Origin of the sequence: Dyadobacter psychrophilus (genome assembly GCF_900167945.1) — a bacterium.
Lineage (GTDB): Bacteria > Bacteroidota > Bacteroidia > Cytophagales > Spirosomataceae > Dyadobacter > Dyadobacter psychrophilus.
In genome coordinates, this window is record NZ_FUZA01000008.1 from 115,344 (window position 1) to 173,014 (window position 57,671).

Below are 57,671 nucleotides of genomic sequence, written 5' to 3' on the forward strand. Positions count from 1 at the left end.
CCCGATAACAAAGAAGTTCCCGTGTTGGTTTTTGGTAACCATAACATGAAAAATATCAGCGGTGCTTATGCCGTTTGTGAGCGCCTGGGTATTACGGATGATCAGTTTTATGAAGCCATCCAAAGCTTTAAAGGCGCATCCAAGCGTTTGGAATTGTTGGGCAAAAATGAAACGGTAAACATTTATCGTGATTTCGCACACGCTCCTTCAAAAGTGGAAGCCACAACTGCTGCATTAAAGGAACAATATCCCGACCGTACATTGGTTGCGTGTGCCGAGCTTCATACATTCAGCAGCCTTAACAAGTCGTTTTTAAGCCAATATCGGAGAAAATTGAAGGCCGCGGACATTGCGGTGGTTTATTATAATCCGCAAACGGTTGAACACAAGCGTCTCGAACCGATTTCGGAAGAAGACATCCGCACCGCTTTCAAGCGCGACGATCTTAAAGTTTTCACCGATTCCTCCGAAATGGTTGCCTTTTTGAAATCTTTACCTTGGGAAAACGCCAATTTGCTTCTTATGAGCTCAGGCACTTTTGGCGATCTTGACTTGAAAACTTTGGCAACAGAATTGCTTGATTAATAGAACAAAATACATTAACACTATACTTTTCAGTTGAATTTTATGCAATCGATTGTCGTATACTGCGGTTCTAACCCCGGCAAAAAAACAATTTATGCTGAAACGGCCTACGCATTGGGGTCGGAATTGGCGAAAAGAAACATCAGGCTTATTTATGGCGGCGGGAACATGGGCTTAATGGGCCGGGTTGCGGATGGGGCCATGGAAAATAACGGATCAGTGACAGGGATCATCCCCAATTTTCTCGCCAAGCTGGAAGTTGCGCATAAGACGTTGACTGAGATTCATTTCACGGAAACCATGCACGAGCGCAAGGCCAAAATGGTTTCCCTTACCGATGGCGTTATTGCGCTTCCGGGTGGCTACGGCACTTTCGATGAGTTATTTGAAATACTAACCTGGTCGCAGCTGAAAATTTTTAGAGGACCGGTTGGCTTGCTGAATGTCAACGGATTTTACGATCTGCTCCTTTTGCAACTTGATAAAATGGTGGAGGAGGGATTTTTACATCCTGATAATCAAAAACTTTTGGTGGTGGCTGACAATGTAGTAGGCCTTTTGGAAAAAATGGAAGCATTTCGTGTCGAAAACATAGAAAATAAGCCATTGGATAAGTCGTTATATGTAGACAATAACTAATTACCCTTCCAAAAAAAGATGCGCATTTCATTACTGGCCATGCTGTTTTGTTCCATTTCCTTCTGCGCCAATGCGCAGCTGGAAAATCTTGGAAAAACAGTAAACACTGAATACAATGAAATTAACCCGATTATCGCGCCCGACGGCAAAACCATTTACTTCTCTCGGGTTAGCCATCCGCAGAATACGCACGGGACCAAAGGCAGTCAGGATATCTGGTTTTCGGAATTGAAAAACGAGAAGTGGTCGCAGGCGCGGCGGCTTCCCGCACCATTGAATAAAGAAGATTATAACAGCCTTTACAGCATCACGCCCGATGGTAACACATTGCTGATCAAGGGATCCTACAAAAACGGTGTATACGAAACGCGGGGATTTTCTACAAGCAAAAAAACAGCGCGCGGTTGGGCTGCACCCAACAAGATCGACATTCCCGGCTATTCTAAAATAAGCAAAGGGCAATTCGACTGCGGTTATCTTTCCACGGACGGCAAGACATTGGTCATGTCATTCAGTGAGAAAAAGAATAGTAAGGTTGACGATATTTATGTGAGTTTCAAAGCGAAAGACGGCTCCTGGTCCAAACCTTTGAACCTCGGAAACGAGATCAATTCAGAAGAATTTACCGAAACAACACCATTCCTGGCTCCTGACGGGGTGACATTGTATTTTTCCAGCGACCGAAAAGGCGGACAGGGCAGCAATGATATTTATTACAGCAAGCGCATTGACAAAAGCTGGAAACGGTGGAGCCGCCCTGTGAATCTTGGTCCGGCCATCAATACGGATGGTTATGACGCCTATTACACCATTTCAGCATTGGGCGATTATTCCTATATGGTTTCGTTCAAAGGCACGGAAGGCAAGGGCGACGTGGTGCGTTATAACCTGAAACCGAAGGAAGTTCCGGGCGATACAACCGAAGCACCGATCGCCAATGTGCCCGTTTCTGATCCCGTGGTGATGATTAGCGGCAAGGTTATTGATTCAAAAACCGGCAAACCTGTTGAAGCTACGATCATTTATGAAAACCTGGCGGACGGAGAAGAGGTAGGAACAGCCACAACAAATCCAACTACGGGAGAATACAAGATCATCCTTCCTTACGGACAAAAATACAGCATGCGGGCCGTTGCACCTGATTTTATAGCCGAAGGCGAGAACATTGACCTGAGTGATTCGACTGCAACCAAAGGTTTCAAAGAAATTACCAACAAATCTTTAAAGCTGATCCCAATAGAAGAAGGGCAGATCGTAAGGCTTAATAACATTTTCTTTGCGACAGGAAAATCAACATTAAGCCCGGAATCATTTCCGGAACTGAACAGGATCGCGATTTCCATGACTGAAAACAAGACGCTGACCATTGAACTAGGTGGGCATACAGACAACACCGGTAGCGCCGAATTCAACATTAAGCTGTCACAGGACCGGGCCGATTCCGTCCGGGAATATCTGATCGGAAAGGGAATCGAGCCGGATCGCGTGGGCAGCAAAGGTTATGGCGAAACTGTTCCGGTCGCTAAAAATGACACGCCCGACGGCCAGCAACAAAACCGTCGTGTCGAATTCAAGATCTTAAAGAAATAACAGCTTCTTCCGGCCTGTCAACGAGCTTCTTTCTCTTGCTTTTCAGTCCAAAAACAATGCGGAGCACATTGAATTGCTTGATCAAGAAATGATACAATACCAGGCATATCAGGAACGTGGCAACCGAGATATAAACAAACTTTACAATCCAGGGTAATGTGTTGTTTATCAACGGATAAGCCAGACAAATGATGACCGTTTGGTGTAAAATATAAAATGGATATACTGCTTCATTGGCATATTTCAAAAAACGGTTTGAGAATTGCAGATAGACGTATCCATAGCCAAAAATAGAAAGCAGGATGCACCATGCATTGAATGTTTTTAATGTATTATAAAACATGATTTCGCCGCCTTCAATCTCCGCTCTGGGAATCCAGTAAAATGCATAGAGCGCGGTGGTCAACACCAGCCAGATTACCAGATTAACCTTCCTGTACTTTTTAAGCGTCTCCCAAAATCCGGTTTGTGTACACAAGACAAAACCCGTTACAAAAAGTGTAAAATCGTGAAAATGCTCATTCCAATCCCTGAGGAGGTTATGTGTCGTTGGATATTGCCCCAGTAATGCTGTTCCCACCACGTGCCAGATCACAGGAATAAGTATCAATGTGAACGGATTACTGAAAAAACGTGCCCAGCTTGCCGTCAACCCACTATTGCGGCGGATGAATAGTAACAGTGGGAGACCAATGAGCGAATAAAAAAAGATGTAAACAAGATACCAAAGGTGGTGCCAGCTGAAACTTCCCTCGGGATAAGGCGTGAATTCAAAAACGGTTTTGTAAAACTCGGCGTAGGAATAGGTTTCTCCCTGAGTGAGGCGCTCGAAAAAGATCTGCGGCGGAACGATCACAAACATGCCGAAAACCAGCGGAATAAATATCCGGACAAACCTTTCGCCCAAAAATGCTTTCGGTCCCCGGTTACCCAACGCAAAGTACATTCCAGCGCCCGAGATCATAAATAACAGCGACATCCGCCACTGGCTGGTAAACCGCATCGGCAGTTCAATGGCATGCGTAATGACATCATTCTTAATGTGCCACTCCCAAAAATTGAAGAACATGCCTACGTGGAAGAAGATCAGGATCGCGAATGCGATGACCCGAAGCCAGTCCAGATCGTAGCGGCGGGCTGTTAATGAAGCTGAATGTAAGTTGTCTTGATTTTTCATGGTCGGATTGTTTTGTTACCTGGACAAAAGTATCCGGACCGGTAGGCAAAAAACGACCGTGATTATCAGTTAGAAGTTCTTCCCGATAAACCAGAACATGCAAAAAGCTATTTTACAGCATTCTTTTTGAACTCGGAAGGTGTATAACCCGTGATTTTCCGAAATGATGTATTGAACGCAGATTTGGAATTGTAACCCACCATTTGCGCGATTTCCTCAATTTTTATAAAATTACTCCCTTCATCCCGGAGCAGTTTTTGAGCCTCATTAATCCTGTAATTGGCAACAAAATCAAAAAAGCTCTGACCCAATTCTTCATTCAATATTTGGGATAAATGATGCGGCGAAATGCCTATCCGCTTTGCCAGAATAGGCATTGAAAACCCAGGATCTAGAAAAGCCTTTTCACCGGCCATCACTTCCTCCAATTTTTTCAAAGTCGTGGACTGAATTTCCTGCGTTAAGGAAGATTTTTCATATTTTTTGGCAGCGCGCACATTGTTATCCTGGAAGAAAAGTGATCTGCGCAGCACCGTAAAACTGGTTGCATAAATAATGAAGGCGATAAACGCAGCGATAATGTGATCGCCGAGATCATGCGGGAACGAAAGCCGAACGGCCAGAAAAATGACTACCAGCACCGTCAATTGGAGATAAATGTTCCGGTACCAGGATAATGGACTCTTGTCTCTGGTAAAAATGGAGAGGTTTTCTTTTTTGAACGCATTACTCAGGAAATACAGCCCCGCCAGATTGTATATCACCATGCTAAAAGCAGTGAAATCGGTAATGTGGTTTTTGGGAAAAAACATCCAGTCGCTGCCATAACGGCTGGAAACTATCATTTCCATTTCAGGATGAAAGGCCGAAATGTTGCAATTGTATTTATAGGCGTTGCCCTGTGGATAAATGAGGACACACATGTATAAAAAATAGATTATCGCAGGCAGTAAATGAACCCAGTAACCCCTTTCAGATCTTTGGCTGATGCCTGTTTTAATATATAAATAGGCCAAGGGCGCTAAAACGAGATTGATCGGTTCTGAAAAATCTACAAGCCACAGGACCTGGAACATATAATTTGTGTAACCCAGCCAAACATCCCCCAGTAGAATGGCCATTCCCAGAATGAGCCCTCCCAAAAATAAGTTGGGCTGCTTATCGCCTTTGGCGTGTGAAAGAAAAAAATAGGCGAGTATAAGCCCCTGAACAAACCCCAGCAGAATGAAAATAGAAAACAGGTCGGTCCGGATGGGCAGCGTTGCGGGAGTCATAAAAATATATCTGTATTCAAATATACAAAATCAAAAATGTATGTTTGTGCTTATCCCGGCACCAAAATTTAAAGCGTACTTTTGAATTTCATCGCCACTTTCTCATGAATGCCAAACGTTCTCCTGCACTTGGTTTTATTTTTGTCACTTTACTTATTGATGTAATCGGGCTCGGCATTATCATTCCTGTGATGCCCAAACTGATCAGCGAACTCACCGGCGACAGCATCAGCGACGCATCGCGCGACGGCGGCTGGCTTTTGTTTGCCTATGCGTCGATGCAGTTTCTTTGTGCACCCATCATTGGCGGGATCAGTGACCGGTTTGGCCGTCGACCTGTGCTGCTGGCTTCATTATTTGGCTTTGGTGTTGATTACATTTTCCTCGCATTTGCGCCTACGCTTGCCTGGCTTTACGTAGGGCGGATCATTGCAGGGATTTTGGGTGCAAGCTTCACAACAGGTGCTGCCTACATTGCCGACATCAGCACGCCCGAGAAACGGGCGCAGAACTTCGGACTACTTGGAGCTGCTTTTGGGCTAGGATTTATCATTGGCCCAGTCGTTGGCGGCTTACTGGGCCAATATGGAACGCGCGTCCCTTTCCTCGCTGCCGCAGCATTCTCTTTGCTTAATTGCTTATACGGCTATTTCATCTTACCCGAGTCCCTCTCTCAGGAGCATCGGAGAAAATTTGAATGGTCGCGTGCAAACCCAATCGGATCACTGCAAAACCTGAAACGCTACCCGGTCATTTATGGTTTGATTTTCTCCTTAGGACTGTTATATGTGGCGTTACATGCCGTGCAGAGCAACTGGTCATTTTATGTGATCGAAAAATTCAACTGGGACGAAGCTCATATCGGTTATTCCCTGGGTGCAGTAGGCGTTTTGAGTGCATTTGTCCAGGGTTATCTGATCAGGCTTATTTTACCAAAACTGGGTCAGAAACGAGGTGTTTACACCGGCCTGCTACTCTATGCAGTCGGATTTATGTTGTATGCGTTTGCTACCCAGGGTTGGATGATGTACGCATTTATGATTCCTTACATCATGGGAAGCATTGCGGGACCCGCCTTACAAGGGATTATTTCCACTCAAGTTCAACCGAATGAGCAAGGCGAAATTCAGGGCGCTTTAACAAGCTTGCAAAGTCTGACTTCCATCATTGGCCCGCCATTAATGACCAATTTGTTTTCCTTTTTCACGCAACCTTCTGCACCTATCTATTTGCCGGGAGCGCCCATGATCATGGCTGCTGTGCTTACATTACTTAGCACTTTTCTGGCCAGGAGAAGCCTCAAACGTAATTTTTAGACGGAAATTAGTTACTAGTAAAGTACGATCAGGAAAAGAAACACAACCAGCCAGAGCGCGCCGGTAAAATGCCAGTATCGGGTTAATAACTTAATCCGCAACCGGTTGGGAGGATTTACGCTGTAAACAAAAGAGTCTATGTAAGTCCTGTTCTTGACAGCTTTTTGGAAAAGCATGCTCAGATAAATAACTCCGGCAATAATATGCACCAAATGCAGTCCGGTTAGAAGATAGACCAACCCGCTGGAAGTAGTGATGCCGTTAAATATGCCGGCATTGAGCATTTCGGCCCAGCCACCTGCTTGTAACAAGACAAAAGCAATTCCTAATAAAAGTGTAGTACCCAAAAATACGCGATAATGCAAAAAACGCTCACTGGCAAAAGCCAGGTTTGCCTCATGCAGCGTGATGCTGCTAAACAAAATTACCAGTGTACTCAGCCAGAACATATCGGGAAGGACAATCATATGCCCAGTCTCCTTATGCATTTGAACCAAAAAAATGACGAAAATAGAAGTAAATAGCAACGAGCTTCCGATTACACCAAGCCAAAGCATAAAACCCAGGGGTTCTCGCCGCTTGGTAAAAGGGTTTTCCTTTAATTTGGTGGTTGGTTTGGAGCTCATTAAACCTCTTTTCTCTAATGCTTTATAAAGCGGGGAGGTGAATATAGTTACTATTTCCCTCGTTTTGTAACCTGATAATAATTTTTAATCCAGTAATCCTTGCCAAACAGTAAAATCGGCAAAATGCTTCGTTAAATCCTTTTCCACATCAAATATTCCAAACAAGGTCGAGCCTGAACCGCTCATTGCAGCATAAAGTGCCCCCTGATTATATAACGCCTTCTTGATCTCTTCCAAAAGAGGATATTTTGGGAAAAGCGTTGCTTCAAAGTCATTTTTAACTTTATATTTCCAATTCTCAATCGGCTCTTTTAACACAGTACGCAAATCATCCACACTACGTTTCGGTACAATGCCCGAATAAGCTTCTACGGTTGAAATGTGCAATCCCGGATTAATCAAAACGATCCACTTCCCCTTCAAATTCAGATCAATATCTTCAAAGACATCCCCTTTTTGAAAACAATAGGCTGGCTTGTTCGGAATAAAAAAAGCGCAGTCACTGCCTAATCTACGTGCGTAATCGAGCTGTTTTTTAAAAGATATTTCAAGATTAAAGTGCTGGTTCAAAGCCTTAATGGCAAATGCAGCGTCCGCAGACCCTCCTCCCAGCCCGGCGCCTATGGGTATGCTTTTCAGCAGATGGATCTTTACCGGCGGCAATGGATAGTCCGCCGCAATCATTTGGTATGCTTTTGTGCAAAGGTTATCAGAAGCGTTCCCGGGAATTGCTATGCCGTCCGATTGGAAAGAAAACTTCTCATCCAAGGTGATTTCGAGTGCGTCGGACCAGCCCACGGGATAAAAACAGGACTCTATGTTATGATATCCGTCAGCCCGTTTCTCAACGATATTAAGGCCGATATTGATTTTTGCGTTTGGAAATACAAGCATTACTTCATGTTATTGTTCCCATCGCCATTCCTGCCCGATCACCAATTCTTCCTTTAAACCCTGCGAAATCAGATAATCGCGGGTTTTGGTATCAGAAAGCTTGGAAACAGCAATGGTTTCGGCGTTTGCCAGCGCATATAAATACATGGATGCAATGCGCACGGTATTCTCAAATTGACCTTTATTCACCAGACTAAAATCATCACAATCAGCATGATAACATTGCAAAACATTGGGATCCAGGTGACCCGACAAGCCGGCAATGGGGACTCCTTCGAGCATAAACGGCTGGTGATCGCTATGTAATCCGGCCCGGTTTGACGATTCATTTTTGAAGGATTGGTCTACACGCTGAATGGCGCTGCCCACCCCGGCAAAGAATTCATTCATTTCATCCCTCCCAAAAGCATTAACGCCTCTCGGATCGTTCGTCATATCCAGGTTCATCATATAACTTACCTTGTTGATTTCACCTGATTTCTTCAATTCGCTCACAAAATGCTTAGAGCCCAATAAACCTTGTTCCTCACCCATAAATAAAACAAATTGGATCGTGCGCTCAGGTTTCACCTTCAATGCTTTGAATGTTCTTGCAATGTCCATCACTGCAAAAGAACCAATGCCATTGTCAATCGCCCCGGTTGCCAGATCCCAGGAATCCAGGTGGCCGCCAATGATCACTTTTTCGTCTGACTTACCTTTGAGCGTTGCAATTACATTCCTTGCTTTAATGGGCTTGGAAATGTTGTGCATATCAATGTGCGCTTCCAAGGGCCCCTCTTCTTTTAACCATTTACGAAGCTCTCCCCCACTGTCATTTGAAATACAAACAGCCGGAATAGATATTATTGCACCTGTGACAGAAGCCGTTCCCGTAAGCAATATCTTGCCAGGAGCGCCATTTACCATAATCACACCACGCGCACCATATTTAATTGCCAGCGCCGTTTTTTCAGAACGGTGCAGGTTTTTCTTGCCCTGAGCTCCTACCAGATTAATATTTGCCAGTGCAACTTTTCCCTTAACCCGTTCCTTAATGGCCTCAAAATCTTCTTCCAAACCATTGCCTACATCCACAATTTCACCTTGAAGGTTCGACTCAACCGGGGAATGTGCCAGTGAAACAACCGGAACTTCTCTGAAATTATCACTGCTGCTCGGCGCAATGGACAATGTGACCGTGTCCCGCATCCAGGCTTCAACTTCGAAAGGCTGGAATGAAACATCTGCAAATCCGTAACTTTTCAGGAGCTGAAATGCATATTCTTCGGCTTTTTCACCATTGACGCTACCGGTTAACCTGTGTCCGATCGTCTTTGTTGCCTCACCAAGCGTCTGATACGCTTTGCTGTTTTTTCTTACCTCATTATCAAGCCGGGAGAAGGGTTTTTCCCATTTTTTTTCAACAGGACTAAATCCGGCGAACAATACAATTAAGCCACCAATCAAAACCACTTGTACAATTTTTTTCATAATACCCATTGAAGGATGGTCCGTTTTCTTAAAATTACACCTTGAAATTAATAATCAGCTATTTGGTGTTCCGCATCGTTAACACAAATAAGACTACAAATAGATTCAAATTGTTTCAATATCTTCATTAAAATAGTGAATTTTTCCCGGACTGGATATCTTTTTCAATTTTCGTGGTAAAAGAGGTTTGGCGGTAAGAAATCATATAAGTGTAATATTTACACTTAATATCTTGTTTTTCCCAAACCGAGGGAACATTTTTGTATTTTGTTCGGCTTATATTTAAATATTACAGCAATTTTTAATCAAAACAGAAACAATGTATTTCCTGGGATTCGATTTAGGCAGTTCGTCTGTAAAAGCATGTTTGATCCACGCAGATTCGGGTGCCGTTGCCGCCGCTGCGTTTTATCCTGAACGGGAAATGACGATCGCCGCCCCCAAGCCTGGCTTCGCGGAACAGCAACCTGAAATGTGGTGGCAAAATGCTTGCCTCGCTTCAAAAGCAGTAATCCAAAAGGCTGGCATTTCGCCTGAGGAAGTGGGTGCGATTGGAATATCATATCAAATGCATGGGTTAGTGGTTGTTGATAAAGATATGAATGTGCTTCGCCCGTCCATTATCTGGTGCGACAGCCGCGCCGTGGAGGTTGGAAACAAAGCGATGGAAGCATTGGGGGAGGAATATGTGCTGCCCCACCTGCTCAATTCTCCTGGTAATTTCACTGCGTCCAAATTAGGTTGGGTTAAAGAAAACGAGCCTGATGTTTATGCAAAGGTTTATAAATTCATGCTTCCAGGTGATTACCTGGCTGCACGGATGACCGGCGACATTGTTACCACACCATCGGGCTTGTCCGAAGGCATTTTTTGGGACTTTGTCAACGACCGTCCAGCTGATTTCCTTTTCGATTATTTTGGTTTCAACCAGGAGATCATGCCTGAGGTGCTGCCCACATTCTCAGAGCAAGGAAAAGTAACAGCATCCGCCGCCGAAGCATTGGGATTACGAGCTGGCATTCCTGTCACTTACCGTGCGGGAGACCAGCCCAACAATGCATTCTCGTTGAATGTCCTTGAACCGGGTGAAGTGGCAGCAACAGCTGGCACGTCTGGCGTTGTTTATGGCGTAAGCGATCAGGTGAAATTTGACCCTAAATCGCGTGTAAACACTTTCCTTCATGTAAACCCAATATCGAAAGCGTCCCGTTACGGCGTTTTGCTTTGCGTAAATGGAACAGGCAGCCTGAACGGCTGGCTGCGCAATTCCTTATTCCAGGGCAATGTTTCGTATCCCGAAATGAATGCATTGGCTTCGCAAGCTCCTGTCGGTGCCGACGGATTATTTTGTCTTCCTTTCGGTAACGGTGCAGAACGGATGCTTGAAAACCAGGATCCGGGCAGCACATTCAAAGGTTTACAATTCAGCCGTCACGGGCTTAACCATTACACACGCGCTGCGCAGGAAGGCATCGTTTTCGCTTTATACTACGGCATGGAAATCATGGAAACCGTTGGCGTTTCCCTGAAAAATATCCGTGCAGGTGAGGCAAATATGTTCCTGAGCCCGGTGTTCCGGGAAACATTTGCAAACGTATCCGGTGCAACAGTCGAACTTTACAATACAGACGGCGCACAAGGCGCTGCGCGTGCCGCAGGGTTTGGCCTCGGTTACTACAAAAACCGCTCTGAGGCTTTTGTGGGCCTTTCTGCATTAAGCACAATCGAACCTGATAATGCATTAACAGAAGCCACCAGGGAAGCCTACGGCAACTGGAAAGCAGCTTTGGAAAGCAGTCTTTAACAATCTGCTTTAATAATTCTGACAAAATCCTGGTCTTAATAACGCATCACAATGTTACTAAGACCAGGCATTTTGCCAAACGTTATGCATTAGCTTCCTGCGTCCTGGTGATCTCCTCGATCTTGAAAGCCACAATTTCCACCGTTCGGACAGTCTGGTTCTCCTTATTCAAATACTGACGATAGCTTAGCTTGCCTTCAACGGAAACCATCTTTCCCTTTTCAAGCATTGTTTCGCAACGTTGCGCCAGCGGTCCCCAGGCGATGATCGAGTGCCACGATGTTGACTTGACTTCCTCTTTGCTTTTGTTAATATAGTTTTCATCTGTGGCTAGTGAAAACGTTACTGCCCTGCCGCCATCAAATTCCTTTACATTGATTTCACGGCCTACATTTCCGATAAGTTTTACTGAATTCATGTTTTCTGACTTGGTTTAATAATGAATGTTCAATTTGTTGAGACGACTCTCCCAAATCGACTTTACAAATGTGCAGCATCGATCGGATGCGATTCGGTTATTAACTACTTACAGTCAGATACAAGCATTTGCAGCCGTTTGCAAACGGAAAAACCTGTTTCTTGGGCGCTGCAAAAGTTATTTTACTATATTGCGAAGCGAGATTATATATGCACACTTACGAATCCCGTAAACCGGATTCGATTAAACATTGAAAAAATGAAGAATTGCCTGGAATGCGGGAAACCACTGATGGGAAGAGTAGACAAGAAATTCTGCTCGGATATGTGCCGGAACAGCTACAATAACCGGTTAAATTCAGATTCTTATAATATAGTCAGGAACATGAACAACCAGCTTCGGAAAAATCGCCGGATCCTGGAAGAATTGTGCCCGGACGACAAATCCAAGACCACAAAAAGCCAGCTTATCGGGAAAGGATTTGACTTTAATCTCATCACAAGCGTCCGACCGACGTTGAAAGGCAATATTTACCACTTCGTGTATGATTATGGCTATCTGGAATTGGAAAATGATATTTATCTGATCGTAAAGGATAAACGTTTGGATAAATAGATATTTTTGCACGAGCATTCAAATAACCACCCAATGAAAAAAGTTAGTTTAAGCGACTCTGGCCCAAAAGTATCCGAAGCAATTTATGGTTTCTGGAGATGGACAGATGAAGGTGCCCAAACCACGTCTCAAATTGAGAAAACTGTTAATCTTTGTCTGGAACTGGGCATCAACACTTTTGATCATGCAGATGTTTACGGCGATACGGCCATAGAAGAACATTTTGGGAAAGTGGTTCAGAACAAGTCTTTTAAAAGGGAAGATATCGTCTTGTTCAGCAAATGCGGGATCAGAACATCGAGCAATAAATACCTGACTTATTACGATACATCGCGTGACCACATTGTAAATAGCATTAACGGCTCTTTAAAACGGCTGAAAACGGATTATCTGGATATTTTCCTTTTGCACCAAAGCGATTTCTTGTCTGATCCCGAAGAAACCGCGACAGCGCTTGCAGAAATTGTAAAATCAGGAAAAACAAAACATATTGGTGTGGCCAATTTTACGGTTTTTCAACACCAATTGCTGGCTTCTTACCTGCGAATCCCGATCGTTACCAATCATATTGAGTTGAATTTGATGAATACAACCGCGATCGAGGATGGTCGAATTGATTTCATTAAGCAGAGTTTCAGCAAGCCGCTTGCTTGGGCGCCGCTGGCTGGTGGTAAAATTTTGAATGGAACGGAAGAGAAAGCGGTCCGTTTAAGAGCTAAGCTGGAAGAAGTCGGTAAAAAATACGATGCAAATATTGAGCAAACTGCGGTTGCGTGGCTTATGAAATTGGGCACTTTGCCAATCATAGGCTCACTTTCTGAAACAAGGATCAGGAATGGCGCAAGCGCTTCGGATATCAAATTAAGCCACGAAGACTGGTACGAAATCTATCAGGTTGTAGGCAAATAACCATTAAAAGCGGGTTGTTTTATTTAGTTAGAACAATCCGCCATTCTCCTCCGCTCAGCACTTTATATTTCTCAGAAAAACTTCCCATATTAATGCCCAGGGAGAAATTAAGCAGACTGTTGAAATAACCAACGTCAGCCCCCTCCTTCACCTCCCCGAACGTATTCACATAGCGGACTTTCCCTTCGTAAATTTTCGAATCCTGGTTAAAAACCTGCACTTGGATGTCCTCGCCTATCTTAATGTTGAGTTTATTAAAAACTTCTTTATTAATGTTAGTCCAGACATTCCCATACTGAATGTCTAGAATCGGGATCGCTCCTGTTACATGACCATTTTCAAAAACAGCCTTTTGGTAAGGAATAGACACAACTTTGTTTTCGAGCTTTCTTCCAACTTGTTCAAACGAAATCACGTTTGCGGCCAGACGTGCCGCGGTAAATGCGTATACATCCCTCCCGTGGAATGTGTATGATTCGTTTGAATCCTTCCGCCGGTTAACAGCCTCATCTATTTCTCTCAATTCCTGAATGCCCAGCTGTTCCGCAACCAATGTTAATGTGCCATTGTCAGGCGTCACAAAATAATGTCCGGACTTGGATTTCATAACGACGGATTTACGTTCAGTGCCCACACCAGGATCCACTACTGAAACAAAAACAGTCCCAATTGGCCAATAGGGAGCCGTTTGCACCAATCTGTATGCGCCTTCCCAGATGTTATAAGCAGGAATTTCATGGGTGAGATCATACATTCTTAAATCAGGCGATACACCGGAAGCAACACCTTTCATTGCCGAGACTGCCCCATCTTTTAGCCCAAAATCAGATTGAAAAACCAGGATATTATTCTGCGCATAGGCGGTCAACTGCATTCCCAATACCAGGATCAGCAACATTCCAATCTGCGCAAAAAATAAGTAACGTGATGTTTTAAGCTGGCTCAATGCTTTCATGGACATACAGATATGGTGTGAAAGGACAAATTTATCAAGTGGCATGGGTTTTTAAAACCTGATTTTATTAATGTGATTTTTTCAAGTAAACCAAGAGACGAATGGCGGTAATCGGAGAACTTATTAAGAAGGCTATTGATTTCACGGGAATGATCATAAGCGATCCCGATCCCGTTGAAGCACAGGAAAAAGTTTTACGAAACCTGCTTGAAACCGCCAGGCTGACCGCGTTTGGCAAAGCTTACAATTTTACAGAGCTGTTACAAAGCGACGATATCATTACCGCATTTCAGCAAAAAGTGCCGGCGCATGATTATGACAAAATGTACGAAGAATGGTGGCACTACCTACTCGAAGGTCATCAAAATGTGACCTGGCCTGGCGGACAGCAGTATTTTGCACTCAGTAGCGGAACTACAAGCGCCAGCAAATACATTCCGGTAACCGACGATATGCTCAACGCAATCAGAAAGGCTGGCATTTCGGAAATTACCAATATCAATGCATTTAATTTACCAGGTGATTTTTTTACAAAACAAATCCTGATGCTGGGAAGCAGCACTTCTCTGATTCAAAAGGACGATCATCAGGAAGGTGAAATCAGTGGGATCAGTGCCAGTAACCTGCCAACCTGGTTTGGCGGATTTTATAAACCCGGAAGAGAAATTGCGGACATTGCTGATTGGGACGAGCGTGTTAAAAAAATCGCCGAGGAAGCCCCAAACTGGGATATTGGATGCATTTCGGGGATTCCGGCCTGGGTGGAATTAATGCTTAAAGAGATCATAAGTCATAACAAGCTCAATAACATTCATGAAATTTGGCCAAATCTGATGGTTTATACAACAGGCGGCGTCGCATTTGAGCCTTACCGGAAAAGTCTTGAACAATTATTTGCTCGTCCGTTGATCTACATTGACACTTATCTGGCCTCCGAAGGTTTTATAGCCATTCAAAAACGCCCCGATACAAGTTCTATGGCCCTGTTTCCGGACAATGGAATTTTTTACGAGTTTGTGCCATTTGATGGTGATCATGTAGACGAAAATGGTTTGGTAAAACCCGGAGCAAACGTTTTATCGCTTGCTGATGCCGAGGAAAATGTTGAATACGTGCTCCTGATATCAACTGTTTCTGGCGCATGGCGCTATATGATAGGAGATACGGTGCAAATAACAGACAAGTCCAAAGCCGAGATCAAGATTACGGGCCGCACAAAGCATTTCCTGAATGTTGTTGGCTCGCAACTTTCAGTAAACCAAATGAATGATGCATTGCGGGTTATCGAACAGGAATATGATGTTGTGATCAAAGAATTCATCGTTGCGGCCGTTCACCGGGGTGAAGATTACATTCATAAATGGTTTCTGAGTTGTGACAAATTTCCTGATAATGAAAAGGTTGCTGAATCGCTGGATAAAACACTTCGGGAAAATAATAAAAACTATAACGTGGCCAGAGGTCGCGCTTTAAAGGGAATTGAAACAGAATTAATCCCCGAAGAAATGTTTTACAAGTGGAGCGAAGACACCAAAAAACTAGGTGGACAGGTTAAAATTCCGAGAGTAATGAAAGAGGAAGAATTTCTCGAGTTCGAAGCTTTTGTCAGAAACAACTCATGATTTCAACTTGGCAGCTTCCTGGCGTGCAGCGTTCTGCCGGGCAGCATCTTGCTGTGCTGCTTCCAGCTTTTGAACCTGTTCCATGATCTCGTCCGGCGAAAGATAAAGCCGGGCTATTTTATTTTTATACTTTTCGGATAAACTGGCGTGATTCAGGATAAAGTGCTTTGTTTTAACAATATAACTTCCTAATCCATGGTTTACCGCATAAGTGTCCGCTACGCGCTCGGCTTGTTTTATGTATTTTGAAGAAAACAAGTAGCCAATGCCAAACCGCATCATGCTCACAACATTCCTGTTTTCATAATCCATAACGTGCCCCAACTCGTGCCCTATCCAGCCTACCATAATGTCAGGCGGGATCTGATGAATAGGAATGGCAGAGGTTGTTAGCCTGAATAATGCACTAATGTTGATATTATAGCCCCGTTTTGCCCCAAACATGGTTCCAATCTTCGGCTGGGCCTGCATGACAGAACGCTTAATGTTCCGTTTAAACACAAAATCAATAGGCGTTTCCTGCAACTCGGGGTAAAAAGACAAAGCCTTTAAAACCTCATTTTCAATAATTTTCGGGATGGTCTTGTTAACAGGAGCTTGCATGCGGAGTGATTAAAATGGGTGATGCTGTACGCCTATTTTGTAAAAAACCGTTCCTATCCGTTTTAAATCAATCCTTCAACTGCTTCGCGTCTAACTTTCTGATGATGTCTTTTTTGTTGAAAAGCAGACGCCATACGGCAAAAGGTGTTTCGTCTTCGGGAAGACATGATTTACAGATTAAACTTTCGGCTGGAATAGGTGCATTGTAGACCAGCGATGTGTCGCTCAATTGCTGGAGATTGTCGCTCGCAACCGACTTGCTTTTGGCGCTGTAAAGATATGCATCCAGCAATTCACGCTCTTTTGGTGCCAGTTCCGGGTTTTTCAGATCAGTCAGGTCCAGCAACTCCACTTTTACACCATATTCCTTTTCCAATGCGCCTATAACCGGAATTCCTGCCAGATTTTGGCATAGTTCTCCCGCTTTCTCAGGATGTTTTTCCAATTCATTACTCAGTGCCTTTTCGGCTATTTTGGCAATTTTCTTGCCCCAGGCGTCTGCTGAATAAATGAGTTGTGTGTTGGTAACCCGCTTTATTTTGGAAGCGTTAATTTCGTTAGAAAGCGCTTTGGTATTTTCAACCCGGTTTCCCGTATCGCAACCTGCCATAACTACTATCAGCGCTGCAAAAGCCAGTATTTTTTTCATTATCAATGCACATTATAATTTGCTAACAGTATTCCAAAGTATCTAATTCACATAAGACCTGCTATCTGTCGAAAACTTCATTTATCTAAAATGCGTATCTTTGTGCCCCAAATGCGTGGTGCCAAAGATATTCAATAAAGATGATCGATAAATTAGAAGCCATAAAAGAACGTTTCGAAGAAGTTTCGCAACAAATCATACAACCGGAAATCGTTTCCGACTCAGCCCGTTATTCCAAGATAAGCAAAGAATATAAGGATCTGGGAAGAATCGTGGAGCAATATGCCCTTTATCTGAAACTTCAAAAAGACATTGCAGGCACCAAAGAACTTATTGCAACAGAAAAGGACGAGGAGCTTCGCGAGATGGCAAAAGAAGAGCTGGACGATCTAAGTCCGAAACTTGAACAGCTCGAACAGGTTATTAAAGAGCTGCTTATTCCAAAAGATCCGAATGACAGCCGCAACATTATCCTTGAAATCAGGGGCGGGACCGGCGGTGATGAAGCTGCGATTTTTGCTGGTGATCTGTTCAGAATGTATCAGCGTTTCTTTGAGAAAATGGGCTGGCGTTCTTCAATTATGGATTTTACCGAGGGCACCAACGGTGGTTATAAAGAGATTATCTGCAAAGTTGAAGGCGAGGATGTTTACGGTAAAATGAAATTTGAATCCGGTGTGCACCGTGTTCAACGCGTTCCGCAAACGGAATCTCAGGGTCGCATTCACACATCGGCCGCCTCGGTAGCCGTATTGCCCGAGGCTGAGGAAGTGGACGTTCAGATCAATATGAATGATGTCCGCGTGGATACTTTTCAATCCTCAGGCGCTGGTGGACAGTCGGTTAACACAACTTACTCCGCGGTTCGCTTGACACACATTCCCTCCGGACTGGTTGTTAGTTGCCAGGATGAGCGTTCACAGCTGAAAAATAAGGACCGTGCATTGAGCGTTTTGCGTTCCAGACTTTATGAGATCAAACTGAAAGAGCACAATGATGCCATCAGCTCGCAGCGGAAATCCATGGTAGGAAGCGGCGACCGCTCCGATAAAATCCGCACTTACAACTACCCACAAAGCCGCATTACCGATCACCGCATTGGTTACACAGTTTATAACCTTCCTGCAGTAATGGAAGGTGACATTGCAGAATTCATCGAAAGACTACGCATCGCAGAAAATGCCGAGCGTATGCAGGAGGGTGAAACGGTTTAGAAATTGATCGAAAATTCTTACTTAGCCGCAAAAAGTGATTTGTAAGTCTTTGATTTGTAATCTTCAAAGGCTTCTTTTTTGTGGTAATCCTCACCGATGAAGGTAATAACCTGGTGAAACTCTTTGGCCTTCATATAGCCGGGCAAAGGTTGGATCATGTTGAATTTGTCGTCCAGGAAAACTGTGGTTGGATAACTGGGCTGATTGTTCGTCAGGGCCAATGCCAGCTGATGCACACCACGACCACCTTCTGAAAGGAATTCAAATTTTTTGTCGCCCAATGTGATCGCCTTTTTCTGCTCTGCATCGAGCTTTACTGCGTAATATTTGCGGTTGACGTATTCGACTACGGCTTTATTTTTAAATGTTTCGCGGTCCATCACTTTACACCAGCCGCACCAATCCGTATAAACATCGATCAGCACTTTGCGCGGTTCCTGCTGAATTTTAGCGTAAGCTTCTTCAATTGTTAACCAATGAATGCCTTCTGCTGGCCGTTTTCCATCAGATTTGAAGCCTGTTGCCACAGTCAGCATAACCAAAAACAGAAAAAGAGATGTAGCTGATCTTTTCATAACTTCATTTAATTTCAATTGATAAACAAATTTCAATGTGAAATAATTGTCCTGAAAGCTCCACTTTATTCCAGATCACTGGAAATCGCAGGCTTTCTTTTTGCCAAGGATACCATAATCCCTCCCGCCACAATCAGCAACATGCCCGTGAGCATCGAGACTGATGGAATGGCTTCTCCCATCAGAAAACCAATTAAAACCGAGAACAAGATATTGGAGTAACCAATGGCGGCAACACGCCCGGCTTTTTCAAAAGTGAATGATTGTGTCAACATTCTCTGGCCCATTAATGCGGTCAGCCCCAACGCCAGGAACCCTAGCCATTGCGAAATGTTAGTGGGCCAGGTGAATGTTCCAATCAGGAAATCCAGATGTTCCATCGGATAATAAGTCCCTACCAACATAGAAATAATAGGCATAACAATGCCGCTCAGCATAAAGGAAAGAATGATCGCCCGTGTGTCATAAACAACTCCTAACTGCCTGATTGATAAATAAGAAATAGCAGTTAATAAAGCATTTCCCAGTCCCAAAGCATTATCCCTCAGCGAGATGGAAAGATCTGGCCGGAAAACAAACATAATCCCCGTAAAGCCAACAAAAATTGCCGCCCATTCACGCGGATTCAGCGTTTCGCCGATTAACAGCCAGGATAGCAATGCCAGGAAAATAGGGTAAGTGTATTGATAAGTGGAAGCGCGCCCCAATCCCAATGTTTGAATGGCGTAAAAAAGCATGTAAAGCGATAATGTGCCTACAACACCACGAAAAATAAGCAGTCCGAGCTTGCCTCCTTCCTGCCGGATCGGTCGGCGCCAAATGCTCGTAATCACAAATACAACGCCCACAATGTTTCTGAAAAAGACAAGCTGCACGATATGAAAATCACGGCCCAGCCACTTGGAAATTGCCGACGTAAGCGAAAAGAAAAATGCCGCACCAAGCATAAGATAAATGCCTTTTTGCGAAGAAGTTACAGTCAGATTTTGAGCAGGAGCAGCCAACAATGATAAAGATTTTGACCAAAGATAAAGCATATCGCACAGAGTTGGAAGTCCCGCCAATTTCCTAACTTTGCACCTTTGGCGCCATAAGCTGCTTCAATGCGGCGATAAGGCTTAATAGGGAATTCCGTTGATCCGGAAGCTGTCCCCGCAACTGTGAGTCTGTTTATAATGATCCAATCCCAATGCCACTGTTCTGCGAACGGGAAGGCCATGGATCAAGAGACGAGCCAGGAGACCTGCCAAAAGTTGATCCATCAAAATTTGTTTTCGGAGGAAAAGCAATGCTGATAATGCTTCATATTTGACACCAGGTGATTATTGACCGGAAGTTTTTCATGGCTTTGACCATTGCCACATGGCTATTGTGTCCGGAAATGCTAATGGCACAGCGCGATAGCGTCCGTCTCGAACCTGTTTTGATAAAAGGCTTTGTTCCGGAAAGATTCATGAGCGGGCTCAAAATTCAAAAGGTCGATTCGACAACATTAAATCTTTTTCGCTTCCAAAATATCAGCGATGTGCTTTCGCTTTACACACCCATCGCATTCAAAAATTACGGGCCCGGGCAATTAAATACTGCGTCGTTTCGTGGGACGTCCGCTAATCATACGGCTGTGCTGTGGAACGGACTAAACATTAATTCGCCTATTCTGGGCCAAACCGATTTTTCTACCATTCCTGTTGCCGGTTTTGACCAGCTTTCTGTGCAATATGGTTCTGCGGCGAGCATTGTCGGAACTGATGCCGTTGGTGGAAGCATTTTATTGGGAAGTGCGCCTTCAAGCCAGCCTTTGCAATTTTCCATCGGTCGGCAGCAGGAAAGTTTTAATAACCATCAGACGCAGCTTACAGCCCGTTACGCATCGGCGATTAATGATCAGTGGAGCTTCTCAGGAAAGACAAATGTATACGATGGTCGTATGAACAACGATTTTCCTTACGCGGAGAGAAATCAATATACAGTTTTACCATCAACTTCTTTTCAGCGTGGTTTGGTGCAGGATCTATTTTTCAATTCAAAAAATGATCACCAAATCTCTGCGCATGTGTGGCTAACCCGCAACAGGCTCACATTAACGCCCGAAGACAAAGCAGGTCGCGAGCTGACATCGACAGAGGCTTACCGCACCATGCTGCGCTATAATTTTAAGGATTTTACATTCCGGACTTCGTGGGTGAGAGACATCATTGACTATGCAAAAGGCGATTATAGTCAACTGGATCACGCTGTAACTGACAAGTTTTCGAACCGCATTGAACGCGATTTTCAATTTAATGCATTCCAAATCAAAGCGGGAGGCGAGTGGGCGCATTACCGGGCCCAGGTGGCTGGTTATGATGAAGCATCGGTTACAGAAAATAGAGGCGACTTATTCTTGCTCACTCGATGGCAAGCGACGAATCGCACGATTGTCTCCGTCAATTTGAGGCAGGCATTTGTAACGAAATTCGATCCGCCATTCACGCCGTCATTGGGTGCAGAATATTTTTTGGCTCAAAAAGAACGATACAGTTTGAAACTCAGAGGCTCAATCGGGCGAAGTTACCGCGTGCCCACATTGAATGAGCGCTTTTGGAAAGAAATGGGAAATCCGGAAATCAGGCCGGAAACAGGTTGGAATAAGGAAATTGGTCTTGAACAAAACATTGTATCCAATTTGAACCATACTTTTTCTGCTTCTGTAACCGCATATCACAATCGGATTAAGGACTGGACTTACTGGAATCCGGGAAAAAGCTATCACGTAGAAAATTTACAGCAAGTGCTGGCCCGCGGCATTGAAGTGCAAACTGGCTGGTATCACAATGTAAATCACTGGAAATCAGGATCTAACATTGGATATACATTCAATAAAAGCTCGCAGGAAAAAGCTTATGACGCCTATTCTTCTGACATTATAGGCAAACAACTTGTGTTTGTGCCTGTTCATTCCGGAAATTTGAATGCATTTATCCAATACAAAACCACGCGACTTACCGGCCAGGCGCAGGCGATAAGCAAGCGGTTCAGCACTTTTGACAACTCTCAGTTTTTAGAAGGATATATGCTCACAAATTTGTTGGCGGAACATACATTTGCCTGGGACAAAATAAAAATGCGTTTGCAGGGACAGATCAATAACCTTGCAAACACGTTCTATTTAAATGTGAGGAACAATGCGATGCCCGGAAGGAGCTTCGCGTTGAGTTTAATTTTAATTTATGATTCGCCGCAAACCGTTAAATGATCATTTGCAGTCGGTTGGTGGCAAAATGTTTACAACTAATAAAACAAAAAATGAAAAAACAGTTATTCAGATTAGCAGCATTTACTTCTCTATCCCTTTTTGCATGGTCGTGTAACCAAAGCGATCCGGCTCCAAAGGGCGATTACGTGCAGGGTGTATTTGTTGTTAATGAAGGTAATTTCTCTCAAAACAACGGAGCGATCTCGTTCTTTACCAGAGAACAAACCACCGCGCAGGTGGATATTTTTTCGGCGGCGAACGGCACCGCACTGAAAGGCGGAGCACAGGGTTATGCAGCTTCTGGTGAAACCGGGATTATTCTTGTAGATAATATGTCTGCCGGACAGGATAAAGTTGAGATTGTCAACAGCAATACATTTAAAACCATTGCCAGCATCGGTGCGCCAGACATTGAGAATCCAAGAGAAGTGGTTTTCGGCATTAATAACAAAGCCTATGTTTCTTGCTGGGGATCGAATGCAGATCAAAAATTCACAACTGGATACGTGGCTGTCATTGATTTGACTACCAATAAAATAACCAAGCGTGTTGACATTGCCTCGGGCGGCCCTGAAAACCTGGTTTATAACAATGGCAAGTTGTTTGTAGGAACCGTTTCTTATGGCGGAGGCAAAACACTTAGTATCATAAATACAAGCACGAATGCGATTGACAAGACGCTTTTATTTGAAAACGCGCCCAATCCGATCGGCATTGACGCTGACGAAAAGCTTTGGGTTAATGACGGAATTAAGGTCGTAAAAATCAATCCTGATTCTTATAATGCGGAGGCTACATTGTCTATCGGCAGCGATGCAACTAAAATGGCAGATAAATTCACATTCAGCTCGGATCGCAGAACAGTTTTCTTTGTCCTGACCTATTTCGATGCCGCTGGCGAGCACGGTGCAACTTACAAATTCGGCGTCAGCGACGCGCAGGTCAATGTTACCACGCCATTAATCAAAAGAGTTTTCACAGGGTTGGCGGTGGACCCAACGCAGGGACTTCTTTACGCAGGTGTGACGCCTTCATACGCGCAGGCAGGTTACGCAGTGCGTTACCGCGCCGACGGGTCGGTTGTAGATTCAATCAAAGTGAATGTTGCACCAACGGGCTTCTTTTTTAAGTAAAATGAATTGCCAGTAAACGAAAAAAGTCTCCTTCGCGGGAGACTTTTTTTATGTATATCAAAATCAAATTCTACTTGAAGAAACCCTGCGGATCCGGCTTTTTAGCTTTCAAAAGCTCAACGAAATCCAGGTTCATTTGATTAAAATCGAGTGCCCTTCCTTTATGCAAATGCTCCCATGACTTATCGAGATCATTGAGATTATAATGTAACAATGCCAGGTTATATTGGCCTAATGCGTAACTCGAATCAATTGCTGTGGCTCTGTTAAGCAATGCAGCTGCCTCGTCCAGCTCCTCTTTCCGGCTGGTTATTGCATATAATTTCAAATCCACTGTTGACAAGTCCACGAGCAACGGCACATTTTCGCCTTGTAAACCAATTCCGCGGCTCAGCATCCTTTTTGCGTCGACCCAGTTCTCGCGCTGATAGGAAATTACCCCAAGCCCCCAATAGGTTTCAACATTCTTATCATTCAATAAATGTGCGAGATTGAAGCGGTAGCAGGCTGTATCCAATGACCCTTCCTGCAAATACTCCCAGGCACGTGCCGTAAAAAAGCTGCTTGCCTCTGCACGACTTGTAAATGACTTATCGCATTCACTCAAAAAACGGATCTCTTCGTCAATCTGCTCGGAAGTTTTGCTCACTTCTCCAAATAGCGGAAGTACACGTCTTTCTTTTAACTCCAAGGGTTTTTTTTGGGCAAGATTCGTATCTGTGTTTGGCGCTGCGCTCGCAAGATGGGTGTTCTGAGCAAAGCCAAATACTGGAATAAAAATAGCAAGCCAAATAACAACAGACTCTTTCATAAGTAACTTTAATAGAGAAACAGGTTTTCTATTGTCCAAGTTAAACGGATTTATTCGAATTGTATTGCATTATCTCCGTTTACTTCGTCCCGCCGAGCTACGGCGGTTTTGCCCACCTTTTGTCGACGATTTTGAGGATGGGCGATATACTTTTTTCTTTTCGTGGAAGGCCCCCAGAAAAGTGGGATCTTCTTTTCTTTTCTGATTATCGATCTCCCGAAGCATATCCTGCCGTTCCGTAACCGGCGTTGCAGCAATTTCCAGATCCTCAGGTAATTCCTTTCGCGGGATCTCCATGCGGATCATTTTTTCAATTTTCTGAATGTGGTATTCATCAGCCATCGTCATGAAAGTAATGGCTTGCCCGATGCGGTTAGCCCGCCCCGTTCTCCCGATCCGGTGCACGTAATCTTCGTAGATCAGCGGCACATCAAAGTTGATCACGTGGCTTACCTCCGTGATGTCAATGCCCCTCGCTACCACATCCGTCGCCACCATCACCCTAACTGAACCCTCTTTAAATGCCTCCATTGCATTGGTTCTCGTATTTTGACCTTTATTCGCATGTATTACTTTCAATTCATCTTCACGCACCACCCTATCCAGCAGATTTTGATGAACCAATCCCGCAACTTCCCGGCTTCTGGTAAAAACAAGGACGCGGTTGAATGCCTCTCTGTCTTTCAGTAAATGAGTCAAAAGATTAATTTTCGTGCGGAAATTGGGCAATTCATATAATGACTGCGTTACCATTTCTGCCGTTGTGGCTTGCGGTGTTACTTCAATCCGGGTTGGGAATTCCAGAAATTCAAAGGAAAGTCTTTCTACTTTGTCCGAAAATGTAGCCGAGAAAAGCATATTCTGCCGCTTTCTGGGGATGATTTCAAGCAATTTTCGGATCTGCGGCATGAAGCCCATATCCATCATTTTGTCGGCTTCGTCCAGGATCATTACATTCAAATGCTTCACAATAACCTCTTCCTGAAAATAAAGGTCCATGAACCTGCCCGGCGTGGCGACGATAATGTCAACGCCTTTCCGGATCGCCTCGATCTGTGATTTAGATCCAACTCCACCGAAAAGCACAACGGTCCGGATGTCGGTGTATTTGCTCAATTGCGCGATCGCTTCTGCAATTTGCATGGCCAGTTCCCGGGTAGGGGCCATAATTAATGCCCGGGCGTGCTCGCCCTGGGCATATTTGATGCGCATTAGTAAAGGTAATGTATAAGCGGCGGTTTTGCCTGTGCCTGTTTGGGCTATGCCCAGAATGTCCTGTCCGGATAAAGCGAGCGGGATCGCCTGTTCCTGGATAGGAGTTGGCTCGGTATATCCCGCTTCTTCAATGGCATTGAGTAGTTGACGGTTAAGCTTGAATTGCTCAAAATTGTTTTGCGTAGTCTGCATCGCGCAAAGGTACGAAAACTCACACTAACCCAACCTTACAAGCGCTTCTTTCAGGGTTTCGAGCTTGGCTTCGGCATCCGCCTGCTTCTGACGCTCTTTCTCAACAATGTCGCCTTTTGCATTTTGTACAAAGCGTTCATTGGACAATTTTTTGATCACCGAATCCAGAAAGCCTTGCGTGTATTCCAATTCCCTTTGCAGATTTTCACGTTCCGTTTCCACATCCAGCTCATCAGCCAGATTCACAAAAAACTCATCCGATTTCACTCTGAATGCAGTTCCTTCGCCCTCGCCTGTTACATAACCAATGCTTTCAACATTAGCCAATTTCAAAATTAACGGCTCCAACGCTGCATAACGCCCTTGGTTATCCGTGCGGATTGAAAGTGGAAGTGCAATTTTAGGGCTGATATTCTTCGCATTCCTCAAATTCCTGATGGAAGAAATAACTTCAAAAAGGATCTCAAAATCATTCAACAGCGACTGATCAATGTTTGCGGCTTGCGGAAATGGTGCAATGCAGATGGAGTCCTTATCTTTCCTTTCCATAATATTTTGCCAAATTTCTTCTGAAATAAATGGCATAAACGGATGCAAAAGACGCATTAACCGATCAAAGAATTCTAATGTTGCATCGTAAGTCTGCTTGTCGATTGGTTGCTCGAAGCCAGGCTTGATCATTTCCAGATATTGCGCACAGAAATCGTCCCATATCAGTTTGTAAACCGAATTAAGCGCGTCGGAAATGCGGAATTTGGAGAAATGATCTTGCACTTCCAGAATCGTTTGGTTCAGTTTGCTTTCAAACCATTGGATGGCAAGTTGTGAACCTGCGGGGGATTGCAAATCTTCTGAAACCTGGAAACCTTTCACCAATCGGAAAGCATTCCATATTTTATTTCCAAAATTCCTCCCCTGTTCAACCAGCTTGTCATCATAAGGAAGATCATTACCTGCCTGCGAACTGAAAAGCATGCCAGTACGAATGCTATCCGCACCATATTGCTCGATCAGATCAATCGGGTCAGGCGAGTTTCCAAGCGATTTGGACATTTTCCGTCCTTGTTTATCCCGTACAATTCCCGTGAGATATACATTCTTGAAAGGATATTGCCCTTTGTATTCATAACCCGCAATGATCATCCGCGCAACCCAGAAGAAAAGGATCTCCGGTGCCGTAACCAGGTCATTGGTAGGATAATAATAGTTAATGTCCGCATTATCCGGCTCCTTAATCCCATTGAAAACAGTAATAGGCCACAACCAGGCCGAAAACCAGGTGTCCAAAACGTCCGGGTCCTGCTCAATGTCCTCTTCGGTCAATGCAAAAAGCTGGTAATCCATCTGCGCTTTGCGCAAAGCTTCTCTTTTAGATTTGGCAATGATCGTGGTGCCGTCTTTCAAATAATAAGCCGGAATCCGGTGGCCCCACCAAAGCTGGCGGCTAATGTTCCAGTCATGGACATTCTCCATCCAATGCCGATATGTATTTTTAAATTTGGCAGGAATCAGCTGTACCGTATCATTCATCACATTCTCGAATGCAGGTTTGCTGATTTTATCCATTTTCAAAAACCACTGCTCAGAAAGCCTGGGCTCGATCACCGAGTTCGTCCGCTCGGAATGGCCGACGTTGGATTTATATTCCTCTGTTTTAACCAGATTTCCTGATTCTTCCAGCAGCTTAATGATCTTTTTACGTGCGACAAAGCGGTCTTCACCCACCAAAATTTGCGCCTTTTCATTCAATGTGCCGTCTTCATTCAGCAGATCAATGACGGGCAGATCGTGTCTTTTACCCAGCACATAATCGTTCGTATCATGTGCTGGCGTTACTTTCAGACAGCCCGTTCCGAACTCCATTTCCACATATTCGTCCGCAATGATCGGGATCGCGCGGTTGATCAGGGGAATAGAAACTTGCTTGCCGACTAGATGCTTGTAACGCTCGTCATGTGGGTTTACACAGATCGCCACATCGGCCATGATCGTCTCAGGACGCGTGGTAGCAATAATAATCGCTTCATCTGTAAGTGCCTCGCCAATTTCGTCAACCAAAAGATATTTAAGGTAAACCAATTTCTGGTTCACTTCTTTCATGATCACTTCTTCGTCCGAAACCGTTGTTCGCGCCTGCGGGTCCCAGTTTACCATGCGGTGCCCGCGGTAAATGTCCCCTTTATTATACAGGTCAATGAAAACGTCGATCACCGAATCGTACAAATCGGGTTCCATCGTGAAGCGTGTGCGGTCCCAGTCGCAGGAAGCGCCCAATTTGCGTAATTGTTTGAGGATAATGCCGCCGTATTTGTGCGTCCATTCCCAGCAGTATTCGAGAAATTCTTCGCGGGTAAGGTCGCGTTTGCTGATCCCGCGCTCTTTAAGCATGGCAACAACTTTTGCCTCAGTGGCAATGGAAGCATGATCGGTTCCAGGCACCCAGCAAGCTTCCTTGCCTTCCATGCGGGCCTTCCGGATGAGGATATCCTGAATTGTATTATTGAGCATATGCCCCATATGCAGCACGCCCGTGACGTTGGGAGGAGGAATTACAATGGAATAAGGTTCCTTATCGGGATTTGGTTTTGAGCTGAAAAACTTATTGTCAATCCAGTAGGAATACCATTTATCCTCTATTTCCTGGGGGGCATATGTTTTCGAAATCATTGTACAGTCAGAAATTTACCGCAAATCGCGGCTGGTCATCTAAAAAGATGGCAAGTTAGGCGTTGCAGATGAAATTTCTAAACTAATTGTTCCTCTTTGCTAATGGGCAGCCAGACTGTAAATGTACTGCCTTCACCCGGCCTACTTTCCACCTGAACGGTTCCATCATGCGCCTCAACCATCTTTTTAACATAGCTCAATCCCAATCCAAAACCTTTCACGTCATGCACATTGCCCGTTGGAATGCGATAGAAAGTGTCAAAAATGCGGTGTTGCTGCTCGCGGTTCATGCCTATTCCGCTATCAGAAATCGCAATGCTGATACCATTGTTCTCGTTCCAGGTCCTTATTCTAATGTGCAGTTTTTCGGGAGAGTATTTAATTGCGTTGTCAATGAGGTTATTAAGGACATTTGAAATGTGGATTTCATCTCCCGAAACCACTTCATGCGTCGCCTCGAAATCCAGGTCCACATCCCCATCCCGCTGCTCGATCTGAACGCTCTGACCATTCAAAGCCTTGCCGATCAGGTCATGCACATCCGCTTCGCTGATCTTTAATTTCACATGTCCTTTATCCAAAAGCGCCATTTGCAGGACTTTTTCCACATGCGTTCCCAGCCGTTTGTTTTCCTCCCGGATAATCCCAAGATAACGGTCCAGCCTCGAACCATTTCCGGCTTGCGGGATCGCCGCAGAGTTTTCCTGCGCCATTTCCGCTGCTAATGCAATGGTTGAAATCGGCGTTTTGAACTCGTGGGTCATGTTGTTAATAAAATCATTCTTAATGTCCGAGAGTTTTTTCTGACGCAAAATCGTGGTTACTGCCATGTAAAAGCAAGCCATTATCACTACAATCAAAATTCCGGAGCCACCAAACATGACACCCATGTTACTCAAAATGTATTTTTGTTGGTCGGGGAAATATACATATAAAGAATTAGGTGCATTAATGGTCTCGCTGGGGAAAAGCGATGCTTTGTAAGACTTCTCCTCCCACTCCCGTGGCCTCAGGCTCGCCGTAGAAAAGATCAGGCTGTTATCCGACCGGCCTCTTACTGCAAATTCATAAGGAAGCGAAATGCCGCTTTCTACAAACTCTTTTTTCAATAATGTATCCAGTAAAAAACGGTTAACACGTTGTTCAATAGGCCTTTTAGTGTAAATAAAATCCTTCATAACCTCTTTGAGCAATGATGCCCGATCGGGTTCTGCGTCGCTAATGAGCGCTTTACTGTTTTTACCATTTTTCCTGGCCTCCGGGATAGCAACCTGGCGGTTTGCTATTCTCCGCGAAGCTGAATCCGGATGCATTCCACTTCCCGTATGGTATTTACCATCACTTTCCTGCATTCCCCTGAAAGCATTTCCCAGGCGTCTTTCGTCGTCCAATCTTCTGCGCATGAATTCATCAATGCCCGCAGCCCCATATTGCTGTGCCTGAAAAAACTCCTCCATAATTTGCTGCTGATGCTCTACCATCACGCGGAAATTGGGGCTGAGCACGTCAGTAGGAACGGCTTCGGTGATGATCTGATAATGTATTTCCTCGCCATTGGGTCCGATCGCTATTTCCATGCGGGGTTGCGTCCGCTGCGCAAGCTCGCGGGCAGGTTTGCTTTTGGCCACCGGTGTCCTCTTAACCGGCATATTCCGCAGCTGGGTAATTCGGTTGAGCTTGCTTTTCTGCTGTTCAGTTTCAATCCTGCGTTGGAGCAGGTACATCATTTCCTGCTTTTCGAGGCGATGCACAACCTGCTGCACGGATTCCGAAACCTTTTGATTGAATTGCTCATTACGGATTGCAATCGCCTCACGGATCCAATACCACTGAAACCCGATGAGGCCGATAAGCGCAACACACATCAGGCCAACTATTATTTGAATTTTCCTCTTCGTCATAAATTTAAATTCTCCGGTGCAACGCGGCCGCCGGATTCACCGACATTCTTGCTGATAACAAATTTAACGCATACGCCCGGGCCAATCTTGTTTTTAACAAAATTTAACACCGGCTGAAAAAAGGATCTGATATTTTTGTAATCCATTCATATACATAACCTAATCAAGCATATGAGGACTTCTTTTTTAAACAAATTAATGCTGTCATTGTTGCTTACCGGCGCGACGGCAACGCTTGTTCAGGCGCAGAAGGATAAACCGGAAAAACCCGGAAAAGAGGAAAAGGCAACCATTCGCATTAAGGTTACCGAGGAAAAGGATGGCAGAGTTGAGAATAAGGAGCGCAGTTATCGCGTGGGAGCGATGACGGATGACGAGCGTGACAAGTTTGTGGATAAAGTCCTGGACTCATTGGGTGTTGATAAAAAGAAAAACAATCAGCTGGTTTCCGTGACCATTGATGACGGCGATGAAGATATGGTTGCAAAAAAACGACGCAAAATGATCATTGACCACCGCGATGACCGCGAACCGCTTGCTTATCATTGGAAAGGAGATTTTTCTAATGATTTTGAATTCAATACTGAAAATCTTCGCAAGCATATGAAGACTTTCGAAAATGAATGGAGGCCAAAGACGAAAATGCTCATGCGTGACATGGAACATTTTGGCAATGAAATGGGCGAAATATGGAACAAGGAAGTGATGAAACCAGCAAGCGTGCGTTCATTGACGGCTTATACAAATAATCCTGATAATGGTGTCCTTAACCTGAGGTTCGGCGTTCCGCAAAAAGGCGATGTAACTGTGACCGTTACTGATACAAAAGGCAGGGAAGTTGGAAAGAAGGAAATCAAGGGCTTTGAAGGTGAGTTTGTAGGTCAGATTGAATTAAAGAAAAATACGAAAGGAACCGTGTTTGTGAGCGTAGTGCAGAACGAAGACGGAGCTGTAAAAAGGGTCGTGATTCCCTGATTTATACTAAAAAATATTCCATGTCCTCCTGATTTTAAGCCATCAGGAGGATTTTTTATTGTAAAAATACTACTAACTATTAGGCTGGCATTTATTTAGAATTGTAAATTTGCCGAAAAACACCATTCCACCGCGACATCAATTTTTTTTGCAACTATGCTGAATCTTATACTGTTTGGCCCTCCGGGTGCGGGTAAAGGCACTCAAAGTGAAAATATTATTGCTAAATACAAACTGATACACCTTTCGACAGGTGACCTGCTGCGTTCCGAAATTCAGGCAGGATCAGAGTTGGGTCTCAAAGCGAAAACATTGATGGATCAGGGGATTTTGGTTCCCGATGAGGTGGTTATCGGCATGATTGACAATAAGTTGAAAGAGCATCGGAATGCTGCCGGATTTATCTTCGACGGATTCCCGCGTACCGTGAAGCAATCCGAGGCGCTTGACCAGCTTTTGGCCAGCTATAACGAAAGTATTTCCGTAATGATCGCACTGGTTGTAGACGATAATGAGCTGCTTGCTCGTTTGCTTAACCGTGGAAAGACTTCCGGACGTCCGGATGATCAGAATGAAGAGCTGATCAGCAAGCGTATCCAGGAATACAATAGCAAAACCAAACCGGTTGCAGACTATTACCAGGAACAAGGCAAATTTGTTGCTATCGACGGAATTGGTGAGATAGATTTCATTTTTGAAGAGATTAACAAGGCAATTTCCAAGGTTACCGTAAAATAATTTACCCATTCACTATACACATGGCTTCCTCCAACTTTATTGATTACGTCAAAATAAATGTGCGCTCCGGTTCCGGCGGTGCAGGTTCACTGCATTTCAGACGCGAAAAGCACGTTGAAAAAGGCGGACCGGACGGTGGAGATGGCGGACGTGGCGGCCATGTGATATTAAAAGGGAACAGCCAGCTTTGGACATTGCTTCACCTGAAATATACGAAGCACCTCAAAGCGTTTGATGGAAAAGGTGGCGAGGGCGGAAGGCGTTCAGGCTCTATTGGTAAAGACATTATCGTAGAAGTGCCACTTGGGACCATTGCCAAGAACGCAGAAACAGGTGAACAACTTTTCGAAATTACAGAAGACGGCCAGGAGGTAATCCTGCTGAAAGGCGGCCGTGGCGGAATGGGGAATGACCATTTCAAATCCGCAACCAACCAGACTCCGCAACATGCTCAAACGGGCGAAGCTGGCCTGGAAGCCTGGGTAATCCTCGAATTGAAAGTTTTGGCAGACGTTGGGCTTGTTGGTTTTCCTAATGCAGGCAAGTCAACATTACTTTCTGTGGTCTCTGCAGCACGCCCGGAAATTGCTGATTACCCCTTCACAACATTGGTGCCTAACCTGGGCGTGGTTTCTTACAGGGACTACAAATCCTTCGTTATGGCCGACATTCCCGGAATTATTGAGGGCGCATCACAAGGAAAAGGCCTTGGTCTGCGTTTTTTACGTCATATAGAAAGAAATTCTATCTTGCTGTTTATGGTTCCAGCTGACAGTGAAGACATTAATGCAGAATACGAAACATTGCTCCAAGAGCTAAGAATTTATAATCCCTCCCTACTCGATAAGAATCGCATTCTAGCGATCTCAAAGATTGATGTTCTTTCAGAGGAAGAACGCGCCGACCTAATCAAACAGATCCCGGCATCCATACCAAGTATTTTGATTTCTGCAATTACTCAAGAAGGAATTGAACAATTGAAAGATCAGGTATGGAATCTAATTAATTCGCCGTTGTCCGTAAAATAATATTTTCTTGAAACAGGCAACCAATTGATGCAACTTGTGTGTCCAAGGAGTTAATTCTAATGAATTTTAAGTACTCATGAAACACTATCTACCATTCTTTTTCTGGGTAGGATTAAGCTTTCTTTCGTTCTCCTCTTCTGCACAAATCAGTATTGATTTTCCAACCGATCGTGCTGTCTTTCAGCGTGATAAAGGAAATCGCGCTACCATTCACATTTCAGGCACATACACAAAAGTAATTAGCAGAATTGAGGCACGGCTGGACGGGATTAACGGACAGGGAGAACCCGCTGGTGACTGGAAGATTATTGACGGTAATCCTCAGGGCGGATTTTACTCAGGCTCCCTTGACAACGTACGGGGGGGTTGGTATAAGCTCGAAGTACGCGCCTTCAATGGCGACCAGGAAGTCGGTTTTTACCGCGTAGACCATGTAGGCGTAGGCGAAGTGTTCATGATCGCCGGCCAGTCTAATGGAGAAGGCTTCAGTGGTCAGGGCTCACAAGGTGCACAAGACGATCGCGTCAGCAGCATTGATCATTATTATACGGGATCGTCGGTACAGGATCTTCCCCGGAACCCCAGATTTGTTCACCTTGATTCTGAAACGGATATTTCTCCCCGCGGACCTTCTGCGTGGTGCTGGGGAAGGCTTGGAGACCAGCTGGTTAGCCGCCTTGGCGTGCCAGTGCTGTTTTTCAATGTGGCCTGGACGGGATCAGCAGTGAGGGCGTGGAAAGAAAGTATTAATGGCATTGGAAAATCTGTGTATGCCCCGATCAACTTTGAACCGCACGGAATGCCTTATGGCAATATGCGAAATGTTATTCAACGCTATACGCCTATAACCGGATTAAGAGGCATTCTTTGGCTGCAAGGAGAGGCGGACAATTTCAAGGATACGGATACAGACTGGTATTTCAATGATCTTAAAACAGTAATTGAAGCCAGCAGAAATGATGCAGGCCAGGATGTTTCCTGGGTTGTTTCGCTTACTTCATATGACAACCTGCACGGAACAGATTCCCGCGTGACTGACGGTCAGCAACGGGTCATTAACAATGTTTCAAATGTATTCCAGGGACCGAACACGGATTTAATCCAAATCCCGCGTATAGATGCCGAGGGTGTACACTTTAAAGACGATGGATTAAGACAACTGGCCGAGGCCTGGGCACAGCAGCTGAATGACAATTTCTTTTCAAACTCAAATCCATATCAGGGTGTAAGGCCGTTGAAGGTAACTGCATCCTGCGCGGGAAATGGCAACCTCAACCTGACTGCCGACAATGTTGGCTACTCGCAATTCAACTGGAGTAACGGCTCCAACTCCAATACAACGCAAGTTGGAAACGGAACTTATCAAGTGAGCGCCCGTGACGGAAAAGGGCATTATATATTCTCTCCCGATATCAGGATCAACGAGAACATTCAACCCAATAAACCCACCATACAACTGGAAGGAAGCAACCCGGTTTGTCTTGGAAATACAGCAACATTAATTTCCAGCACTTCTGAAAATGTGCGCTGGAGCAATGGCTCAACCAGCGACCGCATAGGCATTACAACAGGTGGTGAATATTCAGTAACCACCAGAAACGTTTACGGATGCGAATCGACGTCGGATAAAATTGCGATGACCGTTTCTACGGCTCCGTTACCGCCGAAACCAAAGATTGCAGCGTCCGGTGTCCTGGAATTTTGTGATGGCGGAGAAGTAAGTCTTACTTCCGACTCTAAATTAAAAAATGCCTGGTCCAACGGTGGCAATACGGCAACAATTGTCGTAAAGTCTTCCGGCGAATATCGGGTTAGAGCATTGGATGACGTGGGCTGCTACTCACCCGATTCTGATCCTGTTAATGTGAAGGTTAATGCATTGCCGCAAAAGCCTGTGGTAGCATTAAGCGGCAACACCACTTTTTGCGAAGGAGAGAGCATTACAATGACCTCTAATTATGACAGCGGAAATATTTGGAGCACCGCTGCCACTACAAAGGCCATCACCATTGCAGCAACTGGAACTTTCTCGCTGAAACAGCGTGATGCAAATGGCTGCGAGTCCACATCTGATGAAATTGCTGTTAAAGTAAATACACTCCCGGCAACGCCAGCCATCACAGCACTTCGTCCGACTACATTTTGTCTTCGTGACTACACAACATTGAGAAGCAGCGAAGCCTTTTCTTACGTGTGGAGTAATGGTGAAACGGGAAGAGAAATAGAAGTCAGGAATTCGGGTGACTTTACAATTGCCGCAAAAGATCAAAACGGTTGCGTTTCGCCGGTTTCGCCGGTTGTGAAAGTCGTGGCCAATGTGCTTCCCGAAACCCCAACGATCCGCGCAAATGGCCCGGTGGTTTTCTGTGCGGACCTGAGCGTTACGCTGCAATCCACACCTGCAACCGGTTTTTTATGGAGCAATGGAGCGTCAACACAATCTTTGAGAGTTACCACACAGGGTACTTTTTCAGTGCAAACGATCAATCAATTCCAATGCTATTCTGATCCCAGCAATCAAATTACTACGCAGACACTTGCCTTACCGCCTTCTCCAACCATTGAAGCACTCGGCGATACTACTTTCTGCGCGGGCGACTTTGTTGTCCTGAAAGCAACTTTGGGTAATACATTCTTTTGGAATACACTGGAAGAAGGTGAAAGCATTCAGGCAGATACGTCTGGCAGTTACGCAGCGCGGGTACGTGATGATCAAGGCTGTTTTTCCCCATTCTCAAGAGCAATAAAGGTCGACGTAAAGCCTACTCCAACCAAACCTACGATCAGGCAAGTGGGCGTATTTACACTATTGGCAGAAAATAATCTGAACGACGGAGATCATGTATGGAAGCTGAATGGGCAGGAACTCACAGAAAATACTGCAACATTGAAAGCGATCCGGTCCGGAAGTTATGTTGTCAACAACACCGTGGTTTACAGCCCGACATTAACCTGTTTCTCCGACTTCTCCGATCCTTACAGTTTTACGGCAGACACCAAGAATCCAGGTTTTGTTACTTATCCAAATCCGGTTGCGGATGGAAAGATCACTGTTGAAACATTGCAAAACCTGAATAATGCGGAAGTTCAGATCATTGACAGCCGCGGGCGCATTCACAGAACATTCCAGGTACAGAAATTTGACAGCCAGCAATTCTTTAATATCCAGGGCCTACCAAGCGGAGTTTACATTGTACGGGTCGTTTCAGTTGCGTTTACTGCATCGCAAAAGCTGATAATCGTTCAGTAAAACGTTGTATCATCTACGTTGTAATCAAAAAAACGGAATAGTGATATTTTAGCAAAAATAATCATTTACATTTGTGACCGTTTTGTGTAGTTCACATGGCCCAAGTCGAAAATCCAACATCTGTCAGATATACAAATTTTTACTCTGTTTAAGAATTCCCAATGCGTCATAGAATTATTTTCCCGGTTGTGGCAAAGGCATTACTGTTGATCAGTCTTATATCCTCAACAGCTTTCTCGCAAATCCGAATTACTTCACCAACCTTTCAGGCTGTATATCAACAAAATATTACGGGACAGAGAGAAATAACCGTTTCAGGAACATTTACTGTTCCTATGGACAAAATTGAAGTCCGCGCCGTGCCTGTTGTCCAGGGTCAGGGCTTTGAAACACCTTGGAAAACTTTACAGGAGGCTCCGAAAGGTGGTGTTTTTAAAGGTGACATCGCATTAATGGGTGGCTGGTATTCTATCGAAGTCCGTGGTCTTTCGGATGGAAAGGTCGTTGGCAGGGACATTTTATCCAGACTGGGCGTAGGTGAGGTCTTTATCATAGCAGGGCAATCTAACGCACAGGGATTAAGAGCATATCCAGGACCTTCGGCACAGGATGACCGTGTGATGTATATTTCCAATTATAACAACGATGACAGGGACTTGCTAACAGATCCTGTTCCGCCGGCATTCAATAAGATTTCACAGGATTTAGGCATTATGTCGCCAAGGGGCCAGTCTGCATGGTGTTGGGGACTTTTGGGCGACATGCTGGTTGCGAAGCTGAACGTTCCTGTCCTTTTCATTAATACCGCCTGGGAAGGAACTTCAATTGAAAACTGGGCGAGCAGCGCCAAAGGAATAAAAACGCAAAATAAATACGGTGGCTTTGTATATCCGCCTCAGATGCCTTACGCGAATTTAAGGATCGCAGCAAGAAATTATGGCAATCAGTATGGTGTAAGGGCCATTTTATGGATGCAGGGAGAAACGGATGCGCTTTATAACACGCCCACCGCATCATACAGGGAAGACCTTCAATTTATCATGAACAGGCTCGGAAGCGAAACAGGAGATAAGCGGATCACATGGGTTATTGCCCGTACTTCCAGGACTTCTGCCGGTTCCAACATTGCGTCCAGTATAAATCCAGCCATCATTGCCGCACAAAATGCAGTTCTCGATACGCAGTTTAATCCAACTTACCCAGGACCTGAAACAGATCCTCTGGTTCCAAACAGAGGAGATGGAACGCACTTTGTAGGCCGGGACCCTGCAAGTACGAGAGAAGCACTTAATATCCTTGCCAATGCCTGGAATGAAAGCCTTAACGCGAATTTCTTTTCAACCGTTACGCCCACCAATCCAGCGCCAATTCCTGCGCTTGAAGCTAGTTGCGTGACGGAAAACAATGCTGTTACGATCACTTTGCCTACGGGTTACTCTTCCTACCTGTGGAATAATGGTGAAACGGGCAATTCTATCACGGTTTCGGATGCCGGAACTTACCGCGCAACGGTGAAGGACAATGCAGGAAATTCTATCCTGACTTCGGTTGTAGTGCTTGATAACAATGCGAAACCGGTGCAGCCAACCATTCAGCAACAGGGAGACCAGCAGGCATGTTTTGACTCTGCATTTCAATTTTCGGTCGCAGAATCAACAGATATTTACAGCTGGTACAAACAAGGATCGAACACGGTGATAGCAACCGGTGCAACTGCACAGATCGCGGAAAGCGGCAATTATTACGTGCAGGGCCGCAACATTTTCGGCTGCGTTTCTGAAAATTCTGCCGTGTCATCGCTGATTGTAAGACCAGAAATTTCAAAACCTGTTATTGAACCCTCAGGACCATTCAGCATTACAGCTACCATTCCTCAGGACCTTGACGCAAAGTTTTTGTGGCGCAGACCCGGAAGTGAGTCGGATACGACGGCTAATTTGATCAAAATCCTGAAAACAGGTGAATACTCGACCCGAGCGCAGGTTGTTTTTCAACTTGGCGATGATTTGCTGACTTGCTATTCCGATACGGCGTCGCGTGAGTTTAAAACCAATGAGCAAAACGAAGTTGTGATTTACCCTAACCCAAGCCAGGGAAACTTTGTTTACATTGAGTCAAGAGATAATATCCGTGAAGCAACTGTAACCATTTTTGACATTTACGGAAGGGTAATCAGGACTACATCACCGCGGTTGCTGGATAGCCGCCTGGAAATAGATGTGCGTTATCTGCCGACAGGAAAATATATCCTTCGTGTAACCGGACAGGGCCAGAGCCTCACCAAGCAGATTGTGATCCGATAAGCTTCAATCATCGTTTTTTTGTCAATAAGCCCCGGCCATCCGGGGCTTATTTAGTATGATACTAATTAGACAAAAGATAAAGTCCAGAATTTGATTGATAAATTTGCAAAGGCTAATTTTGAGAAACCAGAAAGAAAGTAACCGCTGACAACAATTTTCAGGTTGATTTCATAGATTGTAATTGAATAACTGACTCAATGAAAAATTCATATTTCCCTTCTGATTACCTGCCGATTTTGGTTCAATTCATCCTGGCTGCTGCCTTCATTGGTGGCACAATGATTGTAACGCACTTGATTGGCCCAAGCAGGAAAAGCAAGTTAAAAGACGATCCGTTTGAATGTGGTATAGAGTCTGTTGGTGATGCCAGGACGCCTATCTCCGTAAAATATTTTCTTGTTGCCATCCTATTTGTTCTTTTTGACGTTGAGGTGATATTTATGTATCCCTGGGCAGTTAATTTTAAGGGTTTAGGAATGTTTGGGTTTGTAGAAATGTTGTTGTTTATGGCATTGCTGCTTTCCGGGTTTTATTATGTGATCCGCAAAGGGGTCCTGAACTGGGAAGAGTAATTTACAAACTTGACTGACAGAAAAATTATGAAAGAAGTAACGATTGTGGAGGCTCCGCAAGGACATAGCGGATCTGGTTTTTTTGCAACTTCATTTGATGAAGCCATAGGTTTGGCAAGAAGTTATTCTCTCTGGCCACTTCCCTTTGCAACCTCTTGCTGTGGAATTGAATTCATGGCAACCATGGGAGCACATTACGACATATCCCGTTTTGGATCAGAAAGACCTAGTTTTTCTCCCCGTCAGGCTGATTTGCTGATGGTAATGGGAACAATTGCCAAGAAAATGGCTCCTGTTGTAAAGCAGGTTTATTTACAAATGGCTGAACCCCGCTGGGTAATGGCCGTTGGCGCCTGTGCTTCAAGCGGCGGGATCTTCGATACTTACAGCGTTTTGCAGGGAATTGATCGAATTATCCCGGTTGACGTGTATGTACCCGGCTGCCCGCCACGACCGGAACAAATCATTGACGGTCTGATGCACATTCAACATTTGGCACAAAATGAAAAGCTTCGTCGTAGAAATACAGACGAATACCAGGAATTATTAGCATCATATAATATTCAATAATCCCCTATGCTAAGTAACCAGGAGGTAGCCGAAGCGCTTTTGGAAAAATTTGGTGATCAGGTTTTTGACTTTGATGAGCCTTACGGATTGCTGACGCTTTCAACCTCTCGTGAGGAAATTATCCCTCTTTTAGAATTTCTGCGCGACCATAAAACTTACCAGTTTATCTTTTTAACAGACATTACTGGCATACATTATCCTGATAATGTCGAGAAGGAATTTATGGTTGTGTATCATATGCACAGTTTCGTGCACAATTTCCGCGTTCGTATCAAAGTGAGCCTAGCCGAAGCGGATATTCACATTCCGACGGCAACGGGCTTGTTTGCTTCTGCTAACTGGATGGAGCGCGAAACGTACGATTTCTTTGGGATTATGTTTGACGGACATCCCAACTTAAAGCGCATCCTGAATATAGAGGAGATGGATTACTTCCCGATGAGACGGGAGTTTCCGCTGGAAGATGCGACGCGCGAAGATAAAACTGATGCCCTTTTTGGCCGATGACCCTATACTGAGTAAGATATGGCAGATATTGAATTATTACCACATAATGTTCCCGCAAACGCCGATCTACCTGAGCTGGTTGAAGAACTGACCACGCTTAACCTCGGTCCTACTCACCCTGCAACTCACGGTATTTTCCAGAATATCCTGAAAATGGATGGAGAAAAGATCGTTTCAGGAGAGCAGACCATTGGATATATACACCGTGCATTTGAGAAAATCGCTGAAAGAAGGCCTTTTTACCAGATCACAACCCTTACTGACCGCATGAACTACTGCTCCTCCCCGATCAACAATCTGGGCTGGCACATGACGGTTGAAAAGCTTTTGAGCGTGGAAGTGCCGAAGAGAGCGCAGTATATCCGCGTGATCATGATGGAACTTGCACGCATTACGGACCACCTGATTTGCAATAGTATTTTGGGTGTGGATACAGGTGCATTTACCGGTTTCCTTTACGTAATGCAAAAGCGTGAGGAAGTTTACGAAATCTACGAAGAGGTTTGCGGCGCCCGTTTGACGACCAATATGGGACGTGTCGGCGGAATGGAAAGAGATCTTTCTACAACAGCCATTCGCAAAATCAATGAGTTTATAAAAACATTCCCGCCTGTTCTGAGAGAGCTTGAAAAGTTGCTTAATCGCAACAGGATTTTCATGGACAGGACCATTAATGTTGGCCCTATATCCATGGAGCGGGCAATTTCTTACGGTTTTACAGGCCCAAACCTTCGTGCGGCAGGGTTGGACTATGATGTAAGGGTTATGAACCCCTATTCTTCGTACCAGGACTTTGAGTTTGACATTCCTGTTGGCCAGAACGGCGACACTTACGATCGCTATATGGTGCGTAACGAGGAAATGTGGCAAAGTCTGAAAATCGTAGAACAAGCTATTAACAATCTTCCCGAAGGCCCTTATTACGCCGATGCGCCTGAATATTATTTACCTCCCAAAAAAGAGGTTTACAGGAGCATGGAAGCGCTTATTTACCATTTTAAAATCGTAATGGGAGAAATCGACGCTCCCATTGGTGAAGTTTATCATGCGGTGGAAGGTGGTAACGGCGAGTTAGGTTTTTACCTGATCAGCGACGGCGGCCGGACTCCATACAGACTGCATTTCCGTAGACCAAGCTTTATCTATTATCAGGCTTATCCTGAAATGTGCAAAGGAAGTACACTTTCTGACGCAATTCTGACCATGAGTAGCCTTAATGTAATTGCGGGTGAGCTGGACGCCTAAAAAATATTCAAGAAATGACTGAATCACCAAATCTGGTTGCATTTACACCGGAAAGACAGGAAAAAGTAAAAGAGATCATTGCACGTTATCCTGAGGGCCGTCAAAAGTCGGCTCTTTTGCCTGTTTTACACGTGGCACAGGAACAATGGGGCTGGTTGAGCAGCGAAGTAATGGATCACGTGGCCAGCTTGCTGAGCCTGGAACCCGTCGAAGTTTACGAAGTTGCGACTTTTTACACCATGTATCACCTTGATCCTGTCGGGAAGCATGTGATTGAATATTGCCGCACGGGTCCTTGCTGCCTGATGGGCGGGGAAGACGTTTACGGACATTTGAAACAAAGACTGGGCATTGACGCCGGACAAACAACCGCCGATGGACTTTTCACATTAAAAGAAGTAGAATGTCTGGCAGCATGCGGCTGGGGCCCTGTTTTTCAGATTCGTGAGAAATATTACATGAACCTGACGAATGAAAAAGTGGATGAAATTATTGAAGAGTTGAGTAAATAGCGTAAGCTGAAATTGATCCTCAAATGGCTATAAAAATCTTAACGGAACATATTAATACACCAGGCATCGAAACTTTCGACGTTTATCGTCAAAAGGGAGGATACACGGCCGTTGAAAAAGCGATAAAGACCATGACCCCGGAAGAGGTTGTGGAAGAAGCAAAGAAATCCGGTGTGCGCGGACGTGGCGGTGCGGGTTTTCCAATGGGTATGAAATGGGGCTTTTTGGCTAAACCGGAAGGTGTTCCCCGTTATTTGGTGTGTAATGCGGATGAATCCGAGCCCGGAACATTCAAGGATCATCATTTGATGAAGACCATTCCGCATTTGCTCATTGAAGGGATGATCATTTCAAGCTTTGCGCTTGGCGCAAACAAGTCCTTTATCTATGTTCGTGGAGAGTTAATGTATGTGATCCGGATTTTGGAGCAAGCCATTGAGGAAGCAAAAGCGAAAGGATTTCTTGGTAAAAATATATTAGGAACCGGTTACGATCTTGAACTGATCGTTCAGCCTGGTGGTGGCGCTTACATTTGCGGTGAAGAAACCGCGTTGCTTGAATCTCTTGAAGGAAAAAGAGGGAATCCAAGAAACAAGCCGCCATTCCCTGCAGTAAAAGGTTTATATCAAAGCCCGACTGTGGTAAACAATGTGGAATCTATCTCCAACATGCCTTGGATCATTAACAATGGCGGAGATGCTTATGCAGCCATTGGTGTTGGCCGCAGCACTGGAACGAAGCTGATTTCTGCTTCGGGACACATTAATAAACCCGGCGTTTACGAGATCGAGTTGGGTGTTAGTGTTGAGGAATTCCTTAATTCAGATGAATACTGCGGTGGCGTGAGGAAAGGACATCATTTGAAAGCATTGGTTGCAGGAGGTTCATCTGTCCCCATTTTGCCAGCGCATTTGATCATGAAGACGGCTAATGGTGAAGATCGCCTGATGAGCTATGAATCACTGTCGGATGGTGGATTTGCAACAGGAACAATGTTAGGTTCGGGTGGTTTCATTGTTTTTGATGAAACAGCATGTATCGTTCGTAACACCTGGAATTTCTCCCGTTTTTATCATCATGAATCTTGCGGACAATGCAGCCCATGCCGTGAAGGAACCGGCTGGATGGAAAAAGTGCTTCATCGAATTGAACACGGCCACGGGAGCATGCACGACATTGATCTGCTGGTTGATATATCCAAAAAAATAGAAGGTAACACCATTTGTCCATTGGGCGACGCTGCTGCCTGGCCAGTTGCCAGCGCAATCCGGCATTTCAGGGATGAATTTATGTGGCACATTACTAATCCACACGAAGCATCGCAGCCCGGCGCAGTTTATCAGGGCGAAATGGCATTAGTATAATGGAAATCAATAAATCGCTGATTTGGGTCCGGGATAAATCCTTTATGATTGCTTTGATCTTCGGGCTCATTAGCGCATTGATACTCTTAATCATTAAATTCCAGGCATCCATCAGCTATCATCCCGATATTTCCGGAAGCGAGGGCAGTTCGATTGTTCCTATTCAACTTCTTGTTTCAGGCAGTCCCATTTATCTGGATCCGGAAGATGCGCCATTCAGGTTATCTCAATATGCGCCGATTTATTCTACGATCGTTGCCACATTCTGCAAAATAGTGGGCTGGTCAGCCCTGGAAGTGCATAAAATTTATCTTGCAAGCCGGTTGTGGTCGAATCTTTTCGTTTTGGCTACTGTTGGCTTTATTGGCTTATTTTTGAATCGTTTGACAAAAAAGCCGTTCGTCGCAATCATTGCAAGCTTGTATATTTTTCATGTGCTGAGCTTTTGGTTTTTAACCACTTCCCGTCCGGATAGTTTACTGATTTTATTAACATCACTCTTTATATTTTCCTGCTATAACGCATTGAAACAGGATGGCAGCCAATTTTGGTTTTATCCAGCCATTTTCATCGCTGTTACAGCCTTTTTTGTTAAACAAAGCGGTGCAATACTCGCTATTTCCGCAGGCGTTTACTGGATATTGAACAGAGAATGGAAAATGCTATTGAGTCTGACTGCATTCGGTGTGGTTGTTATGGCTCTTTATCTGGCGATCCTTCCTATCAACACCATTGACCTGTTTTTTACCAACATTATTGGAGGTGTGGCTAATTCGGCCAGTTGGGAGTGGTTTTACGACTGGACGCTTCAACACTGGCTTTTGCAATTTGCGCCGTTAATAATTGCTAACGCGATTGTGAGCGGCTATATCATTTATTACAGATACTCCAATTTTCTTCTGTTTCTGACCCTTTGCTGCTTTTTGACTTTCGTCTTTTCGACGTCAACAGCATTCAAAATCGGCGCGGGCGTTGGTTACTATCAGGATTATCTGATTTTAGCGGTCATTCAGATTACACTTTTCATCACCCACGCCGCAAACGTTTATCGATTTGATCAAGGTTTTTTCAGGATCGCTGCCTCATTTTATATGATCGTCGCATTTCTGCATTGCACGCTTTTTGTTTTCATGAAGTATAAATCAGCGATCCATTCCAACTTCGAGCGCAATTACATTGATGAACGTAATGTGTCGGAATATTTATACCACGAGAAAAACCTGAAACCGCGGGAGTGGGTTTATATTTGCGGCGGCAATAATCTGGAAGGTTATTTTCTGAATCATTTTTTGGTTAATAATGCGTTAATTCCTTTTGCTGACCTCGTTTATCTGGCCAATTTGAACGGAACCTTTCAGTTCGATAAATTTGAGAGCATGGTTAGGAGAAAGGATATTAAATATGTAATTTCATTAAAAGGGATTGTTCCTACCAACATTCTCAATATTGATTTTGCAAACACTTTAAAATATAGCTCAACCGTGGGCCCGTATGACATTTACGAGGCCGACAAATAGCATAAGATATAAAATTTTGGCATGGAAGAGACCAAACCTCAGTTAGTAAAAATTACGTTTGACGGCATTGAAGTCGAAGTAGAACCGGGAACAACGATTATGCAGGCTGCACGTAAAATTGCAGAAGCGGACGAAAGTCAGGCTGCACTTGTGCCCCCGGCCATGTGTTACTACAAACCGCTGCCTACTTCCGGCGGAAAATGCAGAGCTTGTCTGGTTCGCGTTGCACAAGGTTCCGCGAAAGACCCAAGGCCGATGCCGAAACTCGTTCCATCGTGCATTACGCAGGTTCAGGAAGGAATGGTTGTTGAAAATACATCCAATCAGGCCGTTCTGGATACGCGGAAGAGCATTGTTGAATTCCTCCTGATCAATCACCCGCTCGACTGCCCTATTTGTGACCAGGCCGGAGAATGTCATTTGCAGGATTTTGCATTTGAGCACGGTTCGGTAAATACGCGTTACGAGGAAGACAGAAGGACTTTTGATAAAATCGACATTGGCCCTTACGTGCAACTGCACATGACGCGCTGCATCCTTTGCTATCGTTGCGTATACACAGCCGACCAGATTACCGACAAGCGTTTACATGGCGTAATGAACCGTGGAGATGCTTCTGAAATAAGCACTTACATTGAAAAAGCAATTGACAATGACTTCTCCGGAAATGTGATCGACGTGTGCCCGGTAGGAGCGCTTACTGATAAAACTTTCCGCTTTAAAAACCGTGTATGGTTTACCAAACCGGAAGACGCGCACCGCGATTGCGATAAATGCTGCGGTAAAACGACTCTTTGGTACAGAGGTGACGAGGTGATCCGCGTTACTGCGAGGAAAAATACCTGGGGAGAAGTCAATGACTTCATCTGCAACACCTGCCGCTTTGAGAAGAAAAAAACAAGTGACTGGGTGCTGGAAGGTCCCACAAAAGTGAAGCGCAGTTCTGTAATTTCAGCTAATAAATACCGCGCTGATCTGGTTAGAAAGCCTGATTTCGCGATTAAAATGGCAGAAACGCAATACAAGCGCATCGATGATACGCGTCCATATGTTACCGACGACGATACAATTCGTCATCAAAGCATTGAAAACAACGACAAAGCAAATCACCGCTCATTGTTAGCTAAAAATAACTAGTCATCGGCTTAGAAGCCGGTTTTTAACCTTGTTTACAAAAAATGGATTTAACGGAGTTTCTCATTAAAACCGCAACAATATTCGTTGTTTTTGTCCTTACGCTGGTCATTGCAATGTATTCAACCTGGGGCGAGCGCAAAGTTGCGGGCTTTATCCAGGACAGGATGGGCCCAAACCGGGCGGGACCAGGCGGATTGTTGCAACCTCTTGCGGATGCGGGTAAAATGTTTTTCAAAGAAGATTTTATTCCTGCTCTGGCTAATAAATGGCTTTTCATAGCAGGCCCGAGTTTGGCAATGCTTACAGCATTGCTAGCCAGCGCGGTTATTCCTTTTGGAAGCACATTCCGTATTAATGGTCATGAAGTTGCTTTGCAAGGGGTTGAATCCAACATTGGTATTCTTTACGTTTTTGGCGTTGTTGCGCTGGGCGTTTATGGCATCATGGTTGGCGGCTGGGCTTCCAATAATAAGTTTTCGCTTCTCGGCGCGATCCGTGCGGCTTCGCAAAACATTAGTTATGAAGTTGCTATGGGCCTTTCGCTGATTGCGATTCTCATGATGAGCAGCTCGCTTTCATTAGGCGAGATTGTGGCTCAGCAGCACGGCGGTAACTGGAATATCTTTTACCAGCCACTGGGTTTTATTATTTTCATTACCTGCTCCTTCGCTGAATGTAACCGTGTGCCTTTTGACCTTCCGGAGTGCGAAACGGAGCTTGTAGGCGGCTATCATACGGAGTATGGAAGTATGAAACTGGGCTTTTATCTGTTTGCCGAATACATTAACATGTTCATTTCCTCTGCCATTATCTCTGTACTTTATTTTGGCGGTTACAATTATCCCGGAATGGACTGGGTTTACACGCAGCTTACACAGGCTTTGGGAACAGAAACAGGTCATAATGTGGCCACATTGATCGGGACAGCCGTATTTTTTGGGAAAGCATTGTTCTTCATCTTCTTCTACATGTGGGTGCGCTGGACAATTCCAAGATTCCGTTATGATCAGCTGATGAACCTGGGCTGGAAAAAACTGATCCCGCTTGCTATCTTTAATATTATTATCACAGGTGCTGCCGTGCTTTTCTTAAAGCCGATGATCACCGCGTGGTTGAATTAATAAAAAACACATTGCCATGCAACTGACAAATCGCTCTAAGCAAGTAAGCAATAAGGAAATGACGTTCATGGAACGCGCCTACTTGCCTGCTATTGCAACTGGATTAGCGATCACCATTAAGCACTTTTTTGCAAAAAAGGTAACCATTGAATATCCCGAGGTGAAGCGTTACCTGGGCCCTGTTTTCCGTGGAAGACACATTCTGAAAAGGGATGAAGACGGTCGGGAACGCTGCACTGCCTGCGGATTATGCGCCGTTGCTTGTCCGGCAGAAGCCATCCAAATCGTGGCGGCTGAACGCGAAAAAGGGGAAGAAAAGCTTTACCGCGAAGAAAAATATGCGGCGGTTTACGAAGTGAACATGCTGAGATGCATTTTCTGCGGGCTTTGTGAAGAAGCTTGCCCGAAACAAGCCGTTTATTTGCGCCACGACGAGTTTGTTCCCGTATTTGCAGAACGCGATCAGGTGATTTGGGGAAAAGATCTTTTGGTGGAAGATATGAACAACAGATACACCCGCGAAGCCTGGACCAAAGAAGAAGCACGTACCTTGGACTTGAAAAGGGCCAGCGGCGAAGTTACCAATGTTGTTCCGAGAGCCATTCCCTGAACACATTCATTGAGCATATCAGCTATTTAATTTTATGAATTCAGCTATTTCATTTTTCTATTTCCTGTCATTCCTGACTGTCCTCAGCGCAGTAATGGTGGTTGTTTCACGCAACCCGATCCACAGCGTCCTTTATCTGATCCTGACATTCTTTACACTTTCGGGACATTATATTCTGCTCAATGCGCAGTTTCTGGCCGCTGTTAACATTATTGTTTACGCAGGTGCCATTATGGTTCTTTTCCTCTTTGTGATCATGTTTTTGAATATGAAGCAGGATAATGAGGAGTCTAAAACCAATCTGACGAAGATTGCGGCCACCATTGTCGGCGGAACTGTGTTTGTCATCCTGTTTGGGGCTTATCGTAAAAGCGTTATTCCCGGATTTGATCCGCAGCAATTTGATTCACAGATCGGAATGATTGAAAACCTCGGACATTTACTTTTCCGCGATTATTTGCTTCCTTTTGAGTTGGTTTCAATTCTCCTTTTGGTAGCGATGGTGGGTGCGGTAATGTTAGGGAAAAGAGAAATCGGAGAAAGACATTTTTAAAATCCTAAGCTAACATTTTAGCATATAAAAAAGGGAAATACTCAACCGAGCATTTCCCTTTTTCTTTTGTATTTATCGCTTTCTAGCTAGCTTCCACTTCTGAATAAGCTTCAACCGGAATGCAAGAGCAGATCAGGTTTCTGTCGCCGTAAGCGCTGTCGACGCGGCTTACGCTTGGCCAGAACTTGTTGAATCGTAAATGCGGCAATGGGAATGCAGCTTTTTCGCGGCTGTAAGATCTGTTCCAATTTTCACTTAACAGGATCCTCGACGTATGCGGTGCATTTTTGAGCACATTCTCTGTGCGGTCTGCCGTGCCTTCCTCAATCTCACGAATTTCATTTCTGATCGCGATCATTGTATCACAAAAACGATCCAGTTCCGCTTTCGATTCCGATTCCGTTGGCTCGATCATCAATGTTCCTGCAACAGGGAATGACAATGTAGGCGCGTGAAATCCGTAATCCATCAAACGTTTTGCAAGATCTTCAGCTTCCACACCCGCCGCTTTGAATGAACGGCAATCCAGGATCATTTCGTGGGCGCAGCGGCCGTTTGTGCCTGTATAAAGCACGTCATAATGTCCGCTTAAGCGCTCTTTAATATAATTGGCATTCAGAATTGCGTATTTGGTTGCATTGGTAAGCCCGGCCTCTCCCATCATGGCAATGTATGCATAGGAAATCGTCAGGATGCTTGCACTTCCGTAAGGCGCGGCCGAAACGGCTCCTGCTTCGCCGGCGGGCAAATGCTCGGGCTGCGTGCTGAAATTAACGTGACCAGGAAGGAAGGGCATCAAATGTTCCGCCACACCGATCGGGCCAACGCCGGGTCCGCCGCCGCCATGAGGAATGCAGAATGTTTTGTGCAAATTCAAATGGCAAACGTCTGCGCCAATGGTTGCGGGACTGGTAAGACCAACTTGCGCATTCATATTGGCACCATCCATATAAACCTGTCCGCCAAATGAATGGATCATTTCGCAGATCTCAATAATGCTTTCCTCATACACACCGTGCGTGGAAGGATAGGTGATCATTAAGCAAGACAATTCATCTTTATATTGCTCAGCTCTGGCTCTCAGATCAGCAACGTCAATGTTTCCTCTTTCATCACATTTGGTAACCACCACTTTCATTCCCGCCATAACAGCCGATGCAGGGTTAGTCCCGTGTGCGGAAGAAGGGATCAATGCAACATTTCTGTGCACATCGCCGCGGCTTTCGTGGTAAGCGCGGATTGCCATAAGTCCCGCGTATTCGCCTTGTGCGCCTGAATTGGGCTGGAATGACATGGCAGCAAATCCAGTGATCTCGCAAAGCCAGATATTAAGCTCGCTTACCAGCTGCGCATAACCCCCAACCTGATTGGTCGGAGCAAACGGGTGGATAGCACCAAATTCAGGCCACGTCAATGGGATCATTTCGGCGGTTGCATTCAGCTTCATTGTGCAGCTGCCCAGTGAAATCATGGAATGAACCAATGATAAGTCCTTATTTTCAAGCGATTTCAGATAACGCAGCATTTCGTGCTCGGTATGATGCGTGTTGAAAACGGGATGTGTCAGATATTCGGATGTACGGGCAAGATTGGATGGAAGATCCAGTTCCAATTCTTCATCAATTACCATCTCGCCCTGGAAACCAGACACTTCTGCAAATACATTTAACAGCGCGATGACATCGTCAAAAGTCTTTGCCTCATCAAATGAAACCGAGACACTTTCCTCACCATTGTATTTAAGGTTAATGCCCCATTTCACAGCGGTTTCTCTCAGCTTTCTTGTCAAACCAGTCTTAACAGTCACAGTGTCAAAGTAATGCTCTGTTACGACCTCATAATGGAACTGTTTTATCGTGTCAACGAAAAGTTTGGTAAGTCCGTGAACGCGAGCAGCAATGTTCCTGATGCCTTCGGGCCCGTGATAAACGGAGTAAGCGCCTGCAATAACTGCCAAAAGCACCTGCGCGGTGCAAATGTTGGAAGTCGCCTTTTCGCGACGGATATGCTGCTCGCGTGTTTGCAAGGCCATGCGCAATGCGCGGTTGCCTTCCGTATCCACTGAAACACCGATAATCCGGCCTGGTATATGTCTTTTAAATGAATCCTTTGTTGCAAAATAAGCCGCATGCGGCCCGCCATAACCCATCGGAACGCCGAAACGTTGCGAAGAACCTACAACTACATCCGCTCCCATTTCACCTGGCGATTTCAGCAACGTCAATGCCAGCAAATCTGCGGCAACGGCAACTGAAAGGCCCTGCTCATGTGCAGAAGCGATGAAATCTGTGTAATCAATCACTTCTCCATTGGTAGCAGGATATTGAACCAGCACACCGTATAGATTCTCATCGGTAAGATCCACCGTTGCATGGTTTCCTACTATAATGTCAATGCCGATTGGCTTCGCTCTTGTGTGAACAAGGTCGATCGTTTGCGGATGACAAAGTTCTGAAACAAAAAATGTGTTCGCTTTTTTCCTTGAGGAAGGACGCAGGCTATGAAGCATTGTCATGGCCTCAGCAGCAGCAGTCGCTTCGTCCAGCAATGAAGCGTTTGCGATCTCCATGCCGGTCAAATCTGTAATTACAGTTTGAAAGTTGAGCAGCATTTCAAGTCTACCCTGTGCGATCTCGGCTTGGTAAGGTGTGTAGGCAGTATACCAGGCTGGATTTTCAAGAATGTTCCGAAGAATCACATTCGGCGTAACGGTATCGTAATAACCTGTTCCGATGTATGATTTCAAAACTGCGTTTTTGCTTGCTATTTTCCTGATTCCCTGCAGGAATTCCTGCTCGGTCTTAGGTCTTGGCAAGTTCAACGGCTTTTGCAACCTGATAGCCGGAGGAAGCGTCTGATCTATGAGTTCATCCAGTGATGCTGCTCCTATCGTGCTCAGCATTTCCTGCAATTCCTGCGCATCCTTACCGTGGTGACGGTTTTCAAATTTATCCTGGTTCCGAAGATTAATTTTCATTCAACTTGGGCTGACGACGTCAATATTAAGTGGTTTTAAAATACAAAAGTAAGCAAATCCAATCGAATCTCTTAGAGAATGATGGCCCTGCTTACTCTTGAATATATGCAAATTTTGATGCAATTCGAATGTCAGTGATTGGGACAACCGCAATCCGTTTTCCGCTTGAATATTCCGAGGAATTTCTTGGATTTCGGCTTTTTGTAACCCTTATACTTTTTCTTTTTGACTAAGAGCTCGGTCTTCGCGTTGGCTGGCTTAGCACTTACCGTGTTAACACCAGAAATCCCGCAAATCAATGCGAGTACGAGGAATAAGGAAGCAAATTTTGTCATCTTGATCATTTTTAGGATTACAGGACCTTATATACTCAACGCATTTAGGCTGTTATCCTGTATAACTGATCAAACCCATTTACAAGTTCCCTGTTTTTCAGGCCCTGACCAATTCTATGATGGCAATTTCGGGCAAAATACCTACACGACCAGGATAACCTAAATAGCCAAAGCCACGGTTAACATACAAATGCTGCTCATTTTCTGTGTATAATCCTGCCCATTGTTTATATCTGTATTGCACAGGGCTCCACTTCAACCCACCAATTTCCACACCAAACTGCATGCCGTGCGTATGCCCTGCCAACGCCAGATCAATGTCTTTGTATTTTGGTAAAACCTGTGCCTGCCAATGGCTGGGATCATGGGAAAGCAATATTTTAACAGGAAAATCATCCGTATGCTGGTAAGCCTTTTCCAGATTTCCGTATTTGGCAAAATTACCCGCGCCCCAATTCTGGATGCCTATAAGTCCAATTTCTTCACCATCGACACGGATCGCGCGGTTTTCATCCAGCATTAAATTCCAGCCCAATAACTGATGCGCTTTTCGCAGATCTGCCAGATTGCTTTGCTTGGATTCAATGCTCGGCCATTGAAAATAATCGCCATAATCATGATTTCCCAAAACAGAGTGCACGCCCAGCGGCGCTTTTACTTTGTTAAAAATGTCAATGTACTCACGCACTTCCAACGCACGGTCATTAACGAGATCGCCCGTAAAAAATGCAATGTCCGGCTTCTCCTTCATCAGCATTTCAACGCCTCCTTTTACAGCCGTTTTGTTAAAAAAGCTCCCGGAATGAATGTCCGACAACTGCGCAATTTTGATCCCGTCAAATGCTTTGGGAAGATTTTTCAGCGGAATACGAACCCGGCGAATGCGGTAATCGTGTGCACCGGAGATAATTCCATAAGCAAAAGTGCCCATAAGCCCCGCTCCCGCCACCATAGCCGTAGTTGCCAGAAACTGAGACCTCGGAATAGTAGGTTCGCCAGTCACAGGAGAAACCGGCGCGGCCGAAGGAAAGAAAAAGCTTGCTATCCACTGTAAAAAACGGCGAATGTCGTCCAGGAACAAAAGAAAAACGGCCAGAAGTTTAGACAAATAAGGAATTGCAATGAAAGCGACAATGAATGTTCGCGTAGTGCTTTTGAGATAATCAGGCGGGAGCAATTGCATGATAATGTAAGCGCCTAATGTGAGTGCTGTAAAAACCCAGTAGGCTCCGCCGATCCAGCGTTGGGTAAGCGGCGTTAAATTCCGGATTGCAAAACGCAGTCCCTGCCACACGTACCAGTCAATTGCGAAGAGGATGAAGGTTAAAAATATAAAAAAGAATGTTCTGTTCATTTTGGGGTAATCATTATGATATTGCTCGTTAACACCGCTCAGAATTTTCTCGTTCGGTGACTAAAAAAGAATGTAGCCGATTGTACAACAATGGAGCATTGAGCAAGTTAAAGGTTCGTTTTCAAAGCTGAGCGGCATTTAGTAATTTTGAACTTACTAAACGAAAGAAATATGCCGGAATTTGATTTTAAGCGCTTTCATATCCGTTCCATGAATGCCGGTTCGGACCAGGAGCGTGCGCAGATCAACCAGGAACTGAAAGACTTATATGCGTCTCTTTCTGAGGAAGATAAAGCTGTTTTTAACCAACAATTACAGAAATTTCTTGCCAGGGAAGTAAGCAGGATCAAGTCGGATTACGAGTCCGTCCATGGTCTTGACCGGCCCAACTAGTCAGGTTATCGCTCAGTTCAGCCTCGGATCTATGGGGTAGTGGGCAATGGAACGATATTCGCCGCCCATATTGCGCAGGATCTCGCGCCAGAAGTTTTCAGGTGGCGTTGTGAAGAGGAAATCAGAGTTTGTGCTGGAAACGATCCACGAATCCTGTTTTAATTCGTCCTCGAGCTGGCCGCCGCTCCAGCCGGAATATCCGATAAAAAAGCGGATATCATCTGCGTGAAATGTGTTGAGATTTAAAAGCATTTTTACGCTGTCAAAATCCCCTCCCCAATAAACATTTTGCATAATCTCCGTCCCGCCAGCCACCAGATCGGGCCGCCTGTGAATGAAATGCAGCGTATTTTTCTCAACAGGCCCCCCCAAATGCAAAGCAATGTCCTGATAAATGGTCTCGTCCAGAACATCCCCCAGAAAAAGATCGGTAATTTGGTTCAGCACAAAGCCGAAGCTGCCCTGCTCATTGTGTTCGCACATCAATATAACGCCTCTTTCAAAATTGGGATCTCCAAGAAACGGTTTGGCAATTAAAAGACTTCCTTTTGAAATTTTCATGGCTGATGGCATAGTGAGTATGGCTTTAAATTATCAAAAACGTAATATATTTAATTTTTAGCAACAATTTCGCGGCATTTAACAAAAGGAATTAATCGTTTACCTATTTTCGGCCAAATCGAAAAAAAGATATGCCATATATAAAAACTGTGCGAGGCTTTAATCCCGCGTTTGGGGAAAATTGCTGGCTTGCGGAAAACGCTACGGTGGTGGGCGATGTGGTGATGGGCAGCCATTGTACGGTTTGGTTCAATGCCGTGGTTCGGGGCGATGTGAACAGCATTCGCATTGGTAATTATTCCAATATTCAGGATGGGGCTGTGATTCACTGCACTTATCAGCGTTTTGCCACAACTATTGGCAGTTACGTGTCCGTGGCGCACAACGCAATTGTCCACGGATGTACGATAGAGGATCACGTGCTGATTGGCATGGGCGCTATCGTGATGGACGGGGCCGTGATCGGAACGGGATCGATTGTGGCGGCTGGCGCCATTGTCACCCAGGGAACAAAAGTCCCCCCCGGGACGATTTATGCGGGCAATCCGGCAAAATATTTGAAAGATGTTTCGACGGAACTGAATGCTGCCATTGACCGGACGGCCAATAACTATATTACTTATTCGGGCTGGTTCCGGGAAGAGGAAGGGAAATGAGCATTAACCCATTTCCTTTCTTGCATTCAGATATCCCTTAATGACAGTAAATGTGGTGATCGCAAGGAAGAAAATGATGATATACTGAACATAGTCAACGATCCAGGGAAAGCGCTCGCCAAACAAATAGCCACCTCCCGTTAATGTTCCGATCCAGATCAGACCGCCGGCCACATTATTGATCATAAATGATGGCAACGACATTTTCACCAGTCCGGCCAGAATGGGTGCAAATGTACGCACAACCGGAAGGAAACGACTGATAATCAATGTCCTGCTGCCGTATTTATCAAAATATTTGCGCGTAGTTTCAATGTGTTTTTTCTTGAAAAAGAAAGAATCCGGCCTGTTCTCGAACATGTCGCCGAAGTATTTTCCAAAAATATAGCCGACTAGTGATCCCAAAACAGCCGCTGCAAACATGCATAACAGCAAAATGCCGATTGGAACATTCAGGATTCCTGTCCCGCAGAAAACGCCGGCCAGGAAAACCAGGTAGTCGCCTGGCAGAAAAAAAGCAAAGAATAACCCATTTTCGGCAAAAACGATAAACGTAATCACCAGCAGGCCGCCTGTGCGGATCAACTCTTCGGAATTAAGGATATATTGAAAAAACTCGGCAATTGAATTCATAATGCTGATTTAAAGGGCTAATCGGGACATAGGATCGCAATGCTGCCAAATTTAAGCATTTTCGGATAGTTCGAGCCAGCGCATTTCCTTATCCGCCTGACTTTCGGTCAATTCCTCAATCTGCTTTGACCATTGTGCCAGCTCCGCGTGCGAACCGCCTTCATGTAATTTGGCAACCAAAACCGCCTTCTGCTCCTCCATTTTGGCAATATCCGATTCCAATTGCTCCATTTCCTTCTGCTCTTTATAACTCAGCTTACGCTTTGGTGTAGCTGGTGCCACAGGAGCTGTCGCAACGGGAGCTGCTGTCTCCTTAACCGGCTGGATAACGTGTGTTGTATTGCTTTTGCCGCCATTAGCATTGGTTCCCGAAGATTTCTTCTCCGCTTCCTGCTCATCCTGATATTCACGCAGCTCGGTGTAATTTCCTGGAAAATCGCTGATTCTTCCTTCTCCTTCAAATACAAAAATGTGCTGTACCAGCCTGTCAAGGAAATAACGGTCGTGGGAAACGATTACCAGGCAGCCCGGAAAATTCAGTAAAAACTCTTCAAGAACATTCAAACTTGCAATGTCCAGATCATTCGTCGGTTCATCGAGAATGAGGAAATTAGGTTGTTTGATCAATATGAGAAGTAATTGCAACCTCCGCTTCTCCCCACCGCTCAGTTTGGAAATAAAATCATACTGTTTGGAAGGCGAAAACAAGAAGGCCTGCAACAAATGTCCAACCGTAACCGTTTCGCCGGTTCCGAGTTGCACCACCTCCGCCACATCTTTCACAATATCAATTACCCTTTGATTCTCATTGAAAACAAGATCTGATTGCTTATAGTATCCAAATTGGACCGTTTCACCCTTCACGATCTGACCCTTATCAGGCATTAGTTCGCCCGTAATCATGTTCAGGAGTGTGGACTTGCCCATCCCGTTCTGACCCACAATTCCAATGCGGTCGCCCTTACGGAATGTGTATTCAAAGTTTTTGATCAATTGTCTTTCACCAAATCCTTTGCTTACATTTTCCAGCTCAATGATCTTACTGCCCAGCCTTGAAGTCCGGACATTCAATTCCATTTGTGTATCAAACTTCTTCTGGCTTGCCTTTTCTTTCAGTTCTTCAAATGCATCCACGCGATATTTCGCCTTCGTCCCACGTGCTTTGGGCTGACGGCGGATCCAGTCAAGTTCTTTTCGCATTAAGTTGCGCGCCTTGTCAATGCCGGCAGCCTCCATTTCCTCTCTTTCGGCCTTTTTTTCCAAAAAGTAAGAGTAATTGCCTTTATAAGGATAAGCAGAACCGTGATCCAGTTCGAGCATTTGATTACAAACCGTGTCGAGGAAATACCGGTCGTGCGTTACTACCAAAAGTGTTGTATTGGATGTGTTGAGGTAATTTTCGAGCCATTCCACTGTATCCAGATCCAAATGGTTGGTAGGTTCATCCAGGATCAGCAAATCGGGATCTTCCAGCAGAACTTTCGCCATAGCTACACGCTTGCGCTGACCGCCGGATAATGTTCCAAAAAGGTTCTCCGTGTGGTGAATGCCAAGACGTCCCAGGATTTCCTTTGTCCGATATTCAAAATCCCAGGCATTGAACTTGTCCATATCTTCCATCACCTCCGCAAGCTCGTCGTGGTTATCGGTTTCAATGGCGTGCTCATAGCGCTTAACAACTTGTGCCACAGGATTATTGGAAGAAAAAATCACGTCAATCACCGAAAGGCTCTCATCAAAAGCCGGGCTTTGGTCCAGATAACCCACCCGAATGTCTTTGCGAATGCTCACTTCTCCTTCATCGGCCGGAATTTTTCCTGTAAGAATGTTCAGAAAAGTAGTCTTGCCCGTTCCGTTCGTTCCGATGAGTGCAACTTTATCTCCCCTGCTTATTCCAAAATTGATGTTTTTAAAAAGCCACTGATCGCCAAATGACTTCGCTATATTTTCTGCTGAAAGGTAATTCATGATTCAAAGTAAAATTCAATTCCTACAAAGGTAGGACAGATCTCAAACAACAAAGAAAAAATTCGTTTTGAAAGGGTAAATAGCATAATATTGCTCTTTATATTTAGTTATATGGTTCCATAGAACACATTTTAAATCATGTCCAAGCAATTTTTTTACCTATTCTCAACCGTTTTCCTTTGTTTTAACGCAGTAGCACAAGACGCAAATTTTAAGAATTACACTCAAAAAATAGGAGGTAGCCCCCAAGTTTATGATATGGTCGCGATTCCTGGCGGCGAGTTCATGATGGGAAGTCCTGATTCCGAAAAAGGCCGCAGGCCGGATGAAGGCCCTCAGCACAAAGTAAAAATCGAGCCCTTCTGGATGGGCAAAACAGAAGTCATTTGGGATATTTACGATCTATATGCCTTCAAAAACATGGAAAAGGAAATGGCCGCACGTCATCCGGATCCTGACAAAAGCGTTCAAAAAACCGACGCAAGCACCCGCCCAAGTCCTCCTTATGTAGATATGTCGTTTGGTATGGGAAGATCGGGCTATCCGGCGATCAACATGACGCAGTACGCAGCCATTCATTTTTGCAAATGGCTTTATGAGAAAACCGGTGTTTTTTACAGATTACCAACTGAGGCTGAGTGGGAATATGCCTGCCGCGCCGGATCAAAAACTGCTTACTCATTTGGTGCAGATGAATCGA

50 protein-coding genes and 1 riboswitch (2 of these 51 cut by a window edge) are annotated in these 57,671 nt (G+C 44.8%); of the genes, 30 read left to right on the forward strand and 20 right to left on the reverse strand.

Features of this window, described 5'->3' with window-relative positions:
- The 3 genes in view from B5X68_RS23890 to B5X68_RS23900 are tightly spaced (at most 42 nt apart) and all read left to right on the forward strand, a layout consistent with a single transcriptional unit that may run on beyond the window.
- Positions 1 to 585 carry the 3' portion of a UDP-N-acetylmuramate--L-alanine ligase gene (locus B5X68_RS23890; RefSeq protein WP_082217291.1) on the forward strand. The gene continues 798 nt to the left of window position 1, outside the view, so 585 of the gene's 1,383 nt are visible here — the last part of the coding sequence; its start codon lies off the left edge, out of view; the stop codon is at positions 583 to 585.
- A gap of 42 nt (positions 586 to 627) precedes the next feature.
- Positions 628 to 1,224, forward strand: a complete 597-nt coding sequence (locus B5X68_RS23895) for an LOG family protein (protein WP_082217292.1) — start codon at positions 628 to 630, stop codon at positions 1,222 to 1,224.
- 18 nt (positions 1,225 to 1,242) lie between these two features.
- Positions 1,243 to 2,814 carry an OmpA family protein gene (locus tag B5X68_RS23900; RefSeq protein ID WP_082217293.1) on the forward strand — a complete coding sequence of 524 codons (1,572 nt, stop codon included), beginning with the start codon at positions 1,243 to 1,245 and terminating at the stop codon, positions 2,812 to 2,814.
- On the opposite strand, the gene B5X68_RS23905 is transcribed toward B5X68_RS23900, so the two are convergent.
- Together B5X68_RS23905 and B5X68_RS23910 are read right to left on the reverse strand one after the other, a co-directional pair.
- Complete coding sequence (locus tag B5X68_RS23905; protein WP_082217294.1) at positions 2,795 to 3,991, reverse strand: acyltransferase family protein; 1,197 nt, start codon at positions 3,989 to 3,991, stop codon at positions 2,795 to 2,797. The two genes, B5X68_RS23900 and B5X68_RS23905, sit on opposite strands and share 20 nt — an antisense overlap.
- Positions 3,992 to 4,098: 107 nt before the next feature.
- Positions 4,099 to 5,265: a helix-turn-helix domain-containing protein gene (locus tag B5X68_RS23910; RefSeq protein ID WP_229208543.1), complete on the reverse strand. Its 1,167-nt coding sequence runs from the start codon at positions 5,263 to 5,265 to the stop codon at positions 4,099 to 4,101.
- A gap of 104 nt (positions 5,266 to 5,369) precedes the next feature.
- Between B5X68_RS23910 and B5X68_RS23915 the strand changes: the two genes are divergently transcribed.
- On the forward strand, positions 5,370 to 6,581 hold the full coding sequence (locus B5X68_RS23915; RefSeq protein ID WP_082217295.1) for a TCR/Tet family MFS transporter: 1,212 nt from the start codon (positions 5,370 to 5,372) through the stop codon (positions 6,579 to 6,581).
- A 14-nt stretch (positions 6,582 to 6,595) separates the two neighbouring features.
- On the opposite strand, the gene B5X68_RS23920 is transcribed toward B5X68_RS23915, so the two are convergent.
- The 3 genes from B5X68_RS23920 to B5X68_RS23930 form a co-directional block, all read right to left on the reverse strand.
- Positions 6,596 to 7,207, reverse strand: a complete 612-nt coding sequence (locus tag B5X68_RS23920; RefSeq protein WP_082217296.1) for a cytochrome c oxidase subunit 3 — start codon at positions 7,205 to 7,207, stop codon at positions 6,596 to 6,598.
- Between the two features lie 84 nt (positions 7,208 to 7,291).
- The gene (gene ispE, locus B5X68_RS23925; protein ID WP_082217297.1) at positions 7,292 to 8,101 is read right to left on the reverse strand and encodes a 4-(cytidine 5'-diphospho)-2-C-methyl-D-erythritol kinase; all 810 of its coding nucleotides are present in this window, start codon (positions 8,099 to 8,101) and stop codon (positions 7,292 to 7,294) included.
- Positions 8,102 to 8,110: 9 nt separating this feature from the next.
- A complete protein-coding gene (locus B5X68_RS23930) occupies positions 8,111 to 9,574 on the reverse strand; it encodes a M28 family peptidase (RefSeq protein ID WP_082217419.1) in 1,464 nt (487 codons plus the stop codon).
- 319 nt (positions 9,575 to 9,893) lie between these two features.
- On the opposite strand from B5X68_RS23930, the gene B5X68_RS23935 reads away from it, so the two are divergent.
- Positions 9,894 to 11,378 carry a xylulokinase gene (locus tag B5X68_RS23935; protein WP_082217298.1) on the forward strand — a complete coding sequence of 495 codons (1,485 nt, stop codon included), beginning with the start codon at positions 9,894 to 9,896 and terminating at the stop codon, positions 11,376 to 11,378.
- 82 nt (positions 11,379 to 11,460) lie between these two features.
- Here B5X68_RS23935 and B5X68_RS23940 read toward each other — a convergent pair whose 3' ends face one another.
- Positions 11,461 to 11,796, reverse strand: coding sequence for a single-stranded DNA-binding protein (locus tag B5X68_RS23940; RefSeq protein WP_082217299.1), 336 nt, complete (start codon positions 11,794 to 11,796; stop codon positions 11,461 to 11,463).
- Between the two features lie 258 nt (positions 11,797 to 12,054).
- Between B5X68_RS23940 and B5X68_RS23945 the strand changes: the two genes are divergently transcribed.
- Positions 12,055 to 12,411 (forward strand): DNA gyrase inhibitor YacG, encoded by a 357-nt coding sequence (locus B5X68_RS23945; RefSeq protein ID WP_082217420.1) that lies wholly within the window; start codon positions 12,055 to 12,057, stop codon positions 12,409 to 12,411.
- Between the two features lie 33 nt (positions 12,412 to 12,444).
- Positions 12,445 to 13,320 (forward strand): aldo/keto reductase, encoded by an 876-nt coding sequence (locus B5X68_RS23950; protein ID WP_082217300.1) that lies wholly within the window; start codon positions 12,445 to 12,447, stop codon positions 13,318 to 13,320.
- Between the two features lie 19 nt (positions 13,321 to 13,339).
- Here the strand turns inward: B5X68_RS23950 and B5X68_RS23955 are convergent, their stop codons facing one another.
- Positions 13,340 to 14,320 carry an SAM hydrolase/SAM-dependent halogenase family protein gene (locus tag B5X68_RS23955; protein ID WP_229208544.1) on the reverse strand — a complete coding sequence of 327 codons (981 nt, stop codon included), beginning with the start codon at positions 14,318 to 14,320 and terminating at the stop codon, positions 13,340 to 13,342.
- Between the two features lie 56 nt (positions 14,321 to 14,376).
- Here B5X68_RS23955 and B5X68_RS23960 point away from each other — a divergent pair, with 56 nt between their 5' ends.
- Positions 14,377 to 15,897 carry a GH3 family acyl-acid amido synthetase gene (locus B5X68_RS23960; RefSeq protein WP_082217301.1) on the forward strand — a complete coding sequence of 507 codons (1,521 nt, stop codon included), beginning with the start codon at positions 14,377 to 14,379 and terminating at the stop codon, positions 15,895 to 15,897.
- Here B5X68_RS23960 and B5X68_RS23965 read toward each other — a convergent pair.
- Both B5X68_RS23965 and B5X68_RS23970 read right to left on the reverse strand, forming a co-directional pair.
- Positions 15,892 to 16,500, reverse strand: a complete 609-nt coding sequence (locus B5X68_RS23965) for a hypothetical protein (RefSeq protein WP_082217302.1) — start codon at positions 16,498 to 16,500, stop codon at positions 15,892 to 15,894. The genes B5X68_RS23960 and B5X68_RS23965 overlap by 6 nt on opposite strands.
- A 67-nt stretch (positions 16,501 to 16,567) precedes the next feature.
- Complete coding sequence (locus B5X68_RS23970) at positions 16,568 to 17,149, reverse strand: hypothetical protein (RefSeq protein WP_082217303.1); 582 nt, start codon at positions 17,147 to 17,149, stop codon at positions 16,568 to 16,570.
- Between the two features lie 140 nt (positions 17,150 to 17,289).
- On the opposite strand from B5X68_RS23970, the gene prfA reads away from it, so the two are divergent.
- Positions 17,290 to 18,363 (forward strand): peptide chain release factor 1, encoded by a 1,074-nt coding sequence (prfA, locus tag B5X68_RS23975; protein WP_082217304.1) that lies wholly within the window; start codon positions 17,290 to 17,292, stop codon positions 18,361 to 18,363.
- A 17-nt stretch (positions 18,364 to 18,380) separates the two neighbouring features.
- Here the strand turns inward: prfA and B5X68_RS23980 are convergent, their stop codons facing one another.
- Positions 18,381 to 18,938 (reverse strand): thioredoxin family protein, encoded by a 558-nt coding sequence (locus B5X68_RS23980; RefSeq protein ID WP_082217422.1) that lies wholly within the window; start codon positions 18,936 to 18,938, stop codon positions 18,381 to 18,383.
- A gap of 65 nt (positions 18,939 to 19,003) precedes the next feature.
- Entirely contained in the window at positions 19,004 to 19,975 is a 972-nt protein-coding gene (locus tag B5X68_RS23985) for a DMT family transporter (RefSeq protein WP_229208545.1), read from the reverse strand.
- Positions 19,976 to 20,004: 29 nt separating this feature from the next.
- A riboswitch (cobalamin riboswitch) is annotated at positions 20,005 to 20,203 on the forward strand.
- 77 nt (positions 20,204 to 20,280) lie between these two features.
- Between B5X68_RS23985 and B5X68_RS23990 the strand changes: the two genes are divergently transcribed.
- Together B5X68_RS23990 and B5X68_RS23995 are read left to right on the forward strand one after the other, a co-directional pair.
- A complete protein-coding gene (locus B5X68_RS23990; RefSeq protein WP_082217305.1) occupies positions 20,281 to 22,173 on the forward strand; it encodes a TonB-dependent receptor plug domain-containing protein in 1,893 nt (630 codons plus the stop codon).
- Between the two features lie 50 nt (positions 22,174 to 22,223).
- Entirely contained in the window at positions 22,224 to 23,306 is a 1,083-nt protein-coding gene (locus B5X68_RS23995; RefSeq protein WP_141110399.1) for a DUF5074 domain-containing protein, read from the forward strand.
- 70 nt (positions 23,307 to 23,376) lie between these two features.
- Here B5X68_RS23995 and B5X68_RS24000 read toward each other — a convergent pair whose 3' ends face one another.
- From B5X68_RS24000 to B5X68_RS24015, 4 genes are all read right to left on the reverse strand, one after another.
- Positions 23,377 to 24,117 carry a tetratricopeptide repeat protein gene (locus tag B5X68_RS24000; RefSeq protein WP_082217307.1) on the reverse strand — a complete coding sequence of 247 codons (741 nt, stop codon included), beginning with the start codon at positions 24,115 to 24,117 and terminating at the stop codon, positions 23,377 to 23,379.
- Between the two features lie 69 nt (positions 24,118 to 24,186).
- Positions 24,187 to 25,524: a DEAD/DEAH box helicase gene (locus B5X68_RS24005; protein ID WP_082217308.1), complete on the reverse strand. Its 1,338-nt coding sequence runs from the start codon at positions 25,522 to 25,524 to the stop codon at positions 24,187 to 24,189.
- 24 nt (positions 25,525 to 25,548) lie between these two features.
- Positions 25,549 to 28,191: a valine--tRNA ligase gene (locus B5X68_RS24010; protein WP_082217309.1), complete on the reverse strand. Its 2,643-nt coding sequence runs from the start codon at positions 28,189 to 28,191 to the stop codon at positions 25,549 to 25,551.
- Between the two features lie 77 nt (positions 28,192 to 28,268).
- Positions 28,269 to 30,056 carry a sensor histidine kinase gene (locus tag B5X68_RS24015; RefSeq protein WP_229208546.1) on the reverse strand — a complete coding sequence of 596 codons (1,788 nt, stop codon included), beginning with the start codon at positions 30,054 to 30,056 and terminating at the stop codon, positions 28,269 to 28,271.
- Positions 30,057 to 30,263: 207 nt separating this feature from the next.
- Between B5X68_RS24015 and B5X68_RS24020 the strand changes: the two genes are divergently transcribed.
- The 16 genes from B5X68_RS24020 to B5X68_RS24095 all read left to right on the forward strand — a co-directional run bounded on the left by B5X68_RS24020 (position 30,264) and on the right by B5X68_RS24095 (position 48,094).
- The gene (locus B5X68_RS24020) at positions 30,264 to 31,067 is read left to right on the forward strand and encodes a T9SS type A sorting domain-containing protein (protein ID WP_082217311.1); all 804 of its coding nucleotides are present in this window, start codon (positions 30,264 to 30,266) and stop codon (positions 31,065 to 31,067) included.
- 156 nt (positions 31,068 to 31,223) lie between these two features.
- Positions 31,224 to 31,805, forward strand: a complete 582-nt coding sequence (locus B5X68_RS24025) for an adenylate kinase (protein ID WP_082217312.1) — start codon at positions 31,224 to 31,226, stop codon at positions 31,803 to 31,805.
- Between the two features lie 20 nt (positions 31,806 to 31,825).
- Complete coding sequence (gene obgE, locus B5X68_RS24030; protein WP_082217313.1) at positions 31,826 to 32,833, forward strand: GTPase ObgE; 1,008 nt, start codon at positions 31,826 to 31,828, stop codon at positions 32,831 to 32,833.
- Between the two features lie 76 nt (positions 32,834 to 32,909).
- Positions 32,910 to 36,083, forward strand: a complete 3,174-nt coding sequence (locus tag B5X68_RS24035; protein WP_082217314.1) for a T9SS type A sorting domain-containing protein — start codon at positions 32,910 to 32,912, stop codon at positions 36,081 to 36,083.
- Positions 36,084 to 36,244: 161 nt separating this feature from the next.
- Entirely contained in the window at positions 36,245 to 38,386 is a 2,142-nt protein-coding gene (locus B5X68_RS24040) for a T9SS type A sorting domain-containing protein (RefSeq protein WP_082217315.1), read from the forward strand.
- Positions 38,387 to 38,583: 197 nt separating this feature from the next.
- Positions 38,584 to 38,958 carry an NADH-quinone oxidoreductase subunit A gene (locus tag B5X68_RS24045; protein ID WP_082217316.1) on the forward strand — a complete coding sequence of 125 codons (375 nt, stop codon included), beginning with the start codon at positions 38,584 to 38,586 and terminating at the stop codon, positions 38,956 to 38,958.
- A gap of 27 nt (positions 38,959 to 38,985) precedes the next feature.
- A complete protein-coding gene (locus B5X68_RS24050) occupies positions 38,986 to 39,528 on the forward strand; it encodes an NADH-quinone oxidoreductase subunit B (RefSeq protein ID WP_082217317.1) in 543 nt (180 codons plus the stop codon).
- Between the two features lie 6 nt (positions 39,529 to 39,534).
- Positions 39,535 to 40,035 carry an NADH-quinone oxidoreductase subunit C gene (locus tag B5X68_RS24055; protein ID WP_082217318.1) on the forward strand — a complete coding sequence of 167 codons (501 nt, stop codon included), beginning with the start codon at positions 39,535 to 39,537 and terminating at the stop codon, positions 40,033 to 40,035.
- A gap of 18 nt (positions 40,036 to 40,053) precedes the next feature.
- On the forward strand, positions 40,054 to 41,280 hold the full coding sequence (gene nuoD / locus B5X68_RS24060; protein ID WP_082217319.1) for an NADH dehydrogenase (quinone) subunit D: 1,227 nt from the start codon (positions 40,054 to 40,056) through the stop codon (positions 41,278 to 41,280).
- 14 nt (positions 41,281 to 41,294) lie between these two features.
- A complete protein-coding gene (gene nuoE / locus B5X68_RS24065) occupies positions 41,295 to 41,792 on the forward strand; it encodes an NADH-quinone oxidoreductase subunit NuoE (protein ID WP_082217320.1) in 498 nt (165 codons plus the stop codon).
- A gap of 23 nt (positions 41,793 to 41,815) precedes the next feature.
- Positions 41,816 to 43,156, forward strand: a complete 1,341-nt coding sequence (nuoF, locus tag B5X68_RS24070; protein ID WP_082217321.1) for an NADH-quinone oxidoreductase subunit NuoF — start codon at positions 41,816 to 41,818, stop codon at positions 43,154 to 43,156.
- The gene (locus tag B5X68_RS24075) at positions 43,156 to 44,673 is read left to right on the forward strand and encodes a glycosyltransferase family protein (protein ID WP_082217322.1); all 1,518 of its coding nucleotides are present in this window, start codon (positions 43,156 to 43,158) and stop codon (positions 44,671 to 44,673) included. The genes nuoF and B5X68_RS24075 overlap by 1 nt, the downstream gene beginning before the upstream one ends.
- Positions 44,674 to 44,694: 21 nt before the next feature.
- Positions 44,695 to 45,810, forward strand: a complete 1,116-nt coding sequence (locus B5X68_RS24080; protein WP_082217323.1) for an NADH-quinone oxidoreductase subunit G — start codon at positions 44,695 to 44,697, stop codon at positions 45,808 to 45,810.
- A 41-nt stretch (positions 45,811 to 45,851) separates the two neighbouring features.
- The gene (gene nuoH, locus B5X68_RS24085) at positions 45,852 to 46,931 is read left to right on the forward strand and encodes an NADH-quinone oxidoreductase subunit NuoH (RefSeq protein ID WP_082217324.1); all 1,080 of its coding nucleotides are present in this window, start codon (positions 45,852 to 45,854) and stop codon (positions 46,929 to 46,931) included.
- A 16-nt stretch (positions 46,932 to 46,947) separates the two neighbouring features.
- Positions 46,948 to 47,541 carry a NuoI/complex I 23 kDa subunit family protein gene (locus B5X68_RS24090; protein WP_082217325.1) on the forward strand — a complete coding sequence of 198 codons (594 nt, stop codon included), beginning with the start codon at positions 46,948 to 46,950 and terminating at the stop codon, positions 47,539 to 47,541.
- A 34-nt stretch (positions 47,542 to 47,575) separates the two neighbouring features.
- Positions 47,576 to 48,094 carry an NADH-quinone oxidoreductase subunit J family protein gene (locus tag B5X68_RS24095; protein WP_082217326.1) on the forward strand — a complete coding sequence of 173 codons (519 nt, stop codon included), beginning with the start codon at positions 47,576 to 47,578 and terminating at the stop codon, positions 48,092 to 48,094.
- A gap of 82 nt (positions 48,095 to 48,176) precedes the next feature.
- Here the strand turns inward: B5X68_RS24095 and gcvP are convergent, their stop codons facing one another.
- Positions 48,177 to 51,071 carry an aminomethyl-transferring glycine dehydrogenase gene (gene gcvP, locus B5X68_RS24100; RefSeq protein ID WP_082217327.1) on the reverse strand — a complete coding sequence of 965 codons (2,895 nt, stop codon included), beginning with the start codon at positions 51,069 to 51,071 and terminating at the stop codon, positions 48,177 to 48,179.
- 432 nt (positions 51,072 to 51,503) lie between these two features.
- Entirely contained in the window at positions 51,504 to 52,760 is a 1,257-nt protein-coding gene (locus B5X68_RS24110) for a metallophosphoesterase (RefSeq protein WP_082217328.1), read from the reverse strand.
- A gap of 171 nt (positions 52,761 to 52,931) precedes the next feature.
- Here B5X68_RS24110 and B5X68_RS24115 point away from each other — a divergent pair, with 171 nt between their 5' ends.
- Positions 52,932 to 53,153: a hypothetical protein gene (locus B5X68_RS24115; protein ID WP_170916717.1), complete on the forward strand. Its 222-nt coding sequence runs from the start codon at positions 52,932 to 52,934 to the stop codon at positions 53,151 to 53,153.
- Between the two features lie 12 nt (positions 53,154 to 53,165).
- On the opposite strand, the gene B5X68_RS24120 is transcribed toward B5X68_RS24115, so the two are convergent.
- Complete coding sequence (locus tag B5X68_RS24120; RefSeq protein WP_082217329.1) at positions 53,166 to 53,726, reverse strand: YqgE/AlgH family protein; 561 nt, start codon at positions 53,724 to 53,726, stop codon at positions 53,166 to 53,168.
- A 119-nt stretch (positions 53,727 to 53,845) separates the two neighbouring features.
- Here B5X68_RS24120 and B5X68_RS24125 point away from each other — a divergent pair, with 119 nt between their 5' ends.
- Positions 53,846 to 54,370: a gamma carbonic anhydrase family protein gene (locus B5X68_RS24125; RefSeq protein WP_082217330.1), complete on the forward strand. Its 525-nt coding sequence runs from the start codon at positions 53,846 to 53,848 to the stop codon at positions 54,368 to 54,370.
- A gap of 3 nt (positions 54,371 to 54,373) precedes the next feature.
- On the opposite strand, the gene B5X68_RS24130 is transcribed toward B5X68_RS24125, so the two are convergent.
- Together B5X68_RS24130 and B5X68_RS24135 are read right to left on the reverse strand one after the other, a co-directional pair.
- Positions 54,374 to 55,003, reverse strand: a complete 630-nt coding sequence (locus B5X68_RS24130; RefSeq protein WP_082217331.1) for a DedA family protein — start codon at positions 55,001 to 55,003, stop codon at positions 54,374 to 54,376.
- A 51-nt stretch (positions 55,004 to 55,054) separates the two neighbouring features.
- On the reverse strand, positions 55,055 to 56,971 hold the full coding sequence (locus B5X68_RS24135; protein WP_082217332.1) for an ABC-F family ATP-binding cassette domain-containing protein: 1,917 nt from the start codon (positions 56,969 to 56,971) through the stop codon (positions 55,055 to 55,057).
- Between the two features lie 138 nt (positions 56,972 to 57,109).
- Here B5X68_RS24135 and B5X68_RS24140 point away from each other — a divergent pair, with 138 nt between their 5' ends.
- A protein-coding gene (locus tag B5X68_RS24140) for a formylglycine-generating enzyme family protein (protein ID WP_082217333.1) crosses the window boundary here: on the forward strand, positions 57,110 to 57,671 show its 5' portion. The gene runs 425 nt beyond the window's last position; the window shows 562 of its 987 coding nt (coding positions 1-562); it begins with the start codon at positions 57,110 to 57,112; the stop codon falls past the right edge of the window.

Excerpts from the sequence above, each read along its gene's own strand:
- B5X68_RS23940 (WP_082217299.1), bottom strand. The coding sequence starts at position 11,796 with ATGAATTCAGTAAAACTTATCGGAAATGTAGGCCGTGAAATCAATGTA.
- B5X68_RS24110 (WP_082217328.1), bottom strand. The coding sequence starts at position 52,760 with ATGAACAGAACATTCTTTTTTATATTTTTAACCTTCATCCTCTTCGCA.
- B5X68_RS24015 (WP_229208546.1), bottom strand. The coding sequence starts at position 30,056 with ATGTGTGTTGCGCTTATCGGCCTCATCGGGTTTCAGTGGTATTGGATC.
- B5X68_RS23985 (WP_229208545.1), bottom strand. The coding sequence starts at position 19,975 with ATGCTTTATCTTTGGTCAAAATCTTTATCATTGTTGGCTGCTCCTGCT.
- nuoF (WP_082217321.1), top strand. The coding sequence starts at position 41,816 with ATGGCTATAAAAATCTTAACGGAACATATTAATACACCAGGCATCGAA.
- B5X68_RS23970 (WP_082217303.1), bottom strand. The coding sequence starts at position 17,149 with ATGAAAAAAATACTGGCTTTTGCAGCGCTGATAGTAGTTATGGCAGGT.
- B5X68_RS23965 (WP_082217302.1), bottom strand. The coding sequence starts at position 16,500 with ATGCAAGCTCCTGTTAACAAGACCATCCCGAAAATTATTGAAAATGAG.
- B5X68_RS23920 (WP_082217296.1), bottom strand. The coding sequence starts at position 7,207 with ATGAGCTCCAAACCAACCACCAAATTAAAGGAAAACCCTTTTACCAAG.
- B5X68_RS24095 (WP_082217326.1), top strand. The coding sequence starts at position 47,576 with ATGAATTCAGCTATTTCATTTTTCTATTTCCTGTCATTCCTGACTGTC.
- B5X68_RS24075 (WP_082217322.1), top strand. The coding sequence starts at position 43,156 with ATGGAAATCAATAAATCGCTGATTTGGGTCCGGGATAAATCCTTTATG.
- B5X68_RS24130 (WP_082217331.1), bottom strand. The coding sequence starts at position 55,003 with ATGAATTCAATTGCCGAGTTTTTTCAATATATCCTTAATTCCGAAGAG.
- B5X68_RS24005 (WP_082217308.1), bottom strand. The coding sequence starts at position 25,524 with ATGCAGACTACGCAAAACAATTTTGAGCAATTCAAGCTTAACCGTCAA.
- B5X68_RS23905 (WP_082217294.1), bottom strand. The coding sequence starts at position 3,991 with ATGAAAAATCAAGACAACTTACATTCAGCTTCATTAACAGCCCGCCGC.
- B5X68_RS24090 (WP_082217325.1), top strand. The coding sequence starts at position 46,948 with ATGCAACTGACAAATCGCTCTAAGCAAGTAAGCAATAAGGAAATGACG.
- gcvP (WP_082217327.1), bottom strand. The coding sequence starts at position 51,071 with ATGAAAATTAATCTTCGGAACCAGGATAAATTTGAAAACCGTCACCAC.
- ispE (WP_082217297.1), bottom strand. The coding sequence starts at position 8,101 with ATGCTTGTATTTCCAAACGCAAAAATCAATATCGGCCTTAATATCGTT.
- B5X68_RS24050 (WP_082217317.1), top strand. The coding sequence starts at position 38,986 with ATGAAAGAAGTAACGATTGTGGAGGCTCCGCAAGGACATAGCGGATCT.
- B5X68_RS23990 (WP_082217305.1), top strand. The coding sequence starts at position 20,281 with ATGGCTTTGACCATTGCCACATGGCTATTGTGTCCGGAAATGCTAATG.
- B5X68_RS23955 (WP_229208544.1), bottom strand. The coding sequence starts at position 14,320 with ATGCCACTTGATAAATTTGTCCTTTCACACCATATCTGTATGTCCATG.
- B5X68_RS24120 (WP_082217329.1), bottom strand. The coding sequence starts at position 53,726 with ATGCCATCAGCCATGAAAATTTCAAAAGGAAGTCTTTTAATTGCCAAA.
- B5X68_RS24135 (WP_082217332.1), bottom strand. The coding sequence starts at position 56,971 with ATGAATTACCTTTCAGCAGAAAATATAGCGAAGTCATTTGGCGATCAG.
- B5X68_RS23980 (WP_082217422.1), bottom strand. The coding sequence starts at position 18,938 with ATGAAAAGATCAGCTACATCTCTTTTTCTGTTTTTGGTTATGCTGACT.
- obgE (WP_082217313.1), top strand. The coding sequence starts at position 31,826 with ATGGCTTCCTCCAACTTTATTGATTACGTCAAAATAAATGTGCGCTCC.
- B5X68_RS24080 (WP_082217323.1), top strand. The coding sequence starts at position 44,695 with ATGGAAGAGACCAAACCTCAGTTAGTAAAAATTACGTTTGACGGCATT.
- B5X68_RS24020 (WP_082217311.1), top strand. The coding sequence starts at position 30,264 with ATGAGGACTTCTTTTTTAAACAAATTAATGCTGTCATTGTTGCTTACC.
- B5X68_RS24125 (WP_082217330.1), top strand. The coding sequence starts at position 53,846 with ATGCCATATATAAAAACTGTGCGAGGCTTTAATCCCGCGTTTGGGGAA.
- prfA (WP_082217304.1), top strand. The coding sequence starts at position 17,290 with ATGATCGATAAATTAGAAGCCATAAAAGAACGTTTCGAAGAAGTTTCG.
- B5X68_RS24000 (WP_082217307.1), bottom strand. The coding sequence starts at position 24,117 with ATGAAAGAGTCTGTTGTTATTTGGCTTGCTATTTTTATTCCAGTATTT.
- B5X68_RS23895 (WP_082217292.1), top strand. The coding sequence starts at position 628 with ATGCAATCGATTGTCGTATACTGCGGTTCTAACCCCGGCAAAAAAACA.
- B5X68_RS23995 (WP_141110399.1), top strand. The coding sequence starts at position 22,224 with ATGAAAAAACAGTTATTCAGATTAGCAGCATTTACTTCTCTATCCCTT.
- B5X68_RS24045 (WP_082217316.1), top strand. The coding sequence starts at position 38,584 with ATGAAAAATTCATATTTCCCTTCTGATTACCTGCCGATTTTGGTTCAA.
- nuoD (WP_082217319.1), top strand. The coding sequence starts at position 40,054 with ATGGCAGATATTGAATTATTACCACATAATGTTCCCGCAAACGCCGAT.
- B5X68_RS23935 (WP_082217298.1), top strand. The coding sequence starts at position 9,894 with ATGTATTTCCTGGGATTCGATTTAGGCAGTTCGTCTGTAAAAGCATGT.
- B5X68_RS24025 (WP_082217312.1), top strand. The coding sequence starts at position 31,224 with ATGCTGAATCTTATACTGTTTGGCCCTCCGGGTGCGGGTAAAGGCACT.
- B5X68_RS23930 (WP_082217419.1), bottom strand. The coding sequence starts at position 9,574 with ATGAAAAAAATTGTACAAGTGGTTTTGATTGGTGGCTTAATTGTATTG.
- B5X68_RS23900 (WP_082217293.1), top strand. The coding sequence starts at position 1,243 with ATGCGCATTTCATTACTGGCCATGCTGTTTTGTTCCATTTCCTTCTGC.
- B5X68_RS24035 (WP_082217314.1), top strand. The coding sequence starts at position 32,910 with ATGAAACACTATCTACCATTCTTTTTCTGGGTAGGATTAAGCTTTCTT.
- nuoE (WP_082217320.1), top strand. The coding sequence starts at position 41,295 with ATGACTGAATCACCAAATCTGGTTGCATTTACACCGGAAAGACAGGAA.
- B5X68_RS23915 (WP_082217295.1), top strand. The coding sequence starts at position 5,370 with ATGAATGCCAAACGTTCTCCTGCACTTGGTTTTATTTTTGTCACTTTA.
- B5X68_RS24040 (WP_082217315.1), top strand. The coding sequence starts at position 36,245 with ATGCGTCATAGAATTATTTTCCCGGTTGTGGCAAAGGCATTACTGTTG.
- B5X68_RS23945 (WP_082217420.1), top strand. The coding sequence starts at position 12,055 with ATGAAGAATTGCCTGGAATGCGGGAAACCACTGATGGGAAGAGTAGAC.
- B5X68_RS24055 (WP_082217318.1), top strand. The coding sequence starts at position 39,535 with ATGCTAAGTAACCAGGAGGTAGCCGAAGCGCTTTTGGAAAAATTTGGT.
- nuoH (WP_082217324.1), top strand. The coding sequence starts at position 45,852 with ATGGATTTAACGGAGTTTCTCATTAAAACCGCAACAATATTCGTTGTT.
- B5X68_RS23950 (WP_082217300.1), top strand. The coding sequence starts at position 12,445 with ATGAAAAAAGTTAGTTTAAGCGACTCTGGCCCAAAAGTATCCGAAGCA.
- B5X68_RS24115 (WP_170916717.1), top strand. The coding sequence starts at position 52,932 with ATGCCGGAATTTGATTTTAAGCGCTTTCATATCCGTTCCATGAATGCC.
- B5X68_RS24010 (WP_082217309.1), bottom strand. The coding sequence starts at position 28,191 with ATGATTTCGAAAACATATGCCCCCCAGGAAATAGAGGATAAATGGTAT.
- B5X68_RS23960 (WP_082217301.1), top strand. The coding sequence starts at position 14,377 with ATGGCGGTAATCGGAGAACTTATTAAGAAGGCTATTGATTTCACGGGA.
- B5X68_RS23910 (WP_229208543.1), bottom strand. The coding sequence starts at position 5,265 with ATGACTCCCGCAACGCTGCCCATCCGGACCGACCTGTTTTCTATTTTC.